Raw genomic sequence first — 57,408 nt, 5'->3', positions numbered from 1 at the left:
CTCAAGCCGCGGGTCCCCGTGCGCCGGATGGTCTTCCACGAGATCACCCCCGAGGCGATCGCCCGCGCCGTCGCCAACCCCCGCGACCTGGACACCCACCTGGTCGACGCCCAGGAGACCCGCCGCATCCTCGACCGGCTCTACGGCTACGAGGTCAGCCCGGTCCTCTGGAAGAAGGTGCTGCCCAAGCTGTCCGCCGGGCGCGTCCAGTCGGTCGCGACCCGCATCGTGGTCGAGCGCGAGCGCGAGCGGATGGCCTTCCACGCCGCCGACTACTGGTCGCTGGAGGGCACCTTCGCCGTCACCGGCGGGCGCGCCGGTGCCGACGCGGGTGAGCCGACCACCGTGCGGGCCAAGCTGGTCAGCGTCGACGACAGCCGGGTCGCCACCGGCCGGGACTTCGACCCCGCCACCGGCCGCGTCACCGGTGACGTGGTGCACCTCGACGAGGCCGGCGCCCGCGGCCTGGCCGCCCGGCTCGAGGGCCGGCAGGTGAGCGTCAGCCGGGTCGACGAGAAGCCCTACCGCCGTCGCCCGTACGCGCCGTTCACCACCTCGACGCTGCAGATGGAGGCCGGCCGCAAGCTCGGCTGGTCGTCGGCGCAGACCATGCGGGTGGCGCAGCGGCTGTACGAGAACGGCCACATCACCTACATGCGGACCGACTCGACGAACCTGTCGCAGGAGGCGATCGACGCCGCCCGGCAGCAGGCCCGCGAGCTCTACGGCGACGCCTACGTGCCGGCCGAGGCCCGCCGCTACGCGAAGAAGTCCAAGGGCGCCCAGGAGGCGCACGAGGCCATCCGCCCGGCCGGGGACAGCTTCCGCACGCCGGGCCAGCTCGCCGCGGGGCTGGCCCGCGACGAGTTCCGGCTCTACGAGCTGATCTGGCAGCGCACGGTCGCCTCCCAGATGGCCGACGCCGTCGGCCAGACCGTGAGCGTCCGGCTGGCCGGGCGCAGCGCGACCGACGAGGCGGTCGAGTTCACCGCCTCGGGGCGCACGATCACCTTCCCCGGCTTCCTCCGCGCCTACGTCGAGTCCCGCGACGAGGGCGCGCAGAAGGACGGCGAGGACGACCACGGCAGTGACGACGCCGAGCGCCGGCTGCCCCGCCTGGAGCGCGGCCAGCAGCTCGACACCGAGGCGCTGGACGCCAAGGGGCACACGACCCAGCCGCCGTCCCGGTACACCGAGCCGAGCCTCGTGGCGCGCCTCGAGGAGCTGGGCATCGGCCGGCCCTCCACCTTCGCCTCGATCATGCAGACGATCCAGGACCGCGGGTACGTGTGGAAGAAGGGCAACGCGCTGGTGCCCTCCTTCATCGCGTTCGCCGTGACCAACCTGCTCGAGCAGCACTTCGCGCAGCTGGTCGACTACGACTTCACCGCGTCGCTGGAGACCGAGCTCGACGAGATCGCCGGCGGCACCCTGGGCCGGGTGGACTGGCTGACCGAGTTCTACTTCGGCGGCGAGGGCCGGCACGCCGGCGCGATCGCCCAGTCCGGCGGCCTCAAGCAGGTCATCGGCCAGCGCCTGGAGGAGATCGACGCCCGCGGCGTCAACTCGATCCCGCTCCGCGCCACCGACCCCGAGGGCCGGCCGGTCGTCGTGCGGGTCGGTCGCTACGGCCCGTACCTGCAGGCCGGCGGCGAGGACGGCGCCCGGGTCAGCATCCCCGAGGACCTCGCGCCCGACGAGCTGACGACGGAGAAGGTCCGCGAGCTGCTCGAGGCGCCCTCGGGCGACCGCGAGCTCGGCACCGACCCGGAGTCCGGGCACCCGGTGGTCGTGAAGGCCGGCCGCTACGGCCCCTACGTCACCACCGTCGTCCCCGAGGGCAGCAAGGAGTCCCCGCGCACGGCGAGCCTGTTCTCCTCCATGTCCCCCGAGACGGTGACGATCGAGGACGCGCTCAAGCTGCTCACCCTGCCGCGCACCGTGGGCACCGCGCCCGACGGCGAGGAGATCCAGGCGCTCAACGGCCGCTACGGCCCGTACCTGAAGAAGGGCACCGACTCCCGCTCGCTGGACGGCGAGGAGAAGCTGTTCACCACCACGCTGGACGAGGCGCTGGCGATCTTCGCCCAGCCCAAGCAGCGCGGCCGGGCGGCGGCCAAGGCCCCGCTCAAGGAGCTCGGGCCCGACCCGGTCACCCAGGGCGTGGTCACCGTGCGGGAGGGGCGCTTCGGCCCGTACGTGACCGACGGCGAGACGAACGCCAGCCTGCGCAAGGGCGACGACGTCGAGTCGATCACCATCGAGCGCGCCGCCGAGCTGCTGGCCGACCGCCGCGCCCGCGGCCCGGCGACCAAGAAGAAGGCCGCCAAGAAGACCACCGCGAAGAAGACGGCGGCCAAGAAGACGACGGCGAAGAAGACCACCGCCAAGAAGGCGGCGTCCGCCGACGCGGTCACCGCCGGCTGAACCCCGTGACCACTCCCGACCGGTGCGCGCTGCAGGCCCGGGCGCGTTCGTTCGGGGGAGTCGCGGGGAGCTACGCGGCGTTGCGCCCGACCTACCCGGCGGACGCCGTGCAGTTCCTCCTCGGCCGTGGGGCCGCGCTGGACGTGCTCGACCTCGGGGCGGGCACCGGGCTGCTCACCGAGGTGGCGGCGGGCCTGGGGCACCGCGTCCGCGCGGTCGACCCGTCGCCGGAGATGCTCGCCGAGCTCGCCGCCCGCCTGCCCGCCGTCGTGACCGAGGTCGGCACCGCCGAGCAGCTCCCGGTCGAGGACGCGTCGGTCGACGCCGTCGTGGCGGGCCAGGCCGCGCACTGGTTCGACCCCGCGCCGGCCGCCCGCGAGCTCCGCCGGGTGCTGCGCCGCGGCGGGCTGGTCGGCCTGGTCTGGAACACCCGCGACGAGCGCGTGCCCTGGGTGGCCGCGCTCGGGGAGCGCATCGCCGACGAGGCCCGCGGGCACGAGGCGGACCGCGCCGTCGTCGAGCGCTTCGCCGCCGAGCTCGCCGCCGAGCTCGCGGCCGACGTCGAGGTCGCCGAGTCGGCGGTCGTGCAGCGGGTGAGCCCCGAGGACGTCGTCGCCGGGATCGCCACCCGCAGCTACGTCGCGGTCATGGACGGGGCCCGGCGCGCGGAGTTCCTCGCCGGGGTCCGGGAGCTGCTGGCCGACCACCCGGACACCCGGGGGCGGGCCGAGCTGGAGCTGCCCTACCGGACGCACGCCTACCGGCTCAGCCCGCGCTGAGGACGCCGACCGTCGGTGCGCGCCGATGCGCGGTCCGCGGCGTGAGCGCCGCGCATCCGCGCCCACCGCCGACCCAGGAGTGCCGGGTGGCCGGCGGGCGGACCGCGGGTGACGGATTGACCCGACCGGGCGGCGAGGGGCCGGAATCGTCCCGCCCGACCGGTACCGTTGCCCCGCTGGGGCCCGCTCCGCCCTGGCGCCCTCCGACCTTGGGAGCCCGCGATTCCGGCTGAGCCGACGCCCCCGGTACCCCCGTCCGACGGGGCTGTCGGTGCTGCCCCGGGCGACGGTCTGCCGCCCGCCGGCACACCGGTGCCCCCGTCGGCGGGTCCGCCGCTGACCGACGTGGGGGAGGAGGCCGCGCCCTCGGGTGCGGGCACCTCCGCCGCAGGCACCCCGGCCGAGGGCGCCCCCGGCGCGGACGGTCCCGGCGCGGTGGGTACGGCGGCGAAGATCCGCGCGGTCCTGCGGGTGCCCGACTTCCGCAAGCTGTGGCTGTCCACCTTGCTGTCCAGCTTCGGCGACTGGCTCGGGCTGCTCGCCATCACGGTGACCGCCACGATGACCTTCGACGACTACGCGGCGCAGAACTTCGCGCTCGCGGGCGTCCTGCTCTTCCGGCTGCTCCCGGCCATCGTGCTCGGGCCGGTGGCGGGGGCGTTCGCCGACCGGTTCGACCGCCGGAAGACGATGGTGGTCACCGACATCCTCCGGTTCGGCCTGTTCGCCTCGATCCCGATCGTCGACAACCTGATCTGGCTGTTCATCGCCCAGTTCGTCATCGAGGCCTTCAGCCTGTTCTGGATCCCGGCGAAGGACGCCGCCGTCCCCAACATGCTGCGCAAGGACCAGCTCGAGCCGGCCAACCAGCTGTCGCTGGTGACGACCTACGGGCTGACGCCGGTGCTCGCCGCCATCGTGTTCGCCCTGCTCACCAGCGTGGGGGGCGAGCTCAGCGGCGTGCTGCCGGGGGTGGACGAGGTGGACCTCGCCCTCTACCTGAACGCGCTCACCTTCCTGGTCGCGGCCTTCGTCATCTGGAACCTGCCGTCGATCAGCGGCCGCCGGGCGGAGGGGGCGGTCGTCGGCCAGCAGGAGAGCTTCCTCGGCTCGCTGGTCAAGGGCTTCTCCTTCGCCGGGCACACCCGCCTGATCCGGGGCCTGGTCGTGGGCATCACCGGGGCCTTCGTCGCGGCGGGCGCGATCATCGCCACCGGGCAGGCCTACGTCAACGTGCTCGGGGGCGGCGAGGCGGCGTACGGCCTGCTGTTCGGCGCCGTCTTCGTGGGCCTGGGGCTGGGCATCGGCATCGGCCCCAGCGTGGCCCGCGACCTCGCCCGCGAGCGCATCTTCGGGCTGGCGATCGTCGGCGCCGGGGTGGTGGTGGTGCTGCTGTCCTGGTCCATCGCGCTGTGGATATCGCTGCTGCTCGTGGTCGTCATGGGCTTCTTCGCCGGCATGGCGTTCCTGGCCGGCATCACCCTGATCGGCACCGAGGTCGAGGACTCGATCCGGGGCCGCACCTTCGCGATCGTGCAGTCCCTGGTCCGCGCCGCGCTGATCGTCTCCCTGGCCCTCGTGCCGATCGGGGTGGGCCTGATCGGGCGGCAGGAACTGGACCTCGGCGCCGTCGCGCTGCCGCTCTCCGGCGAGCGCATCATGCTGTTCGCCGCCGGTCTGCTCGCCGTCGGCGTCGGGCTGGTCGCCTACCGCCAGATGGACGACCGCCGCCCCATCCCGCTGTGGGCCGACGTCGTCACCGCGCTGCGCCGCGACACCACCGCCCGCCGCCGGCTGGCCGGCGGCGGCGTGCTCATCGCCTTCGAGGGCGGCGAGGGGGCCGGCAAGTCCACCCAGGTGCGCCGGCTGCAGGAGTGGCTCGCCGACGAGGGGCTGACCGCCCGGGCCTCCTTCGAGCCCGGCGCCACCCCGCCGGGGGCCGGCATCCGCTCGATCGTGCTCGACCGGGCCCAGGTGGGCATCGCCCCGCGGGCCGAGGCGCTGCTCTACGCGGCCGACCGCGCCCAGCACGTGCACGAGGTGCTGCGCCCCGCGCTCGACGCCGGCGAGGTCGTGATCACCGACCGGTTCATCGACAGCTCGCTGGCCTACCAGGGCGCCGGGCGCACCATCCCGCTGGACGACGTGCGCATGCTCTCCCGCTGGGCCGCTCAGGGGCTGCGGCCCGACCTGACGGTCCTGCTCGACCTGCCGCCCGAGGTGGGCCTCGCCCGGGCCCGTGGCCGCGCCGCCGCCGACCGGCTGGAGTCGGAGTCGCTGGATTTCCACCAGCGCGTGCGGCGGACCTTCCAGGAGCTCGCCGAGGCCGAGCCCGACCGCTACCTGGTGCTCGACGCCCGGCGGTCGCCCGACGAGCTCGCCGCGGCCATCCGGGTGCGGGTCGCCGAGCTGCTCTCCGGGCTGCCGCTGCAGACCCCCGCCCCGCCGCCCGCGCAGCCGCACGCCGTCCGGGAGCCGCGGCACGACGGCGGGAGCGGTGCCCACGCGCACCACCCGCACGCCCAGACCGGCGCCACGCCGCAGCTGCACCCGTGACCGCCCCGGTGGTGGCGCCCGAGGAGGGCGTCTGGACGCAGGTGATCGGGCAGCCGGCCGTGGTCGCCGAGCTGCGGGCGGCGATCGCCGATCCCACGGCGATGACCCACGCCTGGCTGTTCACCGGGCCGCCGGGCTCCGGGCGGTCCGTGGCCGCGCGGGCCTTCGCCGCGGCGCTCCAGTGCCCCGACGGCGGGGACGGCACCTGCCACGCCTGCCGCACCGTGCTGGCCGGGACGCACGCCGACGTCCAGCGGATCGTCCCCGAGGGGCTCTCCATCGGCGTCGCCGAGGTGCGCGAGCTGGTGCGCATCGCCGGCCGGGCGCCTTCGCAGGGGCGCTGGCAGGTGGTGGTCGTCGAGGACGCCGACCGGATGACCGAGCAGGCCTCCAACACCGTGCTGAAGATGCTCGAGGAGCCGCCGCCGCGCACGGTCTTCCTGCTGTGCGCGCCCAGCCTGCACCCCGAGGACGTGCCGGTCACCATCCGGTCCCGGTGCCGGGTCGTGGGACTGCGCACTCCGCCGGTCGACGCCGTCGCCGACGTGCTGGTGCGCCGTGACGGGATCGACCCCGCACTGGCGTCCTGGTCGGCCGCCGCCTCCGGCGGGCACGTGGGCCGGGCCCGGCGGCTGGCGCGGGACGAGACGGCCCGGCTGGCCCGCAAGGCGGTGCTCGACGTGCCGCTGCGGCTGGTCTCGCTCGCCGCCTGCCTGGACGCCGCCGACGACCTCGTGGGCGCGGCGAAGGAGGAGGCCGACGAGGCCTCCGCCGCCCTGGACGGCGCCGAGACCGAGGCGGTCAAGGCGAGCCTCGGGGTCGGCGCGCGCGGGCCGGGTGTCGCCGCCGCCAGCCGTGGCGCCGGCCAGCTCAAGGAGCTGGAGAAGCGGCAGAAGTCGCGGGCGACCCGCCTCGGGCGCGACTCCCTGGACCGCGCCCTGGTCGACCTCGCGGGGCTCTACCGCGACGCGCTGGTCCTCGACGCCGCGCCCGGGACCGACCTGCAGCTGAACCACCCCGACCGCCGCGCCGACGCCGAGGAGCTGGCCCGCCGGATCGGGGCGGAAGGGGCGCTGCGCCGCATCGACGCCGTCCTCGCCTGCCGCACGGCGCTGGAGCAGAACGTGAAGCCGCAGGTCGCCCTCGAGGCGCTCACCGTCGCGCTGCGCCTGCCGTCCTGAGCCACCGCACCCGCCGGCCGTGGCGCCCGCGCCGGGCGCTCCGGGAGGGCCACCCCTGCGCCGTCCCGGCGGGGACCGTGTCGTAGGCTGTGCGGGCAGTTCGCCGCCTTAGCTCAGTCGGTAGAGCATCTCACTCGTAATGAGAAGGTCGTCGGTTCGATTCCGACAGGCGGCTCGCACAGCACGGGCCCGTCCACCTGGACGGGCCCGTCGTCGTCCCGGGCCGGGCACGCTGCGCGGTCCCGGTCGCGGGTACGGCTGATGGCGGCACGTCCCCCGGGGGATGTGCCGCCATCGGTGCGTCCGGCGCCCGGTTCTGAGCCCGGGCGGGGGTTCAGTGGTGCGCGGAACCGTTCTTGGCGCGCTCGATCGAGGCCCGGATCTCGTCCTCGGCGGCCTCGCGGCCGACCCACTCGGCACCCTCGACCGACTTGCCCGGCTCGAGGTCCTTGTAGGTCTCAAAGAAGTGCTGGATCTCGAGGCGGTCGAACTCCGACACGTCCTCGATCTCCTTGAGGTGCGCCACCCGCGGGTCCGTCGCCGGCACGCAGAGGACCTTGTCGTCCCCTCCGGCCTCGTCGGTCATGCGGAACATGCCGATGGCCCGGCACGTCACCAGGCACCCGGGGAACGTCGGCTCCTCGAGGATCACCAGGGCGTCCAGCGGGTCGCCGTCCTGCCCCAGGGTGTTCTCGATGTAGCCGTAGTCCGCCGGGTAGCGGGTGGAGGTGAACAGCATCCGGTCCAAGCGGATGCGTCCGGTCTCATGGTCCAGCTCGTACTTGTTCCGCTGGCCCTTCGGGATTTCTACCGTCACGTCGAACTGCACGCACGTAGTGTGGCCCACGGGGGGCTGCGCGGTCGGCGCAGGCCCCCTTCTGGGGGGTGGGCACCATCTCGTCGAGCGGCTCGACGATCGTCACGGCCAACTACGGCCGCTTCCGGCGGCGGATGATCACCGGCATCGCCCTGCTCGTCACGCTGCTCGTCGGCGGTGGCATCGGGCTGGGTGTCTTCCTGGGGACCGACGCCGGTGCCGGGGACGACGCCGTCGCCGTCCCGGACGCCGTGCTGCCCGACCTCGGCGACGCCGAGCCCGTCCTGGCCGCGCTCTCCGCCGATGCGCCGGTGCCCGACCCGGCCGCCCTCGAGGCCGCGCTCACCCCGCTGGTCACCGGCCCGCCGCTCGGGCCGGGCACGACGGCGCAGGTCGTCGACGTCGCCACCGGTGAGGTCCTGTACGACCGGGACGCCGGCGCTCCGCTGACGCCCGCCTCCACCGCCAAGCTGCTCACCGCCACCGCCGCGCTCACCACCCTGGACCCCGCCGCGACGTTCGAGACCCGGGTGGTCGCCGGCTCCGCGCCCGGCGAGGTGGTGCTCGTGGGCGGTGGGGACCCGACCCTGTCGCGCACCGAGCCGTCGCAGAGCTACCCCGGCGCCCCGACGATGGCCGACCTCGCCACCCAGGTCGTGGCCGCGCTCCCGGCCGGCACCGCCGTCACCCGCGTCGTCGTCGACAGCTCGCTGTTCAGCGGGCCGCTGACCGCCAGTGGCTGGGGCCCGGGCGATGCACCCTCCAGCTACGCCGCACCGATCACCGCCACCGCCGTCGACGGCGCGCGAGTCAGCCCCGGGGCGCTCGCGCGCAGCGGCCAGCCCGGCCTGGACGCCGGCGCCGCCCTGGCCGACGCCCTCGGCGCGCCCGGTGCCGCGGTGGTGCTCGGCCAGGCCCCGGCCGGCGCCCGCACCCTCGGCACCGTGGAGTCCGCGCCGGTCGCCCGTCTGGTCGAGCAGGCGCTGTCGCAGTCGGACAACGTGCTCGCCGAGGTGCTGGCCCGGCACGTCGCGCTCGCGCGGGACGAGGCGGCCACCTTCGACGGGGCGGCGCAGGCCGTCGTCGAGGCGCTGGACGAGCTGGGCCTCGACGTCACCGGCATCACCCTGGCCGACGGCAGCGGGCTGTCGCGGGAGAACGTGGTGACCGCCGAACTGCTCACCGCGGTGGTGGGCGGCGCCGCCGACGGCAGCCTCGGCGAGGCCGCCGGGCTGCTGCCCGGCCTGCCGGTGGCCGGCTACGACGGCACGCTCGCCGACCGCGGCGACGACGACCCGGCGACCGCCCCGGGCACGGTGCGCGCCAAGACCGGCACGCTCCTGGGCGTCAACGCGCTGGCCGGCACCGTGGTCACCGCGGACGGCCGGCTGCTGGCCTTCGCCGTGGTGGCCGACGAGGCGACCGGCAGCGAACTGGCGGCCGAGGCCGCGCTCGACGAGTTCGCCGCCACCCTCGCCGCCTGCGGCTGTTAGGGGACCACCCGTCCCCCCACGCCTCGCTCGCTCGGCGCGGGCCCCTGGAGGATGGCCGTACGGTGGAGCGATGAGCAGCGCCTCCTCGATGGTCGACTGGGACCTGGCCGGACGCACGGCCCGCCGGCTGGTCAGCGGCGGCCCGAGCACCACCCGGGAGGAGGCCGCCGCGGTCGTCGCCGAGCTGCACCGCGCCGCCGCCACCGCCGTCGCGCACGTCGAGGAGCTCACCGGGCTGCGGCCGGTCCCCGGGGGCCCGGTCCCCGAGGTCGCCGTGGTCGACCGGCCGGGCTGGGCCGACGCCAACGCCCGCGGCATGGCGACCCTGCTCGACCCGCTGGTCGAGAAGCTCGCCCAGCGCACGGGCCACCGCCCCGGCGCTCTCGCCACCGCCATCGGCTCACGGGCCACCGGTGTCCAGGCCGGCGGACTGCTGGCCTTCCTCGCGTCGCGGGTGCTGGGCCAGTACGAGATCTTCGGCACCGGTGGCCGGCTGCTGCTGGTGGCGCCGAACATCGTCGCCACCGAGCGGAAGCTGGGCGTCGACCCCTCGGACTTCCGCCTCTGGGTCTGCCTGCACGAGGTCACCCACCAGCTCCAGTTCACCGGCGTCCCGTGGCTGGGCGACTACCTCGAGGAGCAGGTCGCGGAGTTCGTCGCCGCCACCGACCTGGCCCCGGACGTGCTGCGCGAGCGGCTCCAGGACCTGCTGCGCAGCCTCGCCGACGCGGTGCGGGGCGGCGGGGACGGCGCCCCCGAGGGGCTGATGGCGCTGGTCCGCGACCCCCGGCAGCGGGAGGTCCTGGACCGGGTGACCGCGGTGATGAGCCTCGTCGAGGGGCACGCCGAGTACGTCATGGACGGCGTCGGCCCGGACGTCGTGCCCTCGGTGCGCACCCTGCGCAAGCGGTTCGCCCAGCGCCGCAAGGGCCGCGGGCCGCTGGACCGGGTGCTGCGCCGGCTGCTGGGCCTCGAGCAGAAGATGAAGCAGTACGCCGACGGGCGGCACTTCGTCGGCGGCGTCGTCGAGCTCGCCGGCATGGAGGGGTTCAACCGGGTCTGGGAGGGCCCGGCGAACCTGCCGCTCATCGAGGAGCTCACCGCGCCGCACCTGTGGGTCGAGCGGGTGCTCGGGCGCCCCGCCCTGCCCGCCTGAGCCCGGTGGCCGGACCTCCCCGCGCGGTCGCGGAGGTGCGGCGCGCGGTCCGCGACGGGCTGCGCGGCGACGACCGGCCGGTGCTCGCCGCGTGCAGCGGGGGAGCGGACTCGGTGGCGCTGGCCGCCGCGCTCGCCTTCGAGGCCCGCGCCGCGGGAGCCCGCGTCGGTGCGGTCACCGTCGACCACGGCCTGCAGGCCGGCTCGGCGGCGCGCGCGGAGAGCACCGCCGCGCTGCTGCGCGGGCTGGGCCTGGCCCCCGTGCTCGTGCTGACCGTCCGGGTGGGCGACGACGGCGGCCCGGAGGGGGCCGCCCGCACCGCCCGCCACGCCGTGCTGGCGACCGCGGCGCGCGAGCACGGCGCCCGCATCGCGCTGGGCCACACCCTCGACGACCAGGCCGAGACCGTCCTCCTCGGGCTCGGCCGCGGCTCGGGCCCCCGGTCGGTCGCCGGGATGGTGCCCGAGCGGGCCGCCGACGGCGTCGCCTGGTGGCGGCCGCTCCTCGGCATCCGCCGCGCCACCACCCGGCAGGCGTGCGCGGACCAGGGCCTGCCGGTGTGGGACGACCCGTGGAACGCCGACCCCGCCTACACGCGGGTGCGGTTGCGCACGCAGGCCCTGCCGCTGCTGGAGGAGGTGCTCGGCGGCGGGGTGGCGCCCGCGCTGGCCCGCACCGCGGAACTGCTCCGGGAGGACCTCGACGCCCTCGACGCCCTGGCGGCCGCGGAGCTCGCCCGGCTGGCGGCCGGGTGCGGCGACGGCGGGCTGCCCGCGAAGCCGCTGGCGGCGCTGCCGGCCGCCCTGCGCCGGCGGGTGCTCCGCGGCTGGTTGAGCGGCTCCGGCGTCCCCGACCTGCAGGCGGTGCACCTGCGTGCCGTGGAGAGCCTGGTCACCGGCTGGCGCGGCCAGGGCACCGTCCACCTACCCGGCGGCGCAGGTGTCGTCCGGGCGTCTGGCACCCTGGTGCTGCTGCCGCCGGGGGACCGGCGCGGCACCCCCGGACCCGCACCCCACGAGGAGCTCACTCCGTGACGGAGCCTGCCAGCACGCCCGGCGCACTCGGTCCCGACCACGGCTACGGCCCGGACATCGACCACGTCCTGCTCAGCGAGGAGCAGATCCGCGAGAAGATCGCCGAGCTGGCCGCGACCATCGCCGCCGACTACGCGGGCCGGGAGGTTCTCCTCGTCGGCGTGCTCAAGGGCGCGGTGCTCTTCATGAGCGACTTCGCCCGCGCCCTCCAGCTGCCCACCCAGATGGAGTTCATGGCGGTCTCGTCCTACGGGTCCTCCACCAGCTCCTCGGGTGTCGTGCGCATCCTCAAGGACCTCGACCGCGACATCACCGGCAAGCACGTGCTCGTGCTCGAGGACATCATCGACTCCGGGCTGACGCTCTCCTGGCTGCTGAAGAACCTGGGCAGCCGGTCACCGGCGTCGCTGGAGGTCTGCGCGCTGCTGCGCAAGCCCGACGCGGTCAAGGTCGAGGTGCCGGTCCGGTACGTCGGCTTCGACATCCCCAACGAGTTCGTCGTCGGCTACGGCCTGGACTACGCCGAGCGCTACCGCGACCTGCCCTACATCGGCACGCTCAAGCCCGAGGTGTACGCGTGAGATCGCGGTCCTCCGGACCGCACCGCGGCCAGGTGCCGTCCCCCTGCTGAGCTGAGCCCTCCCGTCGCACCGGGTGAGGACCCTCCGGGCCCGTCACCCGGCGCGACCCTCGCGGGGCGGCTCGCCTCGGGGTGCCGCGGCCGGGTTGCCGTGCCCGGCTCTCGTCCGGCGCGTCCTCGGCGCCCCTCGGGGCAGCCTCCGGCCGCCCGCTCGGGGCGCCGACGGCATCGCTCGGGCGGGTGCGTCGCCAGCTCGCGCGCAGGAGATCCACAGGTGCACCGGTGTACCGTCGATCCCGACGACGCTGCACCCGAGCGCCGGGGTCCGTACCCGGGCCGTTCGAGGCGTCCCCGGGACGATCAGGAGGGTCGACGGGCGCCCCACGGCGCCCGGCATCGGTGTATGGAACGCAAGAAGATCTTCCGCTCCGTGTGGTTCTGGGTCGTCCTGGTCATCCTGCTGGCCCTGACGGTCTCGTCGCTGTTCAGCGGTGAGGGCAGCCGCCAGGAGATCACCACCTCGACGGCCCTCGAGCAGATCGAGAGCGGCAACGTCGAGTCGGCGACGCTGAACACCCGGGAGCAGACGCTCGAGCTCGACCTGGCCGACGAGGTCGAGGGCAGCACCGAGGTCGTCACGTCCTACCCCGTGGCGGTCGAGGGCGACATCGTCGACCTCCTGCGCGCGCAGGACGGCGAGGACTTCGACACCAACGTCACGCAGGACAGCCTCCTGACCAGCCTGCTGATCAGCTTCCTGCCGTTCCTCATCCTGCTCCTGCTGCTGTTCTGGCTGTTCAACTCGATGCAGGGCGGTGGCCGCGGCGTCATGGCCTTCGGCAAGTCCAAGGCCAAGCAGATCACCAAGGACATGCCGAAGACGACGTTCGCCGACGTCGCCGGTGCCGACGAGGCGATCGAGGAACTGCACGAGATCAAGGAGTTCCTCGCCAACCCGGTGAAGTTCCAGGCCGTCGGCGCGAAGATCCCCAAGGGTGTGCTGCTGTTCGGCCCGCCCGGCACCGGCAAGACCCTGCTCGCCCGCGCCGTGGCCGGTGAGGCCGGCGTGCCGTTCTTCTCCATCTCCGGGTCGGACTTCGTCGAGATGTTCGTCGGCGTCGGTGCCAGCCGGGTCCGCGACCTGTTCACCCAGGCCAAGGAGAACTCCCCGGCGATCATCTTCGTCGACGAGATCGACGCCGTCGGGCGCCAGCGCGGCGCCGGCATGGGCGGCGGCCACGACGAGCGCGAGCAGACGCTGAACCAGATGCTCGTCGAGATGGACGGCTTCGACGTCAAGGGCGGCGTCATCCTGATCGCCGCCACGAACCGGCCCGACGTCCTCGACCCGGCGCTGCTGCGCCCGGGGCGCTTCGACCGGCAGATCGCCGTCGACCGCCCCGACCTCGAGGGCCGCAAGAAGATCCTCGAGGTGCACGCGAAGGGCAAGCCGCTCGCGCCCGACGTCGACCTGGAGACCGTCGCCCGCCGCACGCCCGGCTTCACCGGCGCGGACCTCGCCAACGTGCTCAACGAGGGTGCGCTGCTGACCGCCCGCAACAACGGCTCGCTGATCACCGACGCCACTCTCGAGGAGGCGATCGACCGCGTCATCGCCGGCCCCGAGCGCAAGACGCGGGCGATGAGCGAGAAGGAGAAGAAGGTCACCGCCTACCACGAGGGCGGGCACGCCCTGGTGGCGCACGCACTGCCCAACCTGGACCCGGTGCACAAGGTGACGATCCTGCCGCGCGGCCGCTCGCTGGGGCACACCCTCGTGCTGCCGACCGAGGACAAGTACACCCAGACCCGTTCGGAGATGATCGACACCCTCGCCTACGCCCTCGGCGGGCGCGCGGCCGAGGAACTGGTCTTCCACGAGCCGACCACCGGCGCCGGCAACGACATCGAGAAGGCCACCGCCATGGCCCGCGCGATGGTCACGCAGTACGGCATGAGCGCCAAGCTCGGCGCGGTGAAGTACGGCAGCAACGCGTCCGAGCCGTTCCTCGGCCGGGACATGGGGTCCCGCCCCGACTACTCCGAGGCCGTCGCCGCCGACATCGACGCGGAGGTCCGCGCGCTGATCGAGGCCGCCCACGACGAGGCGTGGGAGATCCTGGTCGAGTACCGCGAGGTGCTGGACCAGCTGGTGCTGGAGCTGATCGAGAAGGAGACGCTGTCCAAGGACGACATGGCCCGCATCTGCGCGCCGGTCGCCAAGCGCCCCGCCCTCGCGCCGTACAACGGCTTCGGCAAGCGCACCCCGTCGGACCAGCCCCCGGTGCTCACGCCGGCGGAGCGTGCGGGCCAGAACGGGTCGGGGCACCCGGCCCCCGTCGGGGACGTCGGGGCCCCGGTCCAGCGGTGAGCCGGGCCCACCGATGAGCGAGATCCCGGCCGAGCCGGAGGACCAGCTGCTGACCCCGGCCCCCGGGGTCGACCAGGAGCGGGCCGCGGCGGCGATCCGCGAGCTGCTGCTCGCGGTCGGGGAGGACCCCGACCGCCCGGGGTTGCAGGACACCCCGGCCCGCGTCGCCAGGGCCTACGCGGAGACCTTCGCCGGTCTCTGGCAGGACCCGTTCGACATCCTCGCGACGACCTTCGACGAGGACCACGACGAGCTGGTGCTGGTCAAGGACATCCCGATGTACTCGACCTGCGAGCACCACCTGGTGCCCTTCCACGGCGTCGCGCACGTCGCCTACATCCCCGGGGAGGACGGGCGCGTCACCGGCCTGTCCAAGCTGGCCCGGCTGGTGGAGGTCTACGCCCGGCGCCCCCAGGTGCAGGAGCGGATGACCCGGCAGATCGCCGACGCGCTCAACGACGCCCTCAAGCCGCGCGGCGTGCTGGTCGTCATCCGCGCCGAGCACCTGTGCATGGCCATGCGCGGGATCCGCAAGCCCGGCTCCTCCACGGTCACCTCCGCGGTCCGCGGCATCTTCCGCGACAACGCGGCGACCCGCAACGAGGCGATGGGCCTCGTCCTCGGCCGGTGAGCGGGGTGCACCGGTGACGCCGGCGGCGCTGCCGCGACCGGGGCGCTGCCTGGTGATGGGCGTCCTCAACGTCACGCCGGACTCCTTCTCCGACGGCGGCTGCTTCGCCGACCCGGCGGACGCCATCGCGCACGGGATGGCGATGCACGCCGCGGGCGCGGACTACGTCGACGTCGGCGGGGAGTCCACCCGGCCGGGCGCCGACCGGGTCGACGCCGACGAGGAGTGCCGCCGCGTGCTCCCGGTGATCCGCGAGCTCTCCGCCGCGGGGGTGCGCACCAGCGTCGACACCACCCGCGCCGAGGTGGCCGAGGCGGCGCTGCGCGCGGGCGCGGTGCTGGTCAACGACGTCAGCGGCGGGCTCGCGGACAAGAACATGGCCGACCTGGTCGCCGAGTCGGGCGTGCCGTGGGTGCTCATGCACTGGCGCGGGCACAGCCGCGAGATGTACGCGGCGGCGCAGTACGGCGACGTCGTCACGGAGGTGTGCGCCGAGCTGACCGCCCGGGTGGAGGACGTCGTGGCCGCCGGCGTGGCACCCGCGCAGCTGGTGCTCGACCCCGGGCTCGGCTTCGCCAAGCGTGCCGAGCACAACTGGGCGCTGCTGGCCGGGCTGGACCGCCTCGTCGCCGTCGGCCTGCCCGTGCTCGTCGGCGCCTCCCGCAAGACCTTCCTCGGCAAGCTGCTCGCCGGGCCCGACGGGCAGCCCCGCCCGGCCGAGGAGCGCGACGCCGCCACCCTGGCCACCACGGTGCTCGCCGCGGAGGCCGGCGCGTGGGGCGTGCGCGTCCACGACGCCGGTGCCTCGGTGGACGCCGTCCGCACGGTGGCCGCCGTCCGCGCGGCGAGAGGAGCCGGCCGTGGCCACCCCTGACCGCATCGCCGTCCGCGGCATCCGCGCCCACGCCCACCACGGGGTCTACGACTTCGAGCGCGAGCGGGGCCAGGTGTTCCGCGTCGACGCCGTCCTCGAGCTCGACACCTCCGCGGCCGCGGCGACCGACGACCTGGCCCGCACGGTCAACTACGCCGACCTGGCGCAGCGGCTGCACCGCGTGCTGGCGGGGGAGCCGGTCAGCCTGCTGGAGACCCTCGCGCAGCGGCTGGCCGACGTCTGCCTCGCCGACGAGCTGGTGGACGCGGTGGAGATCACCGTCCACAAGCCCGAGGCGGAGCTCGGGGTGCCGTTCGACGACGTCGTCGTCACCATCCGGCGCGACCGCCGATGACCCGGGCCGTCCTCTCCCTGGGCGCCAACCTCGGCGACCGTGCGCTGGCCCTGCGCAGCGCGCTCACCGCGCTCAAGGACGACGGCGTGCTGGTCGCGCGCTCCACGCTGTACGAGACCCCGCCGTGGGGGCCGGTCGAGCAGCCGCCGTACCTGAACGCGGTCGCCGTCGTCCGCGGCGACCGCGACGCCACCGGCTGGCTGGCGCGGGCGCACGAGCTGGAGGCGGCCGCCGGCCGCACCCGCGAGGTCCGCTGGGGCGCCCGCACCCTCGACGTCGACGTGGTCGCGGTGACGGGGGACGACGGCGCGCCGGTCCTCTCCGACGACCCCGCGCTGACCCTGCCGCACCCCCGGGCGCACGAGCGGGCGTTCGTGCTGGTCCCGTGGGCGACGCTGGACCCGACCGCGGTGCTGCCCGGCCGCGGCCGGGTGACCGACCTGGTGGCCGCGCTCGACCCCGCCGAGGTGGCGGCGGTCGTGCGCTGGGACCACCTCCACTAGGCCGTGGCCCCCGTCCGCCGCCGCGACCTCGCCGTCCTCGCGCTCGGGTTCGCGCTCGCCGCGTGGGTGCTGGTGCGGGCCTGGTACGGGGACCTGCCGCCGCTGCGCTGGTGGCTGCCGGCGCCGCTCGCCGTCCTGGCGCTGGCCGAGGCGCTGGGTGCGCGGGTCCTGCGCAGCCGGTTGCACGCGCTGCGCGAGGCGCGGGCGGGGCGCGGCCCCACCGGGCGGGACGCCGCGGGCGTCCGCCCGGTCGAGCCGATGCTGGTCGCCCGGCTCGCGGTGCTGGCCCAGGCCAGCGCGTACGTGGGCGCGGTCTTCGCCGGCGTCTGGCTCGGCGTGCTCGCCTACGCGGGCCCCGCTGTCGGCCGGCTGCAGGCCGCCGGGAGCGACACGGTGACCGCGGTGCTGGGCCTGCTGGCCGCCCTCGCCCTGGTCGCCGCGGCGCTGCTGCTGGAGTCCGCCTGCCGCGTCCCGCCCGGCTCGGCCGACGACGACCCGTCGCCCGGGGTGGCCGCGTAGCCGGGCCGCCGCGCAAGAACGGTCAAGCACGCGCACCGGCCGAACCGCCACCCTGGTCCCATGACGGGACGTGACCGGCTCCGCGAGCTGCTCGACGCGGTGCTGGACGAGGGCAACCACACCCTGGCCGAGATGGCCGGCGACGCCTACGCCTCGCCCTTCCACTTCAGCCGGACGCTGTCCCGCGACGCCGGCGAGGCGCCGGTGGCGATGCGGCGGCGGGTGATGCTGGAACGCGCGGCCTGGCAGCTGCAGCAGGGGAGCAGCGTCACCGACGCGGCGTGGGCGGCGGGCTACGAGTCGGTGGAGGGGTTCAGCCGGGCCTTCACCCGCGCCTACGGCCGCCCGCCGAGCGCGGCCGACCCCGGCTCCGGCCACTGGCTGCCGGCGCCCAACGGCATCCACTTCCACCCACCCACCTCGCTGTGGGTGCAGAGCACGGAGCACGCGATGAACCCGCTCACCGAGCAGCTGGTGGCCCACGACCTCGACGACACCCGCCACCTCCTCGACGTGGCGAAGGGGCTGACCGGCGAGGAGCTCCGGGCGCGGCGGCTGCCGGGCCTCGTCGTCCTGCCCTGGGACGGCCCCGAGGAGTCCGTGCAGACCGTGCTCGAGCACCTGGTCTTCACGGTGGAGGTCTGGCTCGCCTCGATCGAGGGCCGCGACACCCCCGACCGGGCCGCGGACCCCGACCCGGCGGCGCTGCTGGCGCGGCACGACGCCGTGGCGCCCCGCTGGCTGGCCACGGTGCGCGACGTCGACCGGCGCGGCGGCTGGGACGACCGGCTGGTCGACGCCCTCTGCGACCCGCCGGAGAGCTTCGTGCTCAGCAGCGTCGTCGCCCACGTGCTCACCTACTCGGCCCACCGGCGCCAGCTGGTGCGGCACCTGCTGCGGACGGCCGGCCACGACGCCGGAACCGGCGACCCCATCCTCTGGCTCCGCGCACGCCGCGGCGAGATCCCTGGAGGCACTCCGTGCTGACCTACCACACCGCCACCACCCTCGACGGCTTCATCGCCGACCCGGACGACTCGCTGGACTGGCTGTTCCGCCAGAAGGGCGGCGACGCCGGCGACCTGGACTTCGACGCCTTCATGGCCCGGGTCGGCGCCATGGTGATGGGGTCGACGACCTACGAGTGGGTCCTCGCGCACGAGCCCGGCAAGCCGTGGCCCTACGAGCTGCCCACGTGGGTGATGACCCACCGGGAGCTGCCGGTGGCCGGCGGCGACGTCCGGTTCACCTCCGGCGACGTCCGCACCGTGCACGCCGAGATGACCGCCGCGGCGGGGGACCGGGAGCTGTGGCTGGTCGGCGGGGGAGACCTCGCCGGCCAGTTCGCCGAGGCCGGCCTGCTCGACGAGGTCGTCGTCTCGATCGCGCCGGTGACCCTCGGCGCGGGGCGGCCGCTGCTGCCGCGGCGGCTGGACCTCGAGCTGGTCCAGGCCGCCGCCACCGGGTCCTTCGTCACCGCCCGGTACCGGGTGGTCGGCCCGCTGCTGGAGGACCGGCCCCGCTAGGCGGAGGCGGCGCCGGCGGTCTCGGGGGCCCGGCCCTCCACGGAGCGGCGCAGCGCCGAGTGCAGCGACTCGGGGGTGAGGACGCCGAGGAACTGGTCGCCGTCGAGCACGGCGACCCACCCGGCCTCGTGCTGGAGCATCGTGGCGAACGCCGTCTTCAGCGACGCCTCACGGGGCACCCAGGCCTCCATCCGCCGGGCCGCGGCACCGACGGTGCCGCTGCCGCCGGCGCGGTCGGGCGAGAGCCAGCCGTGCAGGCGGTCGGCGCCGTCGAGCACCACCGCCCAGCGCGCGCCGGAGCGCTGCAGCGCCGCCCGCGCGTCGGCCAGGCCGTCGTCGGCGTGCAGGACCGGTGGGTGCTCCAGGTCCGCTGCGTCGATCCCGGTGACGGCCAGCCGCTTGAGGCCGCGGTCGGCACCGACGAAGTCGGCCACGAAGTCGTTCGCCGGCCGGCCCAGCAGGTCGGCGGGCGTGGCGAACTGCTCCACCCGGCCGCCGTGGCTCATCACCGCGATCCGGTCGCCGATGCGCACGGCCTCCTCGATGTCGTGGGTGACGAAGACGATCGTCTTGCGCACCGTGGACTGCAGCCGCAGGAACTCCGCCTGCAACCGCTCGCGCACCACCGGGTCGACGGCCGAGAACGGCTCGTCCATCAGCAGCACCGGGGGGTCGGCGGCGAGCGCCCGGGCCACGCCCGCCCGCTGGCGCTGCCCGCCGGAGAGCTGCCCGGGGTAGCGGTCGCCGTGCACGGCCGGGTCCAGGCCGACGGTGGCGAGCAGCTCGTCGACCCGCGCCCGGATCTCGGCCGTCCCCCAGCCGAGCAGGCGGGGGACGGTGCCGACGTTCGCGCGGATGGTCTGGTGCGGGAAGAGCCCGACGTTCTGGATCACGTAGCCGATGCGGCGGCGCATCCGCACCGGGTCGGCGCGGGTGACGTCGTCCTGGCCGATGACGATGCGGCCGGTCGTCGGCTCGATGATCCGGTTGATCATCTTCATCGTGGTCGTCTTGCCGCAGCCGGAGGGGCCGACCAGGACGGTCAGCTCGCCCGCGGCGAAGGTGAGGTCGAGCTCGGCCACGCCGACGGTGCCGTCGGCGTAGACCTTGCTGACGCCCTCCAGCCGGATCTCCACCGCCTCGCCGGACGCGCTCGCGGACGGGGGAGTGTGCGCAGTAGCGTCCACGGCGTGGTCCTCCTGGGGTGCGCCCGGTGCTGAGCGCTGGAGCGGGGACGTCCGCGGTGCAGGCTGCGGACGCGGCGCCGAACCCCTGGTTCGACGCCTCGTACGTGGTCGAGAACTGGGACACCATTCTGCGGTACCTGGGCGAGCACGTCAGGCTCACCGTCGCCGCCGTCGTCCTCGGGGCGCTGATCGCGCTGCCGCTGGCGCTGCTCGCCCGCCGCGTGCGGTGGCTGGCCGCCCCGGTGCTGGGCCTCTCCTCGATCGTCTACACGATCCCGTCGCTGGCGATGTTCGCGCTGATCTTCCCGTTCACCGGGCTGACGGCGACGACGGTGCTGGTCGGGCTGGTCGTCTACTCGCTGGTGATCCTGGTGCGCAACTTCCTGACCGGGCTCCAGGGCGTGCCCGGTGACGTCCGGGAGGCAGCCCAGGGCATGGGCTACGGCCGCTTCCGCCTGTTCTGGCAGATCGACCTCCCGCTGGCGCTGCCGGCCTTCATGGCGGGGCTGCGCATCGCCACGGTGTCCACCGTCGCCCTCACCACGGTCGGGGTGCTGGTCGGGCACGGCGGGCTCGGGCAGCTCATCTTCGGCGGCTTCAACTCGAACTTCTACCGGGCGGAGATCGTCACCGGGGCGGTCGGCTGCGTGCTGCTGGCGCTCTTCGCCGACCTCCTGCTGGCCGGTGCGGAGCGGCTGCTCACGCCGTGGGCGAGGGTGCGGTCGTGACCGGCTTCGGCGACGCCGTCGTCTACCTCAACGACCCGTTCAACTGGACCCGGCCCGGCGGGCTCCTGGACCTGCTCGTGGAGCACCTGGCCGTCTCGGGGATCGCCGTCCTCGCCGCGCTGGTCCTGGCCCTCCCGCTGGGCATCGCGCTGGGCACGAGCGGGCGGGGCGGGGGCGCGGTCGTCGTCCTCTCGAACGTGAGCCGGGCGGTCCCGACCCTCGCCCTGCTCACCCTCTTCGCGGTCAGCCCGATCGGCTTCGGCAACCGCGCCACCGCCATCGCCCTCGCCGTCTTCGCCTTCCCGCCCATCCTCACCAACACCTACGTCGGCTTCCGCGGGGTGGACGGCGACGTCCGAGAGGCGGCGCGGGCCATGGGCATGACCCGCGGTCAGGTGCTGCGCCGGGTCGAGCTCCCGCTCGCGCTGCCCCTGGTGATGACCGGCGTGCGCACCGCCGCCGTGCAGGTGGTCGCCACGGCGGGGCTCGCCGCCCTCGTCGGCGGGGGCGGGCTGGGCCGGGTGGTGAACCTCGGCTTCGGGCAGCAGGACTACGGGCTGATCATCGCCGGGGCGATCGTCATCGCGGCGCTGGCGCTGCTCACCGAGCTCGTGCTCGTGGCGCTCACCTGGGCGGTGCGGCCGGGACCGCGGCGGTTGCCCTTCGTCACCGGCAGGCGGCGGACCGTGCGCGGTGAGCCCGAGCTGACGGCCACCGGCGTGCCGCAGTGATCACGCCTCGGTAACGAAGCCCCGAGAAGCGGCAACCCGATTGCGTCGTGCACAACGGGACGGTTCGATGGGGCCCGCGGGAATCCTCCCGCCAGACACGCGTGCCGGGCCGGCACGGGACACAGAAGGCGGGGCGTCCAACCATGCGCGCACGCACACGCACCATCGCTCCTCTGCTCTTCGCGGTCGCGCTGACCGCGGCCTGCGGCGAGTCGGGCTCCTCCGGTACCGGTGGGGGCGGGACGGGCGGCGGTGGCGGCCAGGCCTCCGGCGACGCCTGCGCCCCGGTCGCCGGCGACCAGCTCGTCGTCCTCGAGGACGACCAGGACCTGCAGAACGCGGACAACATCATCCCCGCGGTCAACGCGCAGGCCGCCTCGGCCAACCCGGCGCTGCTGCCGGCGCTGGACCAGGTGTCCGCCGAGATGACCACCGAGGAGCTGATCCAGCTCAACGCCGCGGTGGAGGTGCAGCGGGAGAGCGCCGAGGACGTCGCCGCCGGCTGGGTCGAGGAGAACATCGACGCCGCCGCCCTCGAGCAGGGCAGCGGGGCGATCGCCGTCGGCGGGGCCAACTTCCCCGAGTCGACCATCCTCGCCAACGTCTACGCGGACGTGCTGCAGCTCGCGGGCTTCGACGCCACCGTCCAGGAGGTCGGCAACCGCGAGCTGTACCTGCAGGCCCTCATCGACGGCGAGATCCAGGTCTTCCCCGAGTACCTGGCCACCGTCACCGAGTTCATCGAGGGCGACGACGCCACCCAGGTGGCCAGCGGCGACGTCGAGGAGACCCGGCAGGCGCTCGAGCCGCTCGCCGCCGAGGCCGGCCTGGTCTTCGGTGAGCCGTCGGAGGCCGCCGACCAGAACGCCTTCGCGGTCACCCAGGCCTTCGCCGACGAGCTCGGTGTCAGCACCCTCTCGGAGCTGGCAGAGGCGTGCGGCGACGGGTCGCTGGTGCTCGGCGGCCCGGCGGAGTGCCCGACCCGGCCGTTCTGCCAGCCCGGGCTGGAGGAGACCTACGGCCTGCAGTTCGCCGACTTCCGCGAGCTGGACGCCGGTGGCCCGCTGACCCGCGCCGCCATCGAGCAGGGCGAGGTCTCCATCGGGCTGGTCTTCAGCTCCGCCGGCTTCCTCGCCCAGAACTGATCGCCCGTCCTCCTCGCAGCTCGCGGGTCGCGGTCTCGTCCGGAGGCCCGCCCCGGGCCTGCGAGGGGTGAGGGGGACGAGCGCCTTCTAGTACCAGCCGCCGGGGGGCAGCTGCTCCCCGGCGGCGACGGAAGCCTCCACCCGGTTGCCCTCGGGTGCCAGGGGGCAGGACCAGCGCGGGTCGTAGGCGCAGGACGGGTGGTAGGCGAAGTTGAGGTCGACCACCAGCCGCTCGCCGTCGCCGCCGAGGTCGGCCCCCTTCACGGTGTCCAGCAGGTAGCGCCCGCCGCCGTAGGTGCTGCCGCCGGCGGTGCCGTCGCGCAGCGGCAGGAAGACCCCGCCGCCGTAGAGGGCGACCCACCACACGTCGAGCCGGCCGACGCCGGGCAGCGCGACGGCCCCGATCCGGTCCAGCGGGACGACGCCGTCGGCCGCGGTGGGGATCTCCAGCCGCAGCGGCGCCGCCGGCTCGAGCACGGGCTCGAACCGCAGCGCGGGGTCGTAGGGCGCCACCGGCAACCCGCGGAACGCGGCCTGGCCCGAGGCGTCCAGCGGTGACTGCGGGTGGCTCGCGAACAGCTCGTCGCGGCCCTCCCGCCAGCGCAGCCAGCCCTGCTCGGGGTCGGGACGGGCACGGACGTCGGCGTGCAGGGCGGCCACGCGGCGGCGCCAGTCGAGGAGCGAGAGGGTCACCCTGCCCACTGTGGCACCTGGGACCACTGTGGGCACGGGTGCGCTTCCTCCCGGTGAGCGCCACACGTCGCTACGCTGGGTGCCATGCCCCGCCGCGAGGACGACGTCGCCCGCGGCCCCGCCCTCGGCAGCACCCGCACGCTCCTCCAGGCCGGCGGTTTCGTGCTCGCCGTCGGGGCGACCCTCGCCGTCTTCCTCACCGACGACGCCCAGCTGCTGCGGGTCGCGGTCGTGGCGGTGGCCTGGGCGTTCGTGCTCGCCACCTTCGCCGCCGGGCGGCGCGGCACCGACCGGGCGCACGCGGCGGCGCGGGAGGCCGAGCTGCGCCGCGCCTACGAGCTGGAGCTGGAGCGCGAGGTCGCCGCGCGCCGGGAGTACGAGCTGGAGCTGGAGACCGAGCTCCGCCGCGAGGCCGAGGACGCCATGCGCGACGAGATCGACGCGCTCCGCGGGGAGGTCGCCTCGCTGAGCGGCCTCCGAGAGGAGGTGGCCCGCGTCGCCGGCCTGCGCGGGGACATCGCCGCGCTGGGGCAGCTGCGCGACGAGGTGGCCCGCGTGGCCGCGCTCCGGGACGACGTCGCGGCGCTGACCGGCCTGCGGGCGGAGCTCGGCCAGCTCGGTGCGCTCCGGGAGGACGTGGGGCGGCTGCGGGCCGAGCTCGCCGAGCAGCTGTCCAGCGAGATGCTGGTCGAGCGGATCGTCATGCGCACCCAGGCCAGCCGGCTCGACGGGCCCGCTCGCACCCTGGACGGCGCGGCGTGGAGCGACGACGCCCCGCCGCGCGAGCTCACCGGTGGCTGGCCGGCGATCCGGCTGGACGAGCCGCGCCCCACCCAGCAGTTCGAGCAGGTGCGCACCAGCACGTGGTCCGCGGTCACGCCGCCGCCGGCCGCACCGGGGCCGCCCGTCCCGCCGCCGGTCCGCGCGGAGGCGCCGCCTCCGCCCCCGGTGCGGCCGCCGGTGCCCGCCCGGCCGGCGGTCCCCTCCGGCTTCGTCCGGCACGAGCGCGCCGCGGCGCACGAGGACGACCCCTGGCTCGGCTCCGCCGCCCCGCAGCGCGACGTCGACGAGCGGCCCGCGCCCCCGGTCACGGTGCACTCGCCGGTGGTCACGCCGTCGTCGACGCTGCCGCCGGCCCCGCCGCCCGCCGCGCCGCAGACGCCGCTGGAGTGGCTCGCCGCCCGGTCGCTCGTGGAGCCGCCCGCCCCACCCCGCGCCGAGGACGCGCCGCGCCGCCGGCGCACCGACGACCTCGCGGAGGCGCCGCCGCCGGCCGGGTCGGCCGCGACCACCGCGCAGCCTGCGGTGGCCCCCGGCTGGGCGTCGCCGCCGGAGCAGGACGGCCCGGCGGCGCCCGTCCGCATCGAGCAGATCCTCGCCCAGAACGGGGTCAGCCCGGGCTCGGGCGGCCGCCGGCGCCGGCGGTACCGGGAGGACGGCGAGAGCGACGACGTCCTGGCCCGGGTCCTCGGCCGCTGACCAGCCCTAGCGCGGGCCGCGGGACAGGCCGCCGCCGTCGAGCACGAGCGTCTGACCGGTGACCCAGCCCGCGCCGTCGGACAGCAGGTAGGCCGCGGCCTCGCCGATGTCCTCCGGGGTGCCCAGGCGCGCCATCGGGTAGGCCGCCGCGGCCTCGGCCTCCCGGCCCTCGAACAGCGCGCCGGCGAAGCGGGTCTTCACCACGGCGGGGGCCACCGCGTTCACCCGGACCCGGGGAGCGAGCTCCACCGCCAGCTGGGTGGTCAGGTTGATCAGCGCCGCCTTGCTCACCCCGTACGCGCCGATCTCCTGGGAGGAGCGCATCCCGGCCACCGAGGCGACGAAGAGCACCGAGCCGCCGTGCTCGGACATCCACGCGCGCCAGGCCTCCTGCACCAGGCCCAGCGAGGCCACGACGTTGGTGTCGAGGATCTTGCGGCACGCGTCGAGGTCGAGGTCCATGAGCGGCCCGTAGGCGGGGTTGATGCCGACGTTGCCCACCAGGACGTCGAGGCTGCCGAACGTCTCGACCGCGGTGCGCACCGCCGTCGCCCGGTGCTCGGGATCGCCGGCGTTGCCGGCCACGGACACGGCGACCTCCGGCCCGCCGAGCGACTCCACCGCCTCGGCCAGCGCGTCGGGCTTCCGGGCGGTGAGCACCACCCGGGCGCCGCGCTCCACCAGGCTCCGGGCGATGCCCAGGCCGATGCCGCGGCTGCCCCCGGTGACCAGTGCGGTCCTTCCCTCGAACGTGTGCACGCTGCCTCCCTCGCCGATGTGCCGGCCGTCACGGTAGGGCGGCACCCGGCCGGGCGTGCGCCCGGGTGCCGCTGAGGCACGTGAGCCAGCACACAGCAACCAGGCGTTGCGACGGCCGCGCCGACGTCACACACTCGCCATCGGCACGACGCCCGCGTGACACGCAACCGGTTGCAGCGGGCGCCGGCCGACGCTCCACCCCGCACGACCACCGCGATCTCCCCGGATCGCTCCCGACGTCCGGTACCCGCCAGGGACTGGAACGAGAGGTGCACCGATGCCTGCCTCCCGCAGGACCGTCCGCTCGCTGCTGGGTCCCGCCCGCACGCACGCCCGCGCGTCCGACGCGCCCGCCCGCCTCCGCGTGGGCGTCATCGGCGCCGGCCGCGTCGGCGCCGTCCTGGGTGCCGCGCTCGCCGCCGCCGGTCACGACGTCGTCGCCGCCTCCGGTCTCTCCACCGCCTCGGCCGAGCGCGCCGCGCGCCTGCTGCCCGGCGTCCCCCTGCTGCCCGCCGACGCGGTCGTGGGCGCCGCGGACCTCGTCGTCCTCGCCGTCCCGGACGACACGCTGGCCGGACTGGTCTCCGGGCTCGCCGAGACCGGTGCCTGGCGGGCGGGGCAGCTGGTGTTCCACACGTCCGGTGCGCACGGGCTCGCCGTGCTGACCCCCGCCGAGCAGGCCGGGGTGCTCGCCCTCGCGCTGCACCCGGCGATGACCTTCACCGGAGCCCCCGAGGACGCCGACCGGCTCGACGGCGCGCCCTTCGGCGTCACCAGCCGGCCCGAGCACCGCCCGGTCGCGGAGACGCTGGTGCTGGAGATGGGCGGCGAGCCGTTCTTCGTCGCCGAGGCCGACCGCGGGCTGTACCACGCGGCGCTGGTCACCGGCGCGAACCACCTGGTCACGCTCGTGGCCGAGGCGGCCGACCTGCTGCGCACCGCCGGGGTGGCCGAGCCGGGGCGCGTGCTCGGCCCGCTGCTCACCGCGTCGCTCGACAACGGACTGCGCCGGGGTGACCGCGGGCTCACCGGCCCGGTCAGCCGCGGCGACGCCGGGACCGTCGCCCACCACCTGCGGACCCTCGGCGAGCGTGCCCCCGGGTCGGTGGCCGCCTACGTCGCGATGGCGCAGCGCACCGCCGAGCGGGCCGTGGCCGCCGGGCGGCTCCGCACCCACGAGGCGGCGCCGGTGCTCGACGTCCTGGCCGCCGCGCGGCACGACGACATCGCGGGCTCGCGGTGACCGCTGGCACCCGCCCGGCCGTCGCCGGGTCCGCCGCCGAGCTCCGCCGGCTGGTGACCGCGCTGCCCGGGCCCGTCGCCCTGGTGCCCACCATGGGTGCGCTGCACGAGGGGCACCGCGCGCTGGTCCGCGCCGCGCGCGAGCGGGCCGGCGGCGTCGTCGTCTCGGTGTTCGTGAACCCGACCCAGTTCGGCCCCGGCGAGGACTTCGACCGCTACCCCCGCACCTGGGAGGCCGACCTCGCCGCGCTGGCCGAGGAGGGCGCCGACGTCGTCTTCCACCCGCCGGTCGAGGAGGTCTACCCGCCCGGTGCGGCCGGGGTGACCGTCGACCCGGGGCCGCTGGGCTCGGTCCTGGAGGGCGCGGTGCGGCACGGCCACTTCGCCGGCGTGCTGACCGTCGTCGCCAAGCTCTTCGGCCTGGTGCGGCCCGACCTGGCGCTGTTCGGCGAGAAGGACTACCAGCAGCTCACCCTCATCCGGGCCATGGCGCGGGAGCTCGCCCTGGGCGTCGAGGTGGTCGGCGTCCCGACGGTCCGCGAGGACGACGGGCTGGCGCTGTCCAGCCGCAACCGCTACCTCTCGCCGGAACAGCGGGCCCGCGCCGCGACGTTGCACCAGGCGTTGCGCGCTGGGGCCGCCGCCGGCCCGCAGGGGCCCGACGCCGTCCTGGCCGCCGCCCGCGCCGTCCTGGCCGGGGCGCCCGACCTGGTCCAGGACTACCTGGAGCTCACCGATACCGACCTGGGACCGGCGCCGGCCGCCGGCCCCGCCCGGCTGCTCGTCGCCGTCCGCGCGGGCAGCACCCGACTCCTCGACAACACGGCAGTCCGGCTGGGAGGCCCGCGATGATGCGCACGATGCTCAAGTCCAAGATCCACCGTGCGACGGTCACCCAGGCCGACCTGCACTACGTGGGCTCGGTGACCGTCGACGAGGACCTCCTCGACGCCGCCGACCTGCTGCCCGGTGAGCAGGTCGCGATCGTCGACATCACCAACGGCGCCCGCCTGGAGACCTACGTCATCCCCGGCGAGCGGGGCACCGGTGTCATCGGCATCAACGGCGCCGCCGCGCACCTGGTGCACCCCGGCGACATGGTCATCCTCATCAGCTACGGCGTGATGGACGAGACCGAGGCGAAGAGCTACATCCCCAAGGTCGTGCACGTCGACGGCGCCAACCGCGTCGTCGAGCTCGGCGGGGACCCGTCGGCCCCCGTGCCCGGGGCTGCCGACCAGCGTCGCAGCGACCTGGGCGTGCCGGTCCGGTGACGCCGTGCTGCTGACCGTCGACGTCGGCAACAGCCAGACCGTCCTCGCCACCTTCGACGGCGAGCGGCGCATCGGCTCGTGGCGGGTGACGACCGCGCCCCGCGCCACCGCCGACGAGCTGCGGATGCTGTGGCGCGGCCTGCTGCGCGACACCGAGGTCACCGGCGTCGCGGCCTGCTCGACGGTGCCCGCGCTGCTGCCGGCGCTGCGCCAGCTGCTGGACTCCCTCGAGGTGCCGGTGGTGCTCATCGGGCCCGGCGTGCGCACGGGCGTCCCGCTGCACGTGGACAACCCCCGCGAGGTCGGCGCCGACCGGGTGGTCACCGCCCTCGCCGCGCACGAGCTGTTCGGCCGGAGCCCCGACGGTGGCGGCCGTCCCGTCGTCGTCGTCGACTTCGGCACCTCCACCAACGTCGACGCCGTCGGACCGGACGGGCAGTTCCTCGGTGGCGCCCTGGCGCCCGGGGTCGAGGTGAGCCGCGACGCACTGGCGAGCCGGGCGGCCCAGCTGCGGTCGGTCGAGCTCTCCTGCCCGCCGCACGCCATCGGCAAGAACACCGTCGCCGCGCTCCAGTCGGGGCTGGTGCTCGGCTTCGCCGGGCTCGTCGACGGGCTGGTCGGGCGCATCTCGGCGGAGCTCGTGGCCCAGTTCGGCGCCGCGCCGGTCGTCGTCGCCACCGGCGGGCTGGCGCCGCTGCTGGTGGACAGCTGCCGCACGATCGGCGAGCGCGAGCCGGACCTCACCGTGCACGGGCTGCGCCTGGCCTTCCAGCGGCAGCAGGCCGCGGAGCGGCGGGCGGCCGCCCCGTAGGCTGGGGCCCCGTGACGGACGTGGGACCGAACGGGACGGGCGGCGACGACGGCGGCGAGGAGCTGCCGGAGCAGATGCGGGTCCGCCGCGCCAAGCTCGACCGGCTGCGCGACTCGGGGGTCGACCCCTACCCCGTGCACGTGCCCCGCACGACCACGCTCGCCGCGGTCCGCGCCGGCCACCCGGACATGGAGCCGGACACGATGACCGGCGAGCGGGTCGGCATCACCGGCCGGGTGATCTTCTTCCGCAACACCGGCAAGCTCTGCTTCGCCACGCTGCGGGAGGGGGACGCCGAGCTGCAGGTGATGCTCTCCCGCGACCGCGTGGGCGAGGAGGCGCTGGCCGCCTGGAAGTCCGACGTCGACCTGGGTGACCACGTCTTCGTCGAGGGCGAGGTCGGGACGTCGCGCCGCGGCGAGCTCTCCGTCTTCGCCGACTCCTGGCAGCTGACCGCCAAGGCGCTGCGCCCGCTGCCGGTGGCGCACAAGCCGATGAGCGAGGAGCTGCGGGTGCGCCGCCGCTACGTCGACCTGATCGTGCGCGACGAGGCCCGCCGCACCGTCCGGCAGCGGGCCACGGTCATGTCCACCCTGCGCGCGGGGCTGGCCCGGCGGGACTTCATCGAGGTCGAGACGCCGATGCTGCAGACCGTGCACGGGGGTGCGGCCGCCCGGCCCTTCCGCACCCACATGAACGCCTTCGACCTGGACCTCTACCTGCGCATCGCGCCGGAGTTGTTCCTCAAGCGGTGCATCGTCGGCGGGCTGGACCGCGTCTTCGAGATCAACCGGAACTTCCGCAACGAGGGCGCGGACAGCTCGCACTCGCCGGAGTTCGCGATGCTGGAGTTCTACGCGGCCTACCTCGACTACCAGGACATCGCCGTCATCACCCGGGAGCTGGTCCAGGAGAGCTGCGCGGCGCTGTTCGGCGACCACGTCGCCCGCCACCACGACGGCACCGAGCTCGACCTGTCCGGGGAGTGGCGGCAGGTGCGCCTCTTCGACCTGGTCGGCGAGGCGGTGGGGGAGCCGGTCTCCCCGGACACCCCGATCGAGCACCTGCGCGCGCTGGCCGAGCGGCACCAGGTGGGCATCGACCCGGCCTGGATCCACGGCAAGGTGGTCGAGGAGATCTTCGAGGCGCTGGTGCAGCCCTCGCTGCAGGAGCCCACGTTCGTCATGGACTACCCCGTGGACACCTCGCCGCTGACGCGGGCGCACCGGACCGATCCCGGTGTCGCGGAGAAGTGGGACCTCTACATCGGCGGCATCGAGCGGGGCACCGGTTACTCCGAGCTCGTCGACCCCGTCGTCCAGCGGGAGCGCTTCACGCAGCAGGCCCTGCTGGCCGCGGCCGGCGACCCCGAGGCGATGGTGCTCGACGAGGACTTCCTGGAAGCGCTCGAATACGGCATGCCGCCCACCGGTGGGGTGGGAATGGGCATGGACCGGTTGATGATGACGCTGACCGGTCTCGGAATTCGGGAGACGATCCTGTTCCCATTGGTCCGGCCGATCAGTTCCTGACCCACGGGTATCCCGATTAGCCCGGCCGGGGAATCGGACAGCCATTTCCTATTGCTGGCCATTTGTGCTGTAATGGGCCTCGCACCCGCCGGGTGCTATTTCCGTCCGGCCCCAGGGCTGCAGCGAAAAGCGAGGAACGAATGGCGCGCAAGGTCCAGGTCATCCTGAGCGACGACCTCGACGAGAACATCCCGGCCGACGAGACCGTCAGCTTCGCGCTGGACGGCACGTCGTACGAGATCGACCTGGCGGAGAAGAACGCCCAGGAGATGCGTGACGCCTTCGCCCGTTACATCTCGGCGGCGCGCAAGGTCGGTCGCGGCACCCGCGCCTCGGGTGGCGGCCGCTCCCGCGCCACCGGTGGTGGCGGTCGCATGGACCGCGAGCAGGCCGGTGCCATCCGCGACTGGGCCCGCAAGAACGGGCACGCGGTCAGCGACCGCGGGCGCATCCCGGCCAGCGTCGTCGAGGCCTACGAGGCCGCCCACTAGAAGGACCTGCCTGCCCCCCACCGCTCGCAAGCTCGCGGCGGGCCCCTGCAGGCAGGCCGCTGACGTCGCGTCGCCCGGCCCGGCTCCCCTCGGGGGAGCCGGGCCGGTGGCGTCCCGGGCCGCGGTCGAGGCCGGTAGGCCGACAGGGGCAGGGTGCCGTCGGCGCTCCCGGGGTCGGCACGCCGTCGTCCGCTCACGGCGTAACGGGGGTGGAACACCGCATCACCGGGGCCCGTTGCACCGGGCAGCCATCCACCGCACCGTCGGACGACGACGGGGCGGCGTGGTCCGCGACTACAGTGGAAAGACCGGTGCCCCCGCGCGCCGACGGACGTCGGGTGCTCCTCTCCAGGACGGGGAGGGCAGCGCCGGACCAGCCGGTCAGAGGAGAAGCAGCAGATGTTCGAACGGTTCACCGACCGAGCCCGACGGGTGGTCGTCCTGGCGCAGGAAGAAGCCAGGATGCTCAACCACAACTACATCGGCACCGAGCACATCCTCCTGGGCCTGATCCACGAGGGTGAGGGTGTCGCCGCCAAGGCCCTGGAGTCCCTCGGCATCTCGCTCGAGGGCGTCCGCCAGCAGGTCGAGGAGATCATCGGGCAGGGCCAGCAGGCGCCGTCCGGTCACATCCCCTTCACGCCGCGGGCGAAGAAGGTGCTGGAGCTGTCGCTGCGCGAGGCGCTGCAGCTCGGCCACAACTACATCGGCACCGAGCACATCCTGCTCGGCCTGATCCGCGAGGGCGAGGGCGTCGCCGCCCAGGTCCTCGTGAAGCTCGGCGCCGACCTCAACCGCGTCCGCCAGCAGGTCATCCAGCTGCTCTCCGGCTACCAGGGCAAGGAGCCGGCCGCGGCCGGCGGCCCGGCCGAGGGCACGCCGTCGACCTCGCTGGTGCTCGACCAGTTCGGCCGCAACCTCACCCAGGCCGCGCGCGACTCCAAGCTCGACCCGGTGATCGGGCGGGCCAAGGAGATCGAGCGGGTCATGCAGGTGCTGTCGCGGCGCACCAAGAACAACCCGGTCCTCATCGGCGAGCCCGGCGTCGGCAAGACCGCCGTCGTCGAGGGGCTGGCCCAGGCCATCGTCAAGGGCGAGGTGCCCGAGACGCTGAAGGACAAGCAGCTCTACACCCTCGACCTCGGCGCGCTCGTCGCCGGTTCCCGCTACCGCGGTGACTTCGAGGAGCGCCTCAAGAAGGTGCTGAAGGAGATCCGCACCCGCGGCGACATCATCCTGTTCATCGACGAGATCCACACCCTCGTCGGGGCGGGTGCCGCGGAGGGCGCGATCGACGCCGCCAGCATCCTCAAGCCGATGCTGGCCCGCGGTGAGCTGCAGACCATCGGCGCCACGACGCTCGACGAGTACCGCAAGCACCTGGAGAAGGACGCCGCCCTCGAGCGCCGCTTCCAGCCGATCCAGGTGGGCGAGCCGACGCTGGCCCACACGATCGAGATCCTCAAGGGGCTGCGCGACCGCTACGAGGCGCACCACCGGATCAGCATCACCGACGGCGCCCTGGTGGCCGCGGCGACGCTGGCCGACCGGTACATCTCCGACCGCTTCCTGCCGGACAAGGCGATCGACCTGATCGACGAGGCCGGTGCCCGGATGCGGATCAAGCGGATGACCGCGCCGCCGGACCTGCGCGAGTTCGACGACAAGATCGCGGCCGTCCGCCGCGAGAAGGAGTCGGCGATCGACGCGCAGGACTTCGAGAAGGCCGCGTCGCTGCGCGACACCGAGAAGCAGCTGCTGGGTGAGAAGGCCGAGCGCGAGAAGCAGTGGAAGGCCGGCGACATGGACGTCGTCGCCGAGGTCGACGACGAGCAGATCGCCGAGGTGCTGGCCAACTGGACCGGCATCCCCGTCTTCAAGCTCACCGAGGAGGAGACCACGCGTCTGCTCCGCATGGAGGACGAGCTCCACAAGCGGATCATCGGCCAGGAAGAGGCCATCAAGAGCGTCAGCCAGGCGATCCGGCGTACGCGGGCGGGCCTCAAGGACCCGCGCCGTCCCGGTGGTTCCTTCATCTTCGCCGGCCCCTCGGGTGTCGGGAAGACGGAGCTGGCGAAGGCGCTGGCGCAGTTCCTGTTCGGTGAGGACGACGCGCTCATCCAGATCGACATGGGTGAGTTCCACGACCGCTTCACCGTGTCCCGCCTGGTCGGTGCCCCTCCCGGCTACGTCGGTTACGACGAGGGTGGCCAGCTGACCGAGAAGGTGCGGCGCAAGCCGTTCTCGGTGGTCCTCTTCGACGAGATCGAGAAGGCGCACGCGGACGTGTTCAACACGCTGCTGCAGGTTCTCGAGGACGGCCGGCTCACCGACGGCCAGGGCCGGATCGTGGACTTCAAGAACACGATCCTGATCCTCACCACGAACCTCGGTACGCGGGACATCTCCAAGGCCGTGGGTCTCGGTTTCCAGGCCGGTAACGACGACCAGTCGAACTACGACCGGATGAAGCTGAAGGTCAACGAGGAGCTCAAGCAGCACTTCCGGCCGGAGTTCCTCAACCGCATCGACGACATCGTCGTGTTCCACCAGCTGACCGAGAAGGAGATCATCCAGATCGTCGACCTGATGGTCGGCCGGGTGGAAGGTCAGCTGGCCAACAAGGACATGGCGCTGGAGATCACGCCCGCGGCGAAGAAGCTGCTGGCCTCCCGGGGCTTCGACCCGGTGCTGGGTGCGCGGCCGCTGCGCCGCACCATCCAGCGCGAGATCGAGGACGCGCTGAGCGAGAAGATCCTCTACGGCGAGCTGTCCAGCGGGCAGATCATCGTGGTGGACGTCGACGACGCCGAGGGCCCCGCGCAGAAGTTCACCTTCCGCGGCGAGGCGAAGCCGATCGACCTGCCCGACACCCCGCCGGTGGCCCTCTCGGGTGCCGACGGCGAGGACGAGCAGGGCAGCCAGGCGTCCGAGTGACCGCCTAGCCGCACGACGACAGGGGCCGGTTCCGCATCAGCGGGGCCGGCCCCTTCGTCGTCCTCCGGCCCCGCTCTCGCCACATCGGCGGTCTGGCGCTGAGGAGCGCCGTATCAGCCCGACAGCGCCGGTGTGGGGCGGCGGTCAGGCGGGGAGGGTGAACAGGCCGTCCTCGGTCTGCTCGACCAGGCCGTCGGCCAGCAGCGAGTCCAGGCAGCGGGACCGCTGGACGGCGTCCTCCCACGCGGGCTCGAGCGCTGCGGCGTCCACCGGCTCGTGCGCCGCCCGCAGGACGTCGAGCAGCCGGCCCCGGACCTGGCGGTCCGTCCCGGCGAACTTCTGCACCTTCCGCGGCGGCCCGTCGTGCGGCGGGGCGCCGGCCAGCCGCCACGCGCACCGGTCCCGCACCGGGCAGGCGCCGCACCGCGGCGTCCCGGCCACGCACACCAGCGCGCCCAGTTCCATGACGGCGACCGAGAAGCGCACTGCGCGCTCGTCGTCCTCCGGCGCCAGCGCGGCGACGTCGACGAGGTCGGCGGCCCGGGCGTTGCCGGCCGCCGCGCGGCCGTGCACCAGCCGCGCCACGACCCGGCGCACGTTGGTGTCGACGACGGGCTGGCGCCGGCCATGGCCGAAGCAGGCGACCGCGCGTGCGGTGTATGTGCCCACCCCGGGCAGCGCCTCGAGCTCGGCCACGTCCTCGGGGACGACGCCCCCGTGTCGCTCGGTGATGGCGATCGCCGCCTCCCTGAGCCGCAGCGCCCGGCGGGGGTAGCCGAGCTTCCCCCACGCCCGGATGACGTCCGCGGGCGGCTGGGCCGCCAGGTCCGCCGGTGTGGGCCACCGGGCCACCCAGGCCCGCCAGACGGGCTCCACGCGCGCCACGGGGGTCTGCTGGAGCATCACCTCGCTGACCAGGACGGCCCAGGGATCGACATCGGGGGTCCGCCAGGGCAGGTCGCGGGCGGCGGTGGCGTACCAGTCGACGATCAGCTCGCCGGCCGGGGTGGCGGTGGGGGAGGACGGCCCGGTCACGGGCACCCAGTGTGCCGTGCGCGCGGCGCGGCGTGCCGAGCGGACCAGTCCCCACCGGGCGCACTAGCGTTCCCCGCGTGTTGCACCCGGTGGGCCCGCTCCCCGCAGCCGTGTACTGGCGGCGCCGGCTGACCGTGCTGGTGCTGCTGCTGGCGGTCCTGGCCGGGCTCGCCTGGCTGGTGACCAGCCTGCTGGCCGGCGGCGGGAGCGGCTCGGCCGCCGCGCCCGGCACCGCGGCCGAGCCGACCGAGCCCCCGGCGCTGGAGCAGGTGGTGCCCGCGGTCTCCGGGGTGCGGACGCCCGGCACCACGGCGCCACCGAGCGAGCCGCCGGTCCCGGCGGGCCCGACCCCGGGTTCTCCGTGCACCGACGAGATGCTGGGGCTGGAGGTGCGCACCCCCGGCACGGCCGCCGTCGGCGCCAAGCCGGTCTTCGAGCTGGTGGTGGTCAACACCTCGCCGGTCCCTTGCGTGCGGTCGCTGGACAAGCAGCTCCAGGAGCTGGTGATGGTCGACGCCGCCGGGGCCCGGGTCTGGGGCAGCAACGACTGCTTCCCCGAGAGCAGCGACGACGAGCGCACCCTGGCTCCGGGCGAGCCGGTCGTCTTCCCCCTGACGTGGGGCGGGCTCACCAGCGAGCCGACGTGCACCGCCCCGCGCGTGACGCCCGCTCCGGGCGACTACGTGCTGCGCGGCCGGCTGGACACCAAGGTCTCCGGCGACGCCCCGCTCACCATCGGCTGACGCGACGGGGATCCGGTCCGGGTCGCACCGCGGAGCGCGCCCACCGTCGCCCGCGGGGGCCGGGGTCCCGTGCGTCCGCGCCGCGCTGCAAGATCAACTGTAGCGGTCGAGGATCGAGGTCTCGGCCAGCCGGGACAGCCCCTCGCGGATGCCGCGCGCCCGGGCCTCCCCGACGCCCTCCACGGCCAGGAGGTCCTCGATGGTGGCGGCGAGCAGCTTCTGCAGGCCACCGAAGTGCTCCACGAGCCGGTCGATGATGCCGGCGGGCAGCCGGGGCACCCGGGCGAGCAGCCGGTAGCCCCGCGGGCTCACCGGGGAGTCCAGGGCGTCCGGCGACGTGGGCAGGCCGTAGCAGCGCGCGACCGCGGAGAGGTCGAGCAGCTCGGTGGCGGTGAGCGCCCGCAGCTCGGTGAGCACCTGGTCGATGGTGCGGTTCCGGCGGCCGCCGGCGGGCAGGTAGTCGCGGACGAGCAGCCCGCGGTCCTCCTCGACGCCGGCCAGCATCTCGTCGAGCTGGAGGGCCAGCAGGCGGCCGTCGGTACCCAGCTCGACGACGAAGCCCTCGATCTCGTCGGCGATCCGCCGGACCATCTCCAGCCGCTGGCTGACGCTCATCGCGTCGCGCACGGTCACGAGGTCCTCGATCTCCAGCGCCGAGAGCGTGCTGGCCACCTCGTCCAGCCGGAGCTTGTAGCGCTCCAGCGCGGCGAGGGCCTGGTTGGCCCGGGCGAGGATGGTCGTCGGGTGCTCGAGGGTGTACCGCCGGCCGGCCACGTACACGCTGATGATGTGCATCGACTGGCTGACCGAGATGACCGGGAAGCCGGTCTGCACGGCGACCCGCTCCGCCGTGCGGTGCCGGGTGCCGGACTCCTCCGTGGGGACCGTCGGGTCGGGCATGAGGTGGACGCCGGCCCGGACGATGCGGCTGCCGTCGTAGGAGACGATCACCGCGCCGTCCATCTTGGCCAGCTCGCGCAGCCGGGTGGCCGACAGGGCGACGTCCAGCGCGAAGCCGCCGGTGCAGATCGACTCGACCACCCGGTCGTACCCCAGCACGATCAGCGCACCGGTGCGGCCGGCCAGGATGCGCTCGAGGCCGTCGCGCAGCGCCGTGCCGGGGGCGATGCGGCCGAGGAGCTCGCGCAGGGCGATCTCGGGATCCACGGCGGCGGGCACGAGCTCTCCTGACGGTCGAGTGGTACGGCAGTGGAGTCTACGTACCCGAGTGACGAGCCGGGCACGCTCGGGGTACGGGGCGTGCACCCGGCCGCTCTTGCGGAACCCTACGGGCTCAGAACATGCGGTGGAAGGCCGCACCCAGGTCGGGGACCTCGATCAGCCGCATGCCGGCCGGCGCGGCGCCGGCGTCCGGTGGGACGAGGGCCACGCGGTAGCCCTGGCGGGCGGCCTCGGCCAGCCGGCGGCCGGTGCCGCCGACCCGGCGGATCTCCCCGGACAGGCCGACCTCGCCGAGAGCCACGAGGCCCGGGGGCAGCGGGGTGTCCTTGGCGGCGGAGGCGATCGCCAGCGCCAGGGCCAGGTCGGCGGCCGGCTCGGCGATGCGCACCCCGCCCACCGACGCCGCGAACACGTCGGCGTCGGCCAGCTTGACCCGGCCGCGGCGCTCGACCACGGCGTTCACCATGGCCACCCGCTGCGAGTCCAGGCCGCTGACGGCCCGGCGGGGGGAGCCGCCGCCGCTGGTGCTCGCCACGAGGGCCTGCACCTCGGCCAGCAGCGGCCGGCTGCCCTCCAGGGTCACGGTCACGCAGCTGCCCGGCACCGGGTCGCTGCGCCGCGACACGAACAGCGCCGACGGGTCGGGCACGCCGACGACACCGCTGTCGCCGATCTCGAAGCAGCCGATCTCGTCGGCCGGGCCGAAGCGGTTCTTGGTGGCCCGGACCATGCGCAGGGTCGAGTGGCGCTCGCCGTCGAAGGAGACGACGACGTCGACCAGGTGCTCGAGCGTGCGCGGCCCGGCGATGGCGCCGTCCTTCGTGACGTGGCCGACCAGGATCGTGGTCATCCCGCGGGTCTTCGCGACGCCGGTCAGCGCCGACGCCACGGCGCGGACCTGCGTCGAGCCGCCGTCGGTGCCCTCGACGGCGGGGGAGCGGACCGTCTGCACGCTGTCGAGCACCAGCAGCGAGGGGTTCACCGCCTCGACGTGGGCGAGCACCGCGGACAGCTCCGTCTCCGCGGCGAGGTACAGGCGGTCGTGCAGGGCGCCGATCCGCTCCGCGCGGAGCCGCACCTGGCCGGCCGACTCCTCGCCGGAGACCACGAGCGTGGGGCCGCCGGCGGCGGCGACCCGGTGCGCCACCTCGAGCAGCAGCGTGGACTTGCCGACCCCGGGCTCCCCGGCGACCAGGAGCACCGCACCGGGTACGAGGCCGCCACCGAGGACGCGGTCGAACTCGGCGATGCCCGTGGGCACGGCGCGGGCGCCGGCGAGCTCCACCTGCGCGATCGGCCGGGCCGGTGCGCTGACCGGGCCGGCCGGGACGGCGCGCAGCCCGGTGGCCGGGGCGCCGGCCTCCTGCAGGGTGCCCCATGCCTGGCACTCGGGGCAGCGCCCGACCCACTTCGCCGAGGTGTGGCCGCACTCGGTGCAGCGGTGGGCAGGGCGGGACTTCGCTCCGGCAGGTGGCACGCGGGGCACGCTAGCCGCGGCCACCGACAGTTCCCCGGAGAACGCGCGACGGCGGCTCCCGGGCGGGAGCCGCCGTCGCGACGAGGAGCGGGGGGATCAGTTCTCGGGGTTGCCGCCGCCGGCGACCTCGGTCTGCTCGTGGCCGCCCTCCTCGACGCCGCCGCCGGACTCGCCCTCCTCCTCGTGGTGGAAGTCGAAGGACTCGTCGCGCTCGCGGACCTCCTCGAGGGCGGCGACCGGGACCACCGTGGTCACCTCGCCGGCGTTCTCGAAGGTGAAGGTCAGCTCCAGGATCCGGCCGCTCGTGAGCGCCTCGTCGAGGCCGGTGAGGGTGACGGCGGAGTCGCCGTCCCCGCCGACGAAGACCGTGGTGCCGGCGGGGATCACCAGCTCGCCCGCGCCGGCGGAGGTGCTCTCGTCCTCGGTGGAGCCCGCGCCGGTGCCCGGGGGCTGCGCGCTGGGCGTCGCGGAGGTCGCGGCCGCGTCGATCTCGACGTCGTCGAAGCCCTCGCCGGTGATGCCGGTCAGGGTGTCGTCCTCGGTGCCGGTGTTCACGATGGCCAGCCGCAGCGGGGCGTCCTCGCCGGCCGGGTACTCGCCGTCCTCGGGGGCGACGACGGCGATCTGGCGCAGCACGATGTCACCCGCCTCGGCCATCGCGCCGACCTTGTCGCGCTCCTGCTCGACGGTCTGCGTGACCTGGCCGGCGCTGCACGCCGAGAGGGCGAGGGGGGAGAAGAGCAGAACGCCCATCGTGGCGGCGCGCAGAGCGCGGTTCACGGCTGTCGACCTCCAGCAGGACCGTGCCGGCCACCGGGGATCGGTGGCACGGAGACGCCCCGAGCGTATCGGTCGCCTCCCCGGCCTGCCCGCAGGGAGCCGTCTGCGTCGCGGCAGGGCGGCCCCGGCGCCGGTCAGGCCAGCGTCGATCCGCTGCCGACCAGCAGGGCGACGTCGAGCACCGTGAGCAGCATGACGGCGGGGAAGGCGAGGGCGCGGAACCGCGCCGTGCCCGCGAGGGCGGCGACCGCGGCCGCGGGCACGGCCAGGACGAGGGCGGCCCAGCCGGTGGGCCCGGGGGGCCCCGGCGGGCCGAGGACCAGCACCAGCGTCGCCCCGGCCAGCAGCAGCGCACCGCACGCCGCGGAGAGGTGCGGACCCAGGCGGTGCGGCAGCCCGCGGACCCCGGTGGCCAGGTCCTCCTCGAGGTCGGGGGCGACGTTGGCCAGGTGGGCCGCTCCACCGAGCGCCGCGCCCGCGGCCACCAGCCACCACGGGGGAGCGGGGGTGCCAGGGGCGGCGGCGACCACCCCGGCGGGCAGCGCCCCGAACCCCACGACGTAGCCCGCACCGGACCAGACGGTGCGCTTGAGCCCGGCGTTGTAGGCCCAGCCGCTCGCGACGAGGAGCAGCAGGAGGGCGCCCGGGACGAGCCCCAGCAGGAACGAGAGGACGACGGCCACCGCGGCTGCGGCGAGGGCCGCGGCGCGCAGCACGGCGGGCGCGACGGCGCCCTGCACGACCGGCTTGTCGGCCCGCGCGACGGCGCGGTCGCGGTCGGCGTCCAGCCAGTCGTTGCTCCACCCGATGGAGGCCTGACCTGCGAGGACGGCGGCGCAGAGGAGGGCGGTGCGGGCCGGCGGGACGTCGGCGGCGACGGCCAGCAGGGTGGCCACGGTGGTGACCGCGACGGTCGGCCCGAGGTGGGTCGCGCGGAGCAGCGCACGGGTCGTCGCGCCCGTCCGGGCGGCACCCGCAGGCACATCAACCACGCTCTGTCAACCCCTCCGACGCGTCGATCCAGGCCGCTGACCTGCATATTTACTGCCCGGAGCCGATCCGTTGGTCAGTCTGCCGTGCTAACCTGGGTGGAGCGAAAGGGGTCACATCCACATGGGCTTCACTGTCGGCGAGACCGTCGTCTACCCGCACCACGGTGCCGCGCTCATCGAGGCGATCGAGAAGCGCACGATCAAGGGTGAAGAGAAGGCCTACCTCGTGCTGAAGGTCGCCCAGGGCGACCTCACCGTGCGCGTGCCGGCCGACAACGCAGAGATCGTCGGCGTCCGTGACGTCGTCGGTCAGGAGGGGCTCAACCGGGTGTTCGAGGTGCTCCGCGCCCCGCACACGGAGGAGCCGACGAACTGGTCGCGCCGCTACAAGGCCAACCTCGAGAAGCTGGCCTCCGGCGACGTGAACAAGGTGGCCGAGGTCGTCCGCGACCTGTGGCGCCGCGACAAGGACCGCGGCCTCTCGGCCGGCGAGAAGCGGATGCTCTCGAAGGCCCGTCAGATCCTGGTCAGCGAGCTCGCGCTCGCCGAGGGCACCAACGAGGACAAGGCCGAGGTCCTGCTCGACGAGGTCCTCGCCAGCTGAGCGCTCCGCGCTCACGCAGATCCCGCCGAACCGCTCCCGTGCACGCTGTCGCCATCGTCGCAGCGGCCGGGAGCGGTTCGCGTCTGGGGGCGTCCGTGCCGAAGGCGCTGGTGCCGCTCGGTGGTCGGCCGCTGGTCGCCTGGGCGGTGGACGCCCTGCTGGCCGGCGGCGTCGGCGAGGTGGTCGTCACCGTGCCCCCCGCCGAGCGTGCCGCGTTCGCCGCCGCGCTGCCCGACCGGGTGCGGCTCGTCGACGGCGGGGCCACCCGGACCGCGTCGGTGCGCGCCGGGCTCGCCGCGGCCGGGTCGCGGGCCGATGCCGTCCTGGTGCACGACGCCGCGCGGCCGCTCACCCCGCCTGACGCCGTGGCTCGCGTGCTGGCCGCCCTCGCCGGCGGTGCCCGTGCGGTCGTCCCCGTGCTGCCGGTCGTCGACACGACCGTCCTGGTCGACGACGACGGCGTGGTCGTCGAGGCCGTCCCGCGTGCGGCGCTGCGCCGCGTGCAGACCCCGCAGGGTTTCGACCGGGCCACCCTGGTCGCCGCGTACGCCGCCCTCGACGCCGCGGCCGAGCTCACCGACGACGCCGCCGTCGTCCGCGCCGCCGGCGTCCCGGTGGCCACCGTCCCCGGTGACGAGCGCGCCGCGAAGATCACCGTCCCCCACGACCTCGCGCTCGCCGAGCTGAGCGTGGGGCTGACCGCGAGCGAGGTGCACCCGTGACCGTCCTGCCGCGCGTCGGCATCGGCACCGACGTCCACCCGGTGGTGGCCGGCCGCCCCTGCCGGCTGGCCGGGCTGGACTGGCCGGGCACCCACGGCTGCGCCGGGCACTCCGACGGCGACGTGGTGGCCCACGCGCTCACCGATGCCGTGCTCTCCGCTGCCGGGCTCGGTGACATCGGCGGACTGCTCGGCACGGACGACCCGCGCTGGGCGGGGGCCGCGGGCATCGCCGTCCTCGAGCACGTGCGCGAGGTCGTCACGGCGCACGGCTGGGAGATCGGCAACGCGTCGGTCCAGCTGATCGCCACCACCCCGCGGCTCGGCCCGCGCCGGGCGGAGGCCGAGGCGGCGCTCTCCGCCGCGCTCGGGGCGCCGGTCAGCGTGGCGGCCACCACCACCGACGGGCTCGGGCTGACCGGCCGGGGCGAGGGCCGGGCGGCGGTGGCCACCGCGCTGGTGATCCGGTCGGGGGAGGCGCCCTCGCCGCGGGCGGAAGGCCCCGCAGGGACTCCGTAGACTCCCGGCGGTGAGCCTCCGCCTGTACGACACGGCCGCCCGTGCGGTCCGCGACTTCACGCCGCTGCGTGCCGGTCACGCGTCGGTGTACGTCTGCGGGCTCACCGTGCAGGGGCCGCCGCACGTCGGGCACGTCCGCGCGGCGGTCTCCTTCGACGTGCTGCGCCGCTGGCTGGTCGCCCGCGGCCTCGAGGTCACCTACGTCCGCAACGTCACCGACATCGACGACAAGATCCTCGTCAAGGCCGACGAGCACGACGTCCCCTGGTGGGCCTGGGCCTTCGAGAACGAGCGCGCCAGCACCCGCGCCTACGACGTGCTCGGCGTGCTGCCGCCGACCTACGAGCCGCGCGCCACCGGGCACGTCCCGGAGATGGTCGAGCTGATGGAGCGGCTGGTCGAGCGCGGGCACGCCTACGCGGTCGACGGCGACGTCTACTTCGACGTCCGCTCCTTCCCGGGATACGGGGCGCTCACCGGCCAGCGGCTCGACGCCCTCGAGCCCGCCGCCGACACCGACACCGACGAGCGCAAGCGCGACCCCCGCGACTTCGCGCTGTGGAAGGCGGCCAAGGCCACCGAGCCGGCCACGGCCTCGTGGCCGACCCCGTGGGGGCGCGGCCGGCCGGGCTGGCACCTGGAGTGCTCGGCGATGGCGGGGAAGTACCTGGGCGCGGAGTTCGACATCCACGGCGGCGGCCTGGACCTGCGCTTCCCGCACCACGAGAACGAGCAGGCGCAGTCCCGGGCGGCCGGCGACCCGTTCGCGCAGTACTGGCTGCACAACGGCTGGGTCACCCTCGGCGGCGAGAAGATGAGCAAGTCGCTGGGCAACACGGCCCTGGTCGACGAGGTGGTCCGGCGGGTGCGCCCGGTGGAGCTGCGCTACTACCTCGTGGCCCCGCACTACCGCTCGACGGTCGAGTTCACCGACGCCGCGCTGGAGGAGGCCGGGCAGGCCTACCGCCGCGTCGAGTCCTTCGTGAAGCGGGCGGCCGAGCGGGTCGGCGCCGACGCGGGGGAGGCGCGGCGCGCGCCCGCCTTCGACGCGGCGCTCGACGACGACCTCGGGACGCCGGCGGCGATCGCCGCGGTCCACGAGGTGGTGCGTCAGGGCAACACCGCCCTCGCCGACGGGGACGACGCCGCCACGGCCGCCGCCCTGGGCTCGGTCCGCGCCATGCTGGGCGTGCTCGGGCTGGACCCGCTCGACCCGCAGTGGGCCACCGCCGGCGACGACGGGCTGGCCCGGGCGACCGACGGCCTGGTGGCGCTGGCGCTGGAGCAGCGCCAGGCGGCCCGGGCACGCAAGGACTTCGCGGCGGCGGACGCGATCCGCGACCAGCTCGCCGCCCTCGGCGTCACCGTCGAGGACACCCCGCACGGACCCCGATGGGAGCTGACCCGCTGATGGCCGGCAACAGCCAGCGACGCGGCCGCACGACCGGTGCGGGCAAGAAGGGCGCGACCGCAGGTACCGGCGGCAAGAACCGGCGGTCGCTCGCCGGCCGCGGGGCCACCCCGCCCGCCGAGATGCGCACCGGGCACCCCGCCCAGCGGCGTGCCCAGGCCGAGGCGCGGCAGCGGGCCGACCGCGCCCGCGCCCGCCAGCGCGCCGAGGAGTCTCCGGAGCTGCTGCTCGGCCGCAACCCCGTCGTCGAGGCGCTGCGCGCGCAGATCCCGGCGACGGCCCTGTACGTCGTCACCGGGGACACCACGCGCGGCGGCACCGACGAGCGGATCGCCGAATCGCTCGCGCTGGCGGCCGACCGCGGGCTGCCGCTGCTCGAGGTCGGCAAGGCCGAGTTCGACCGGATGGCGCAGGGCGCCCTGCACCAGGGCATCGGGCTCCAGGTCCCGCCGTACGACTACGCCCACCCCGACGACCTGCTCGACATCGCCCGCGACTCGGGCCGCGCGCCGCTGGTCGTGGCGATGGACGGGGTGACCGACCCGCGCAACCTGGGCGCCGTCGTCCGGTCGGCGGCCGCGTTCGACGCGCACGGCGTCGTCGTCCCCCAGCGCCGCGCGGTGGGCATGACGGCCTCGGCCTGGCGCACCAGCGCCGGCGCGGCGGCCCGGCTGCGCGTCGCCCGGGCGGTCAACCTGCCGCGGGCGCTCGCCGCCTACCAGGACGCCGGCCTGCAGACGGTGGGGCTGGCCGGTGACGGCGACGTCGACCTGCACGAGTACGACGGCTTCGCCGACCCGGTCGCCCTGGTCGTCGGCGCGGAGGGCGCCGGGCTCTCGCGGCTGGTGCGGGAGAAGTGCGACGTCGTCGTCCGCATCCCGATCTCGCGCGACACGGAGTCGCTCAACGTCAGCGTCGCCGCCGGGATCGCGCTCTACCAGGCCGCGCTGCGCCGCAGCTCGGACGCCGCCCGCTAGCGGTCGCCGGGCCGGGCGCAGGACCGTTGCGCGGGCGGGGGCGCCGGAGCACACTCCCGGCACCGTCCCGAGGAGGAGAGCGTGCGCATCAGCCAACTGCTCCGGCGCAAGGGCTCCGACGTGGCCACCGTCGAGGCGTCCGCGAGCATCCGGTCGGCCCTCCAGCTGCTGGCGGAGAGGGAGGTCGGAGCCCTCGTCGTGTCGCCCGACGGCCGCCGGGTGGAGGGGATCGTCTCCGAGCGGGACGTCGCGCGGGGGCTGCACGAGCGGGGGAGCGACCTGCTCGGCCAGCCGGTGTCCAGTGTGATGACGACCGAGGTGCACGTCTGCCCCCCGGACGCCACCGTGGACGGCCTCGCGCGGACGATGACCGACCACCGGGTGCGGCACGTGCCCGTCGTCGCCGAGGGCGTCCTGGTCGGCATCGTCTCGATCGGCGACGTCGTCAAGGCGCGGCTGGACGAGCTGGAGGCGGAGCGCCAGCAGCTGGTCGCCTACATCCAGACCTGACGCCCGCTCAGCCCAGGAGCTGGGCGACGGTGTAGATGACCAGGCCCGCGAGGCCGCCGACGACGGTGCCGTTCACCCGGATCCACTGCAGGTCACGGCCCACCTGCAGCTCGATCCGCCGGCTGGTCTCCTCGGTGTCCCACCGGGCGACGGTGCTGCTGACCAGGTCGGCGAGGTCGCCGGAGAAGCGCTCGGCGACGTAGCCCGCCACCTGGCCGCTGTGCCGCTGCACCAGCTCCCGCACGGTGGGGTCGGTGCGCAGCAGCCGCGCCCCGTCGAGGATGAGCGCGGTCACGCGGGCGCGCAGGGGGGACGCCGGGTCGGCCGCGGCGGTCAGCACCGCGTCCTTCGCCGTCGTCCAGAGCGAGCCGGACCAGTCGCGCACGGCGGGGTGGGCCAGCACCTCGTGCTTGAACTCCTCCACCCGCGCGGCGGTGGCCGGGTCGGTCCGCAGGGCGTGCACGTAGGCGCGCAGCCGGGCGTCGTAGGCGCGGCGCAGCTCGTGGCGGGGGTCGGCGGCGACCTCGGCGAGGAAGCGGTGCACCCCCGCGAAGGCCCGGTCGAAGACCCGGTCGTCGACCCAGTCGGGCACCCAGGCGGGGGAGGCGTCGCCGAGCTGCGCCCGGAACACCAGCCGGTTCTCGTCGAGGAACCGGGCCATGAGGCGCATGGCCGCGGACAGCACCTCCTGGTGGCGGTCGCCGTCGACCACGAGCTCGAGCACCCGGGCCAGCGCGGGGGCGGCGGGGGTGTCGTGCAGCTTGCGCGCGACGAGCGCGGCGACGGCGGGCTGCAGGTCGTCGTCCTTGACCAGCTGGGTGAGGCCGGTCAGCGCGGTGGCGGCGTCGCCACCGAGGCGCTCGGCCCGCCCGGGGGCGGCCAGGAAGGCGCCGAGCCGGCCGGGGACGTCGATGGTGGCGAGCTTCTCCGCGACGACGGCGCGGGTCAGGAAGTTCTCCTGCACGAAGGTGCCGAGGCTCTCGCCGATCTGGTCCTTCTTGCGCGGGATGATCGCGGTGTGCGGGATGGGCAGCCGCAGCGGGTGCCGGAAGAGCGCGGTGACGGCGAACCAGTCCGCCAGCGCCCCGACCATGGAGGCCTCCGCCGTCGCCCGGACGTAGCCGACCCACGCGCCGGCCTCCTCGCCCAGCAGCACGCAGCCGAGGAAGACGACCGCGGCGAGCAGGAACAGCCCGGTCGCCAGCCGCTTCATCCGGGTCAGGTCCCGGGCCCGGGCCGGGTCGTCGAGCGAGCCGGCCAGCGGGGCGGTCAATCGGGGGGCGGCCACCCGGCCCAGCCTAGGGAGCCGGGCCGGGCGGTCGCCGGGGTCCTAGTCGGTCTCGCCCAGGACGACCTCGACGGTGCGGGTGTCGCCGCCGCGGCGCACGGTCAGCTCGACCGTGTCGCCCGGCGCCTCGCTGCGGATCGCGGCGGTCAGCTCCGTGGAGGTCGTGACCGGGCGCTCGCCGACGGCGGTCACGACGTCGCCGACCCGCAGCCCGCCCTCCTCGGCCGCGCTGCCCGGCTCCACCAGCGCCACCTCGGCGCCGGTGCCGACCTCGCGGTTCTGGTCGTCGGCGGCGGTGCTGGCGCGGACCCCGAGGTAGGCGCGGGTGGCGTCACCGGTCTCGATGATCTGCTGGGCGACGCGCTGCGCGGTGTTGGCGGGGATCGCGAAGCCGACGCCGATGTTGCCGCTCTGCCCCTGCCCGCCGGGCAGGCCCGAGGCGACGGTGGCGATCGCGGTGTTGATGCCGATCACCTCGCCGGCGCCGTCGACCAGCGCACCACCGGAGTTGCCGGGGTTGATGGCCGCGTCGGTCTGGATGGCGTCGAGGACGGTGGCGTCGTCCTGCGTGGAGCCGGTGGCGACGGCGCGGCCCGTGGCGCTGATGATCCCGTCGGTCACGGTGTTGGACAGGCCCAGCGGGGCGCCGATGGCGACGGCGACGTCACCGATCTGCACCTCGTCGGAGTCGGCGAACGTGGCCGCGACCAGGTCCTCCGCGCCGTCGAGGCGGAGGACGGCGAGGTCGGAGGCGGGGTCGGTGCCCACGATCTCGGCGTCGTAGAGGGTGCCGTCGGCGGTGCGCACCTGGACGGCGCCGGCCCCGCTCGCCCCCTCGGCGATGACGTGGTTGTTGGTGAGCACGTAGCCGTCGGCGGTCAGGACGACCCCGGAGCCGCTGCCCGCGCCGGAGCCGCTGCTCACGTACACGGTGACGACGCTCGGTGCGGCCTTGGCCGCGGCGGCCGTGGCGGTGGTCGCCCGGTCGGGGTTCTCGATGGTCACGCTCTGCGCGGAGGCCGGCGACCCGGTACCGGCGGCCGGCTCGTCGACCAGGGCTACGACGCCGGCTCCGGCCCCACCGCCGATCACCGCCCCGGCGACCAGGCCGGCCAGCCCGATGCGCAGCCGGCTCCCGCGGCGCGGGGTGCGCTGCTCGGCCGGCGCCGGCAGCCCGCCGTAACCGGGGTAGCCCGGCGTCAGCAGGGGCTGGGGGGTGGTCGGCTGCGGCGCCGCCGGCGGCTGCCAGGCGAACTGCTGCCCCGCGCCGTGGTGCTGGTGCTGGTGCTCGGTCACGCGTCGTTCCTCTCCTCGCAGCCGTGCGGCTGCTGCGTCGGAACCCACTGTCGGCCCTTCCACTGGCGCAACGCTGGAGGGGTGCTGTGAGCTTCCTGGACGCCGTGGTCAGCGCGGGACGGGCAGCACCCGGCCGCGGGCGACGAGCTCGGTGACCGCCCACACGGCCAGCACCTCGGCGGCCAGCAGCCCGACCAGGACCAGCAGCTGCGCCGCCCCCGCTTCGAGCGGGCTGCCGCCGCCGAGCAGCACGCCCACGAAGGCGCCGGGCAGGGTGACCAGCCCGACCGTGCGGGTCTGGTCGAGCGGCGGCACGAGCGCGGTCCCGGCGACCGGGCGGCCGACCAGCAGCACCGCGTCGCGGGGGAGCAGCCCGACCGCGAGCGCGGCCTCCACCTCGCCGCGCCGCTGCGCGAGCTCCTCGCGCAGGCGCCGGCCCGCGAGGGAGGTGGCGGTCATGGCGCCGCCGATCAGGATGCCGGCGATGGGGATGACCGCCTCGCCGCGGAGCGGCACGGTGCCGCTGGCCAGCACGAGGGCGACCACGGGGGCGGCGCCGCCGACCACCGGGACGGCGATGGCCGCCAGCCGGGCGACGGCCCCGGGTGAGCGCAGCGGCCGGCCGGTGGCGCGCCCGGCCGCGGTGGCGGTGGCCACCGACACCATGAGGAGGACGAAGGCGGCGGAGAGCCAGAGCGACCGGACGACGACCAGGAGCAGGGCCGAGACGACGGTGAGCTGCGCCGTGGCGCGCGCCGCCGCGACGAGCACCGGCCGGTCCTCGCCCAGCCCGGACACCCGCCCGCTCACCGCGGCCAGCGCGGTCAGCGCGACGAGCACCGCACCCAGGCGGAGGTCGACGTCGACCACCGAGGAGCCCACGGCGCCCGATCCTGCCTGGTCACCGGGGCGCTCGGCGGGGCGGGGTGCCGTCCGCGGAACTCCGTGTGCAGCGGCGGCCCGGGGCGGGTAGTGGGCGGTCCCGGGCCGGGCTCCGCACCGTGGCCCGCTGCCCGTCCCGTCGGCCCCGTGGAGCTGTCCGTGCCCGTCCGTGGTCCTCTCGTCCGGTTCCTCATCGGCGTCGGCCTGGCCTGCGCGGCCGTGCTGGCGGTCGTCGGCGGCATCGCGCTCCGGGGCCCGGGCCTGGTGGCGGTCTGCGTCTCCGGCGCGCTCGCGGGGTGCGTGGCGGCCGGGGTGGCGCGCGAGGCGCCGCGGCCGGGCCGCCGGTCGGTGCTCGAGTCGGCCGGCCAGGCGGCGGCCGTCACGATCGGGGCGCTGCTGGTGGTGAGCGGGACGGCGGTGCTCGCCGGCGGGGGCGTGGCGCTGCTGCTGCTCGGGCTCGGTGCGGCCGGCTGGGCGGCTCTCCGGTGGGCGCGCGACCGGCGCGAGGCCGCATTGCGCGCGGTGCCCCCGCTGGGCGCGGTGGCCGGGCCCGTGGGCGGGGCGTCGACGGCGACCCTCGGGGAGGAGTGGCGGCGCACCGGTGCGGAGCTGCAGCGGCCGCTGACCCCGGCGGTGCGGCAGCGGCTGGTGGCCCGCCGGGCGCAGGTGCTCGACGAGCTGGAGCGCCGCGACCCGGACGGCTTCGCCCGCTGGCTGGCCGCCGGGCCGCTGGGCAGCGTCGACCCGACCGGCTTCGTCCGCGGCACCCCGCCGCGCGCCGACCCCAGCACGGAGACCGAGGCGGCCTGACCCTCGGGTTGCCCGACCACCGGGAGGACGGCCGGGCCCGGGGGTGAGCCGGGTCAGGCCCGCTCGGCGGCCGCCGCGATGTCGTCGAGGTCCTGCTGCAGCGCCTTGGCCACGGCCCGGCGTCCCAGCGGCGCGGTGACCGCGCCGAGCACCCGCGCCACGGTGCTCGTGGGCCGGCCGCCGAAGGTCATCGTCACGTCCGTGCCCCCGTCGGCGGACGGGGCGAACGCGAGGGTCGAGACGTAGTGGGCGCCCCGGCCCGCCGCCTCGACCCGGTAGGAGCGCTGCGGCTCCACCGCGGTCACGGTCATCTCCTCGGTCGCCGACCGGCCCATCATCGTGCGGGTCTCCCGCCACCGCGTCCCGACGTCGAAGGGGCCCGGGGTGAGCACCTCCACGGCGTCGACCCCGCGGAGCACCTGCGGCGAACCCGTCAGGTCGGTCGCCACCTGCCAGACCTGCTGCACCGGCGCGGCCACGTGCCGGCGGACCACCACGTCCTGCACGGCTGCCTCCCTCGACTCCCGCGCCGCCGTCCTGCGGCACGGCCAGCCTGCCACCGGGGGACGACGGGATCGAGGGGGCGCGAGCCGGGAGGCAGCGCGGACCCGTCCCGGGAGAGGCTGGCCGGAGCCGGAGCCGGAGCCGGAGCCGGAGCGCGGGCAGCTCCCCCCGCGGCCACGAGGCAGGTACGACGGCAGCCCCTGGACGATCAGCGGGTCGGACGGCGCCGCGCGGTTCCGCCCCGGCCGTGTCCCTATCCTTGTCCCGGGACCTGTCCCCACGTCCCGCCGGCGTGGCGCAACTGGTAGCGCACCCGACTTGTAATCGGGCGGTTAGGGGTTCGAGTCCCCTCGTCGGCTCAGTCGAAGCTCCCCGCGCCGTCGCGCCGGTAGGGGGAGAGCCGCTCCACCCGCGCCCGCTCGGCCCGCTCCGCGCGCAGGCGCCCCGCCGTCCCCGGCGGGTAGCCGGCCTTCACCACCCGGTGCTCGGTGGTCTCGACCATGTAGGCCAGCGAGAACAGCAGGCCGAGCAGCAGCCCGCCGCCGGCCGCGGCGACCCGGTAGGCCAGCGGGACGGGGACCAGCAGCAGGCAGACCACGATCAGGGGCAGCAGCTGCACCACCGCCCGGGCCAGCTGCCGCCACACCCAGGTGCTGCGGGTGGTGTCCTCCAGGACCCACGGCGCCAGCTCGCGGGGCAACCCACCGCCGTACGCGTACCAGACCCACTGCAGGGGGCCGGGGCGCTGAGAGCTCACGCTGAAACGGTAGGCCCGTCCGGTCGGCTGCGGCCGGTCCCGGGCGCGGGCGTACGGTGCCGCCGTGGACGAGCGTCGCCTGGGGGTGGTCTCCGGCCTCGGCGCCTACGCCCTCTGGGGCATCTTCCCGCTGTACTTCCCGCTCCTGGAGCCCGCCGGCGGCCTGGAGATCGTGGCCCACCGGGTGCTCTGGTCGCTGCTGTTCGTGGCATTGCTGCTGACCGCCGTCCGCCGGTGGGGGCACGTGCGCGCCGCCGTCGCCAGCCCGCGCACGCTCCTCGTCCTGGCCGGCGCGGCGGTGCTGATCGCGACCAACTGGCTGATCTACGTCTACGGGGTCAACTCCGGCCAGGTCGTGGAGACCTCGCTCGGCTACTTCATCAACCCGCTGGTGAGCGTGCTCCTGGGCGTGGTGGTGTTCGCCGAGCGGCTGCGGCCCCTCCAGTGGGTCGCCGTCGGCATCGCCGCCGTCGCCGTCGTGGTCCTCACCGTCGACTACGGGCGCCCCCCGTGGATCGCCCTCGGCCTGGCGCTCTCCTTCGGCCTGTACGGGCTGATGAAGAAGCTCGTCCGCATCGAGGCGGCTCCGGGGCTGTTCCTGGAGACGACGCTGGTGGCGATCCCGGCCGGCGCCGTCCTCGCCGTGCTGCACGCCGGGGGCACGGGCACGTTCGCCAACGCCGGCACCGGGCACGCCTTCCTGCTGGCCAGCGCCGGGGTGGCGACGGCGGTGCCGCTGCTGCTGTTCGCCGCAGCGGCCCGGCGCATCCCGCTCTCGACGGTGGGGCTGCTGCAGTACCTGACCCCGCTGATGCAGCTGGCGATCGGCGTCTTCGTCTACGACGAACCCATGCCGCCGGCCCGGCTGGCCGGCTTCGTCATCGTCTGGGTGGCGCTGGCGGTCTTCACCGCCGACACGTGGCGGCACGCCCGGGCAGGGGCGCGCCGGGCGGCCCGCGACGCGGTGGTCGCCACCCCCTGACGGCGCTGCCGGGTCCGCCGCGGCGCGTGGGCCGGGAACGTCGGTGGACGGCGCTACCGTCGTGCCCGAGCCGCCGGGAGCGCCCGGCCGGCGGAGCAGCTCAGGAGATGGTCCGACGATGCACAGCGACCCAGCCCCCGTGGTCTCCCCGCCCCGGGTCGACGGGTCAGGGGACAGGCCCGTGCCGGCCGGCGCCGCCGGCCTGTCGCGGCGGGAGCACGAGATGCTCGGTTTCGAGCGCCAGTGGTGGCGGCGCGCCGGGGCCAAGGAGACGGCGATCCGCGACCTGTTCGACACGACGCCGACCCGGTACTACCAGGCGCTCAACGCCCTGGTCGACCGGCCGGAGGCGCTGGCGGCCGACCCGCTCCTGGTCCGGCGCCTGCGCCGGCTGCGGACGGCGCGGCGTCGGACGCGCTCGCCGCAGATCCTGGGCAACGGGAATGACATGGATTAGATTTGCTCACCGTGGGCAGGCACGCGGCGTCAGGCAGTGACGGAGTGGCGCAGGGGCACGTGTCGCCGCCCGCCGGGCGGCGCCGCACCGACGCCCCGGACGGCTCCCTCCCCGGTGCCGGCCTGAGCGACCACCCCACTGCCCCCGGGCGCGATCGCCGCGGCCCCCGGCGCGACGTCGTGGCCGGTGCTCCCGGCGAGGCGGGGCACCAGGTCTCCCGCTCCCGGCTGCCGCTGCCGCCCGTGCCGGCCGCCGCGCGTGCCGCCGCCGGTCCCGCGCCGGTCACCCCCCGCGCCGCGGGCGTCCCGGGCCCGCAGACCAGCGCCGCCCCGTTCCGCGCGGTGCCCTCGCCCGCCCCGGCACCGGCCGCTTCTCCCGCGGGCCCGACGGCGCTGCTGGTCGACGACGAGCCGCTGGCCACCACGGGCCCGACCCGTGGGTCGGGCCGCAGCGCCCCCGTGCCGCGCGTCCCCCGCGTGCCCCGGCAGACCACCCCGTCCGGCGCGCCGTCGTCCTCCTACGGCGACTGGACCAAGCCCTCGCGCACCGACGACACCGGCCGCTCGCGGCTCGCGCCGGCGGTCCTCGAGTCGCCGGCCACGACGGCGATCCCCGAGCGGGACATCAGCGCGCGGCGGGCCGACGCCGCCTCCGACGACGACCTCGGCCACGACGGCCACGACGACGACGGCCACGACGACGACGGCTACGACCTCGACGCCGAGGTGGCGGCTCCCGCGCCGGGCGGGGCGGAGGTCAAGGGCGGCCGCGCCGCCTACCGCGCCGAGCGGCAGGCTGCCGACGCCGCGCGCCGCAAGGCGGCCAGGCGCAACGGCACCCCCGAGGTGCTCTTCGACGACGAGCCCGAGCGCAAGCCGCGCCGCGTGCTCAAGGGTCTGGTCGCCATGGCCGTCGTCGCCGGCGCGGTCCTCGGTGTCTACACGGTCACCGCGCCGGAGAAGGAGGAGGCCGCCGCGGCCGCGCCCGCTCCCGCCAGCGTCCCGACCGTCGCCGTCCCGACCGCCGCCCTCCCGCCGCTGCCGGAGAGCCCCGTGGTCGTCGAGCCGGCGATCACCACCCCGGTGCGGGTCCCGGTCACCGTCCTCAACGCCACGAGAATCACCGGCCTCGCCGCCAAGATCTCCGGCGCCGTCGTCGCCGGTGGCTGGGAGTCGCCCGGTGTCGGCGCCTACCCGGGCACCGACGTCTCGGCGACGACCGTGTACTTCACCGAGGGCGACGAGCAGCAGCGCCAGGCGGCGCTGCAGCTGATCGAGCAGTTCCCCGAGCTCGCCGGCCCCGCGCCGCGCTTCTTCGAGGTGGCCGACGTCCCGGCGCCGGGGCTGGTCATCGTCGCCACGGGCAACTGGCAGCCCTGACCCGGGCCGGGGCCGCTCCCCGGAACACCGGACGGCCCCCGGCCGTTGGGCCCGTCGTGCGTTCCCTCCGCGGGCTCGTGCGTCCCCGCCCGCGCCCCGGTGCGCGCGCCGCGGCCGCCGCCCTGCTCGCCCTCGCCCTGCCGGCCGGCCTGCTCGCGCTCGCGCCCCCGGCGGGCGCCGCCGAGGTGCGCACGGAGGAGGCCCGGGTGCCCTCGGGCTCCGGCGAGGACGCCGTCGAGCTCGACACCACCCTGTACCTGCCCGGCACCGACGAGCCCGCGCCGGCGGTGGTGCTCGCGCACGGCTTCGGCGGCAGCAAGCGCTCGGTCGCCGACGACGCGGCGGACCTGGCCGACCGCGGGTACGTCGTCCTCACCTACTCGGCCCGCGGCTTCGGGGAGAGCACCGGGCGGATCGGGCTCAACGACCCGCGCTACGAGATCGCCGATCTCTCCACGCTGCTCGACCTGCTGGCCGAGCGCGAGGAGGTCGAGCTCGACGCCGAGGGCGACCCGCGGGTGGGGGTGGCCGGCGGCTCGTACGGCGGGGCGCTCGCCCTGCTCGGCGCGGCCTACGACGAGCGGGTCGACGCCATCGCGCCGCAGATCACCTGGCACTCGCTGACCGCGTCGCTCTTCCCGTCCCAGACCGGCGACCTCGTCGCGGACACGGTCGCCGCGGTGCCGCAGACGGAGGCGGCCGGCGTCTACAAGCAGCTGTGGTCCGGGCTGTTCTTCGGGATCGGCTCGGCCTCGGGCGGCCTGCTGGACGCCCTCGGCGGCGGGGCCGGTGGGGCCGGCGGTGGCGCGCTGCCCGCCGGCCTGCCCGAGCGGCTGCTCGAGCAGGCCGCCGCGGACCCGGAGGCCGCCGAGCTGCTGCTCACCTGCGGCCGCTTCCGCCTCGAGGTGTGCGAGGCCTACCAGGCGGCCGCCTCCACCGGCACGCTGACGCCGGAGGTCGCCGCGGTGCTCGACCGCAGCAGCCCGGCCGGCGTCCTCGACCGGATCGACGTGCCGACGCTGCTGGTGCAGGGCACCCAGGACTCGCTGTTCGGGCTGGGCCAGGCCGACGCGAACGCGCGGGGGATCGCCGCGGACGGGACCCCGGTCAAGGTGGTCTGGTTCGCCGGCGGCCACGACGCCTCGTCGTCGGACGGGCAGGTGCAGGACCTGCGCGACCACGTCGCCGGCTGGTTCGACTGGCACCTGCGGGGGCAGGGCGAGGACCCCGGCACGGGGTTCGAGTTCCCCGCCCCCACCGGCCTGGGCACCACGGTCGGGCGGGTCCAGGGCGGCGGCCGGGCCGTCGCGGCCGAGGTCTACCCCGGGCTGGACGGCGCCGAGCCGGCCACCCGCCGGGCGGTGACCGTCTCCGGCCCCGTCCAGCCCGTCGTCACCCCCGCCGGTGGCACGCCCGCCGCGCTCACCACGCTGCCCGGGCTCGGGGCGCTGACCTCCGCGCTCGGCGGCAGCACCGCGGAGATCCCCGGCCAGTTCGCCGCGTTCGACAGCGCCCCGCTGGAGGCCCCGGTCGAGGTCGTCGGCGCCTCGACGATCGACCTCGCGGTGGCCTCGCCCAGCGGCAGCGCCACCCTCTTCGCCAAGCTCTACGACGTCGGCCCGGACGGCGCGACCACGCTGCCCGGCGGGCTGGTGGCGCCGCTCGCGCTCACCGGCGTCTCCACCGACCCGACCGCCCCGACGCGGGTCAGCGTCACGCTGCCGGGCATCGTGCACCGCTTCGAGACCGGGCACACCATGCGCGTGCTGGTCTCCTCCACCGACCAGGCCTTCGCGCTGCCGGCCGAGGCGGCGGTCTACTCGGTCGGGCTGGCCTCGGACACCGCCCCCAACGGCGTCTCCGCGGGTGAGGCGACGCTGGCCGCCCCCGAAGTGGAAGGCCGCAGCGAGGCCCCGACCGGCGCCTCCCGCTGGTGGGTGCTGCTGGCCGTCCTCGCCGGCCTCGGGCTGCTGGGCTGGCTGTCCGCCCGCTGGTGGGGCAGGCGCCGCGACCGGCGGATCTCGCAGGTGGAGCCCGACGGGGAGGACGTCCCCCTGCGCTTCACCGGCGTGACCAAGGCGTACAAGGACGGCTTCGTCGCCGTCCGCGACCTCTCCTTCGAGGTGCGGCGCGGCCAGGTGCTCGGCCTGCTCGGGCCCAACGGGGCCGGGAAGACGACGTCGTTGCGCATGCTCATGGGGTTGATCCGGCCCACCGACGGCCGGATCAGCATCTTCGGGCACGCCGCCGGCCCCGGTGCCCCGGTGCTGTCCCGGCTGGGCTCGTTCGTGGAGGGCACCGGCCTGCAACCGCACCTCTCCGGCCGGGACAACCTGACGCTCTACTGGGCCGCCACCGGCCGCCCGGCCGAGGACGCGCACATGGAGGAGGCGATCGAGGTCGCCGGCCTCGGCGCGGCGATCGACCGGCCGGTGCGCCGGTACAGCCAGGGCATGCGCCAGCGGGTCGCGATCGCCCAGGCGATGCTCGGCCTGCCCGACCTCCTGGTGCTCGACGAGCCGACCAACGGGCTCGACCCGCCGCAGATCCACGCCATGCGCGAGGTGCTGCGCAACTACGCCGCCACCGGCCGCACGGTCATCGTCTCCAGCCACCTGCTGAGCGAGATCGAGCAGACCTGCAGCCACGTCGTCGTGATGGCCAAGGGGCAGAAGATCGCCCAGGGCACCGTCGAGGAGATCGTCGGTGCCGGCGGTTCCGTGCTGGTCGGCCTGGCCGACGACGCCGACACCGACCGGGCGGTCGCCGTCCTGTCGGGCCTGCCCGGCGTGACCGCCGGCCGCACGGACGACGGCCTGGTGGCCGAGCTCGACGGCGTGCGGCGGGCCGACGTGCTGCAGGCGCTGGTCTCGGCGGGCGTCGCCGTGGAGCAGTTCACGCCGCGTCGCCGGCTGGAGGACGCCTTCCTGGCGCTGGTGGGGGAGTCATGACGACGGGCACCGAGCAGCACGTGCAGCCGACCGGGGCGGTCGCCGGGTACCGGCCGGAGCGGACCCTGCGGCTCCCGGTCGAGCTGCGCCGGCAGTTCAAGCGCCGGCGCACCCTGGGCGTCTTCGCGCTGATGGCCGCGCTGCCGCTGGTCCTGATCGCCGCCCTGCAGCTGGGGGCCGACGAGGAGGCCGCGGAGAACGCGCGGATCAACCTCGTCGACGTCGCGACGGCGAGCGGGCTGAACTTCACGCTGTTCGTGCTCTTCGCGACCACGGGCTTCTTCCTCGTCGTCGTCTACGCGCTCGTCTTCGGCGACACCGTCGCCAGCGAGGCGCAGTGGGGGTCGCTGCGGTACGCGCTGGCCACCCCGGTCCCGAGGGCGCGGCTGCTCCGGCAGAAGTGGCTCGCCGCGTTCGTGCAGGCGGTCGGCGCGCTGCTGACGCTCGCGGTGGTCTCGGTGGTGGCCGGGGGCATCGCGTTCGGCTTCGGCGACATCACCACACCGGTCGGCGTCGGCATCGACCAGGGCGAGGGCATGCTGCGGCTGGCCGGCATGCTGGGCTACCTGGCGGTGCACCTGCTCACCGTCGGCGCGCTGGCCTTCTGGTTCTCCACGATCACCGACGCGCCCCTGGCCGCCGTCGGTGGCGCCGTGTTCACCGTCGTCGTCTTCGCGATCCTCGACGAGGTGGAGCAGCTCGGCGCGATCCGCGACTGGTTCCCGCTCGCGGAGGCCTACGCGTGGACCGACCTGCTGCAGACGCCGGTGGACTCCGGGGACCTGTTCCGCGGGGTGGTGCAGGCGCTGGTCTACGCCGCCGTCTTCACCGCCCTGGGCTTCCGCCACTTCGCCCGCCGCGACGTCACGTCGTAGCTGCCGCCCCACCGGGCGACACCGTCCCTGCGCGCGGCCGGGCCGCGAGCCCCGGGCCGGCTGACGGCCTCTCCCCGCCGGGTGTCCTCCCCGCGGGAGTGGCGCTCTGCCCCGCCGGAGTGGGCAGAGCGCTGCTGGGGCCGGGTCACCCCTGGCTCCAGGCCCGGCGGCGGCCCGCTCACAGCGACGCGCGCACCGCCTGGGCCCAGCCCTCGCCCATGGCCCCGGCGGTCACCGAGGCGTTGGGGACGGCGGCCAGCGCCTCGGCCATGCCGTCGACGGCGGCCCCGTTCGCGGTGATCCACAGCCGGCCCACCGCCGGCGCCATGTCCAGGTCGCTGACGCTGTCCCCGATGGCCACGGCGTCGTCGGGGGAGAGGCCGCGGCGCTCCAGGTCCCAGGCGATCGCCGCGCCCTTGGAGATGCCGCGCGGCATCAGGTGGTAGACCCGCGGCGGGGCGGCCT

The 57,408-nt window shown here is 75.5% G+C and carries 55 protein-coding genes and 2 tRNA genes (2 of these 57 only partly in view); 42 read left to right on the top strand and 15 right to left on the bottom strand.

The features are described 5' to 3' along the window. From topA to E9549_RS02275, 5 genes are all read left to right on the top strand, one after another. Positions 1–2,427: the 3' portion of a type I DNA topoisomerase gene (gene topA, locus E9549_RS02295; protein ID WP_236824953.1), read on the top strand. It extends 426 nt beyond the left edge of the window; the window shows 2,427 of its 2,853 coding nt (coding positions 427–2,853); its start codon lies beyond the left edge, outside the window; its stop codon occupies positions 2,425–2,427. A gap of 5 nt (positions 2,428–2,432) precedes the next feature. Next, positions 2,433–3,206 (top strand): class I SAM-dependent methyltransferase, encoded by a 774-nt coding sequence (locus E9549_RS02290; protein ID WP_236824952.1) that lies wholly within the window; start codon positions 2,433–2,435, stop codon positions 3,204–3,206. A gap of 312 nt (positions 3,207–3,518) precedes the next feature. Beyond that, positions 3,519–5,762, top strand: a complete 2,244-nt coding sequence (gene tmk, locus E9549_RS02285; protein WP_236824951.1) for a dTMP kinase — start codon at positions 3,519–3,521, stop codon at positions 5,760–5,762. Then, positions 5,759–6,943: a DNA polymerase III subunit delta' gene (locus tag E9549_RS02280; RefSeq protein ID WP_236824950.1), complete on the top strand. Its 1,185-nt coding sequence runs from the start codon at positions 5,759–5,761 to the stop codon at positions 6,941–6,943. The genes tmk and E9549_RS02280 overlap by 4 nt, the downstream gene beginning before the upstream one ends. Positions 6,944–7,045: 102 nt before the next feature. Continuing rightward, a tRNA-Thr gene (locus E9549_RS02275) sits at positions 7,046–7,118 on the top strand. A 159-nt stretch (positions 7,119–7,277) separates the two neighbouring features. Here the strand turns inward: E9549_RS02275 and E9549_RS02270 are convergent. Further along, positions 7,278–7,772: an inorganic diphosphatase gene (locus E9549_RS02270; RefSeq protein ID WP_236824949.1), complete on the bottom strand. Its 495-nt coding sequence runs from the start codon at positions 7,770–7,772 to the stop codon at positions 7,278–7,280. A gap of 56 nt (positions 7,773–7,828) precedes the next feature. On the opposite strand from E9549_RS02270, the gene dacB reads away from it, so the two are divergent. The 12 genes from dacB (at position 7,829) to E9549_RS02210 (ending at position 18,802) form a co-directional block, all read left to right on the top strand. Next, positions 7,829–9,253, top strand: coding sequence for a D-alanyl-D-alanine carboxypeptidase/D-alanyl-D-alanine-endopeptidase (dacB, locus tag E9549_RS02265; RefSeq protein WP_236824948.1), 1,425 nt, complete (start codon positions 7,829–7,831; stop codon positions 9,251–9,253). 70 nt (positions 9,254–9,323) lie between these two features. Further along, positions 9,324–10,409: a zinc-dependent metalloprotease gene (locus tag E9549_RS02260; protein WP_236824947.1), complete on the top strand. Its 1,086-nt coding sequence runs from the start codon at positions 9,324–9,326 to the stop codon at positions 10,407–10,409. 5 nt (positions 10,410–10,414) lie between these two features. Next, positions 10,415–11,443: a tRNA lysidine(34) synthetase TilS gene (tilS, locus tag E9549_RS02255; protein ID WP_236824946.1), complete on the top strand. Its 1,029-nt coding sequence runs from the start codon at positions 10,415–10,417 to the stop codon at positions 11,441–11,443. Continuing rightward, the gene (hpt, locus tag E9549_RS02250) at positions 11,440–12,024 is read left to right on the top strand and encodes a hypoxanthine phosphoribosyltransferase (RefSeq protein ID WP_374201390.1); all 585 of its coding nucleotides are present in this window, start codon (positions 11,440–11,442) and stop codon (positions 12,022–12,024) included. The genes tilS and hpt overlap by 4 nt, the downstream gene beginning before the upstream one ends. A gap of 402 nt (positions 12,025–12,426) precedes the next feature. Further along, positions 12,427–14,394 (top strand): ATP-dependent zinc metalloprotease FtsH, encoded by a 1,968-nt coding sequence (gene ftsH / locus E9549_RS02245; RefSeq protein ID WP_236824945.1) that lies wholly within the window; start codon positions 12,427–12,429, stop codon positions 14,392–14,394. A 13-nt stretch (positions 14,395–14,407) separates the two neighbouring features. Continuing rightward, complete coding sequence (gene folE / locus E9549_RS02240) at positions 14,408–15,025, top strand: GTP cyclohydrolase I FolE (protein ID WP_236824944.1); 618 nt, start codon at positions 14,408–14,410, stop codon at positions 15,023–15,025. A 13-nt stretch (positions 15,026–15,038) separates the two neighbouring features. Then, positions 15,039–15,899: a dihydropteroate synthase gene (folP, locus tag E9549_RS02235; RefSeq protein WP_236824943.1), complete on the top strand. Its 861-nt coding sequence runs from the start codon at positions 15,039–15,041 to the stop codon at positions 15,897–15,899. After that, complete coding sequence (gene folB / locus E9549_RS02230) at positions 15,886–16,254, top strand: dihydroneopterin aldolase (RefSeq protein WP_236824942.1); 369 nt, start codon at positions 15,886–15,888, stop codon at positions 16,252–16,254. The genes folP and folB overlap by 14 nt, the downstream gene beginning before the upstream one ends. Then, positions 16,251–16,757, top strand: coding sequence for a 2-amino-4-hydroxy-6-hydroxymethyldihydropteridine diphosphokinase (folK, locus tag E9549_RS02225; protein WP_236824941.1), 507 nt, complete (start codon positions 16,251–16,253; stop codon positions 16,755–16,757). Before folB ends, folK begins: the two co-directional genes overlap by 4 nt. A gap of 3 nt (positions 16,758–16,760) precedes the next feature. Beyond that, a complete protein-coding gene (locus E9549_RS02220; RefSeq protein WP_236824940.1) occupies positions 16,761–17,276 on the top strand; it encodes a DUF3180 domain-containing protein in 516 nt (171 codons plus the stop codon). A 60-nt stretch (positions 17,277–17,336) separates the two neighbouring features. Continuing rightward, entirely contained in the window at positions 17,337–18,263 is a 927-nt protein-coding gene (locus tag E9549_RS02215; RefSeq protein WP_236824939.1) for a helix-turn-helix domain-containing protein, read from the top strand. Then, the gene (locus tag E9549_RS02210; protein ID WP_236824938.1) at positions 18,257–18,802 is read left to right on the top strand and encodes a dihydrofolate reductase family protein; all 546 of its coding nucleotides are present in this window, start codon (positions 18,257–18,259) and stop codon (positions 18,800–18,802) included. Before E9549_RS02215 ends, E9549_RS02210 begins: the two co-directional genes overlap by 7 nt. Here the strand turns inward: E9549_RS02210 and E9549_RS02205 are convergent. After that, complete coding sequence (locus E9549_RS02205; protein WP_236824937.1) at positions 18,799–19,989, bottom strand: ABC transporter ATP-binding protein; 1,191 nt, start codon at positions 19,987–19,989, stop codon at positions 18,799–18,801. The genes E9549_RS02210 and E9549_RS02205 overlap by 4 nt on opposite strands. A gap of 56 nt (positions 19,990–20,045) precedes the next feature. Here E9549_RS02205 and E9549_RS02200 point away from each other — a divergent pair, with 56 nt between their 5' ends. From E9549_RS02200 to E9549_RS02190, 3 genes are all read left to right on the top strand, one after another. Beyond that, the gene (locus tag E9549_RS02200) at positions 20,046–20,717 is read left to right on the top strand and encodes an ABC transporter permease (RefSeq protein ID WP_236824936.1); all 672 of its coding nucleotides are present in this window, start codon (positions 20,046–20,048) and stop codon (positions 20,715–20,717) included. Then, positions 20,714–21,448, top strand: coding sequence for an ABC transporter permease (locus E9549_RS02195; protein ID WP_236824935.1), 735 nt, complete (start codon positions 20,714–20,716; stop codon positions 21,446–21,448). Before E9549_RS02200 ends, E9549_RS02195 begins: the two co-directional genes overlap by 4 nt. A gap of 143 nt (positions 21,449–21,591) precedes the next feature. After that, complete coding sequence (locus E9549_RS02190) at positions 21,592–22,593, top strand: glycine betaine ABC transporter substrate-binding protein (RefSeq protein ID WP_236824934.1); 1,002 nt, start codon at positions 21,592–21,594, stop codon at positions 22,591–22,593. Positions 22,594–22,680: 87 nt separating this feature from the next. Here E9549_RS02190 and E9549_RS02185 read toward each other — a convergent pair whose 3' ends face one another. After that, entirely contained in the window at positions 22,681–23,286 is a 606-nt protein-coding gene (locus E9549_RS02185) for a DUF1684 domain-containing protein (protein ID WP_236824933.1), read from the bottom strand. An 84-nt stretch (positions 23,287–23,370) separates the two neighbouring features. Between E9549_RS02185 and E9549_RS02180 the strand changes: the two genes are divergently transcribed. Then, on the top strand, positions 23,371–24,765 hold the full coding sequence (locus tag E9549_RS02180) for a DUF6779 domain-containing protein (protein ID WP_236824932.1): 1,395 nt from the start codon (positions 23,371–23,373) through the stop codon (positions 24,763–24,765). A gap of 6 nt (positions 24,766–24,771) precedes the next feature. On the opposite strand, the gene E9549_RS02175 is transcribed toward E9549_RS02180, so the two are convergent. Then, positions 24,772–25,524: an SDR family oxidoreductase gene (locus E9549_RS02175; protein ID WP_236824931.1), complete on the bottom strand. Its 753-nt coding sequence runs from the start codon at positions 25,522–25,524 to the stop codon at positions 24,772–24,774. A 277-nt stretch (positions 25,525–25,801) separates the two neighbouring features. On the opposite strand from E9549_RS02175, the gene E9549_RS02170 reads away from it, so the two are divergent. From E9549_RS02170 to E9549_RS02140, 7 genes are all read left to right on the top strand, one after another. Next, the gene (locus E9549_RS02170) at positions 25,802–26,767 is read left to right on the top strand and encodes a Rossmann-like and DUF2520 domain-containing protein (RefSeq protein WP_236824930.1); all 966 of its coding nucleotides are present in this window, start codon (positions 25,802–25,804) and stop codon (positions 26,765–26,767) included. Continuing rightward, a complete protein-coding gene (panC, locus tag E9549_RS02165) occupies positions 26,764–27,618 on the top strand; it encodes a pantoate--beta-alanine ligase (RefSeq protein ID WP_236824929.1) in 855 nt (284 codons plus the stop codon). Before E9549_RS02170 ends, panC begins: the two co-directional genes overlap by 4 nt. Then, positions 27,615–28,040 carry an aspartate 1-decarboxylase gene (gene panD, locus E9549_RS02160; protein ID WP_236824928.1) on the top strand — a complete coding sequence of 142 codons (426 nt, stop codon included), beginning with the start codon at positions 27,615–27,617 and terminating at the stop codon, positions 28,038–28,040. Before panC ends, panD begins: the two co-directional genes overlap by 4 nt. Positions 28,041–28,044: 4 nt before the next feature. Then, positions 28,045–28,851, top strand: a complete 807-nt coding sequence (locus E9549_RS02155) for a type III pantothenate kinase (protein ID WP_236824927.1) — start codon at positions 28,045–28,047, stop codon at positions 28,849–28,851. 11 nt (positions 28,852–28,862) lie between these two features. Beyond that, a complete protein-coding gene (gene lysS / locus E9549_RS02150) occupies positions 28,863–30,383 on the top strand; it encodes a lysine--tRNA ligase (RefSeq protein ID WP_236824926.1) in 1,521 nt (506 codons plus the stop codon). 140 nt (positions 30,384–30,523) lie between these two features. After that, the gene (locus E9549_RS02145) at positions 30,524–30,874 is read left to right on the top strand and encodes an Lsr2 family protein (protein ID WP_236824925.1); all 351 of its coding nucleotides are present in this window, start codon (positions 30,524–30,526) and stop codon (positions 30,872–30,874) included. 399 nt (positions 30,875–31,273) lie between these two features. After that, the gene (locus E9549_RS02140) at positions 31,274–33,811 is read left to right on the top strand and encodes an ATP-dependent Clp protease ATP-binding subunit (protein ID WP_236824924.1); all 2,538 of its coding nucleotides are present in this window, start codon (positions 31,274–31,276) and stop codon (positions 33,809–33,811) included. 144 nt (positions 33,812–33,955) lie between these two features. Here E9549_RS02140 and E9549_RS02135 read toward each other — a convergent pair whose 3' ends face one another. Further along, on the bottom strand, positions 33,956–34,846 hold the full coding sequence (locus E9549_RS02135) for an A/G-specific adenine glycosylase (RefSeq protein WP_236824923.1): 891 nt from the start codon (positions 34,844–34,846) through the stop codon (positions 33,956–33,958). A 77-nt stretch (positions 34,847–34,923) separates the two neighbouring features. On the opposite strand from E9549_RS02135, the gene E9549_RS02130 reads away from it, so the two are divergent. Next, complete coding sequence (locus tag E9549_RS02130; RefSeq protein WP_236824922.1) at positions 34,924–35,589, top strand: MucR family transcriptional regulator; 666 nt, start codon at positions 34,924–34,926, stop codon at positions 35,587–35,589. Positions 35,590–35,682: 93 nt separating this feature from the next. On the opposite strand, the gene disA is transcribed toward E9549_RS02130, so the two are convergent. From disA to E9549_RS02110, 4 genes are all read right to left on the bottom strand, one after another. Next, positions 35,683–36,768, bottom strand: coding sequence for a DNA integrity scanning diadenylate cyclase DisA (gene disA / locus E9549_RS02125; protein WP_236824921.1), 1,086 nt, complete (start codon positions 36,766–36,768; stop codon positions 35,683–35,685). A gap of 115 nt (positions 36,769–36,883) precedes the next feature. Beyond that, positions 36,884–38,248 carry a DNA repair protein RadA gene (gene radA, locus E9549_RS02120; protein WP_236824920.1) on the bottom strand — a complete coding sequence of 455 codons (1,365 nt, stop codon included), beginning with the start codon at positions 38,246–38,248 and terminating at the stop codon, positions 36,884–36,886. 96 nt (positions 38,249–38,344) lie between these two features. Beyond that, on the bottom strand, positions 38,345–39,028 hold the full coding sequence (locus E9549_RS02115) for a copper chaperone PCu(A)C (protein ID WP_236824919.1): 684 nt from the start codon (positions 39,026–39,028) through the stop codon (positions 38,345–38,347). Positions 39,029–39,162: 134 nt separating this feature from the next. After that, on the bottom strand, positions 39,163–40,011 hold the full coding sequence (locus E9549_RS02110; RefSeq protein ID WP_236824918.1) for a UbiA family prenyltransferase: 849 nt from the start codon (positions 40,009–40,011) through the stop codon (positions 39,163–39,165). Between the two features lie 130 nt (positions 40,012–40,141). Between E9549_RS02110 and E9549_RS02105 the strand changes: the two genes are divergently transcribed. The 6 genes from E9549_RS02105 (at position 40,142) to E9549_RS02080 (ending at position 44,762) form a co-directional block, all read left to right on the top strand. After that, entirely contained in the window at positions 40,142–40,624 is a 483-nt protein-coding gene (locus E9549_RS02105; RefSeq protein WP_091929357.1) for a CarD family transcriptional regulator, read from the top strand. A 38-nt stretch (positions 40,625–40,662) separates the two neighbouring features. Next, the gene (ispD, locus tag E9549_RS02100; RefSeq protein WP_308113045.1) at positions 40,663–41,346 is read left to right on the top strand and encodes a 2-C-methyl-D-erythritol 4-phosphate cytidylyltransferase; all 684 of its coding nucleotides are present in this window, start codon (positions 40,663–40,665) and stop codon (positions 41,344–41,346) included. Further along, a complete protein-coding gene (gene ispF, locus E9549_RS02095) occupies positions 41,343–41,864 on the top strand; it encodes a 2-C-methyl-D-erythritol 2,4-cyclodiphosphate synthase (protein ID WP_236824916.1) in 522 nt (173 codons plus the stop codon). The genes ispD and ispF overlap by 4 nt, the downstream gene beginning before the upstream one ends. A gap of 10 nt (positions 41,865–41,874) precedes the next feature. Further along, complete coding sequence (cysS, locus tag E9549_RS02090) at positions 41,875–43,275, top strand: cysteine--tRNA ligase (RefSeq protein ID WP_236824915.1); 1,401 nt, start codon at positions 41,875–41,877, stop codon at positions 43,273–43,275. Beyond that, complete coding sequence (gene rlmB, locus E9549_RS02085; RefSeq protein ID WP_308113049.1) at positions 43,275–44,252, top strand: 23S rRNA (guanosine(2251)-2'-O)-methyltransferase RlmB; 978 nt, start codon at positions 43,275–43,277, stop codon at positions 44,250–44,252. Before cysS ends, rlmB begins: the two co-directional genes overlap by 1 nt. Positions 44,253–44,333: 81 nt before the next feature. Further along, positions 44,334–44,762, top strand: coding sequence for a CBS domain-containing protein (locus E9549_RS02080; protein ID WP_236824913.1), 429 nt, complete (start codon positions 44,334–44,336; stop codon positions 44,760–44,762). A gap of 7 nt (positions 44,763–44,769) precedes the next feature. On the opposite strand, the gene E9549_RS02075 is transcribed toward E9549_RS02080, so the two are convergent. The 3 genes from E9549_RS02075 to E9549_RS02065 form a co-directional block, all read right to left on the bottom strand. Continuing rightward, positions 44,770–46,050 (bottom strand): DUF445 domain-containing protein, encoded by a 1,281-nt coding sequence (locus E9549_RS02075; RefSeq protein ID WP_236824912.1) that lies wholly within the window; start codon positions 46,048–46,050, stop codon positions 44,770–44,772. Between the two features lie 42 nt (positions 46,051–46,092). Beyond that, positions 46,093–47,346, bottom strand: a complete 1,254-nt coding sequence (locus E9549_RS02070; RefSeq protein ID WP_236824911.1) for a S1C family serine protease — start codon at positions 47,344–47,346, stop codon at positions 46,093–46,095. Positions 47,347–47,454: 108 nt separating this feature from the next. Then, complete coding sequence (locus E9549_RS02065) at positions 47,455–48,228, bottom strand: ABC transporter permease (protein WP_236824910.1); 774 nt, start codon at positions 48,226–48,228, stop codon at positions 47,455–47,457. Between the two features lie 147 nt (positions 48,229–48,375). Here E9549_RS02065 and E9549_RS02060 point away from each other — a divergent pair, with 147 nt between their 5' ends. After that, entirely contained in the window at positions 48,376–49,038 is a 663-nt protein-coding gene (locus E9549_RS02060; protein ID WP_236824909.1) for a hypothetical protein, read from the top strand. Between the two features lie 53 nt (positions 49,039–49,091). On the opposite strand, the gene E9549_RS02055 is transcribed toward E9549_RS02060, so the two are convergent. Then, positions 49,092–49,544 (bottom strand): SRPBCC family protein, encoded by a 453-nt coding sequence (locus E9549_RS02055; RefSeq protein WP_236824908.1) that lies wholly within the window; start codon positions 49,542–49,544, stop codon positions 49,092–49,094. Positions 49,545–49,828: 284 nt separating this feature from the next. Between E9549_RS02055 and E9549_RS02050 the strand changes: the two genes are divergently transcribed. Further along, a tRNA-Thr gene (locus E9549_RS02050) sits at positions 49,829–49,901 on the top strand. Here the strand turns inward: E9549_RS02050 and E9549_RS02045 are convergent. Then, positions 49,901–50,299 carry a DUF5313 family protein gene (locus E9549_RS02045; protein WP_236824907.1) on the bottom strand — a complete coding sequence of 133 codons (399 nt, stop codon included), beginning with the start codon at positions 50,297–50,299 and terminating at the stop codon, positions 49,901–49,903. The two genes, E9549_RS02050 and E9549_RS02045, sit on opposite strands and share 1 nt — an antisense overlap. Positions 50,300–50,363: 64 nt before the next feature. On the opposite strand from E9549_RS02045, the gene rarD reads away from it, so the two are divergent. The 5 genes from rarD (at position 50,364) to E9549_RS02020 (ending at position 56,943) form a co-directional block, all read left to right on the top strand. Further along, positions 50,364–51,281 (top strand): EamA family transporter RarD, encoded by a 918-nt coding sequence (gene rarD / locus E9549_RS02040; protein ID WP_236824906.1) that lies wholly within the window; start codon positions 50,364–50,366, stop codon positions 51,279–51,281. A 181-nt stretch (positions 51,282–51,462) separates the two neighbouring features. Continuing rightward, on the top strand, positions 51,463–51,738 hold the full coding sequence (locus tag E9549_RS02035; protein ID WP_236824905.1) for a DUF3263 domain-containing protein: 276 nt from the start codon (positions 51,463–51,465) through the stop codon (positions 51,736–51,738). Positions 51,739–51,797: 59 nt separating this feature from the next. Continuing rightward, the gene (locus E9549_RS23950; RefSeq protein ID WP_236824904.1) at positions 51,798–53,117 is read left to right on the top strand and encodes a LytR C-terminal domain-containing protein; all 1,320 of its coding nucleotides are present in this window, start codon (positions 51,798–51,800) and stop codon (positions 53,115–53,117) included. Positions 53,118–53,194: 77 nt separating this feature from the next. Further along, entirely contained in the window at positions 53,195–56,068 is a 2,874-nt protein-coding gene (locus tag E9549_RS02025; protein WP_236824903.1) for an alpha/beta fold hydrolase, read from the top strand. Beyond that, positions 56,065–56,943 carry an ABC transporter permease gene (locus E9549_RS02020; RefSeq protein WP_236824902.1) on the top strand — a complete coding sequence of 293 codons (879 nt, stop codon included), beginning with the start codon at positions 56,065–56,067 and terminating at the stop codon, positions 56,941–56,943. Before E9549_RS02025 ends, E9549_RS02020 begins: the two co-directional genes overlap by 4 nt. Before the next feature lie 178 nt (positions 56,944–57,121). On the opposite strand, the gene E9549_RS02015 is transcribed toward E9549_RS02020, so the two are convergent. Then, positions 57,122–57,408: the 3' end of an HAD hydrolase family protein gene (locus E9549_RS02015; RefSeq protein ID WP_236824901.1), read on the bottom strand. The gene runs 535 nt beyond the window's last position; only the last 287 of its 822 coding nucleotides appear in the window; its start codon lies beyond the right edge, outside the window; it ends in the stop codon at positions 57,122–57,124.

Source organism: Blastococcus sp. MG754426, from assembly GCF_021699055.1.
Classification (GTDB): domain Bacteria; phylum Actinomycetota; class Actinomycetes; order Mycobacteriales; family Geodermatophilaceae; genus Blastococcus.
This window is presented reverse-complemented; position numbering and strand designations above follow the sequence as displayed.

What these genes read in the sequence shown, in the direction of transcription:
- folE (WP_236824944.1), top strand. Translation starts at nt 14,408, where the DNA reads ATGAGCGAGATCCCGGCCGAGCCGGAGGACCAGCTGCTGACCCCGGCC.
- E9549_RS02180 (WP_236824932.1), top strand. Translation starts at nt 23,371, where the DNA reads ATGCCCCGCCGCGAGGACGACGTCGCCCGCGGCCCCGCCCTCGGCAGC.
- E9549_RS02215 (WP_236824939.1), top strand. Translation starts at nt 17,337, where the DNA reads ATGACGGGACGTGACCGGCTCCGCGAGCTGCTCGACGCGGTGCTGGAC.
- E9549_RS02020 (WP_236824902.1), top strand. Translation starts at nt 56,065, where the DNA reads ATGACGACGGGCACCGAGCAGCACGTGCAGCCGACCGGGGCGGTCGCC.
- folK (WP_236824941.1), top strand. Translation starts at nt 16,251, where the DNA reads ATGACCCGGGCCGTCCTCTCCCTGGGCGCCAACCTCGGCGACCGTGCG.
- E9549_RS02170 (WP_236824930.1), top strand. Translation starts at nt 25,802, where the DNA reads ATGCCTGCCTCCCGCAGGACCGTCCGCTCGCTGCTGGGTCCCGCCCGC.
- ftsH (WP_236824945.1), top strand. Translation starts at nt 12,427, where the DNA reads ATGGAACGCAAGAAGATCTTCCGCTCCGTGTGGTTCTGGGTCGTCCTG.
- E9549_RS02260 (WP_236824947.1), top strand. Translation starts at nt 9,324, where the DNA reads ATGAGCAGCGCCTCCTCGATGGTCGACTGGGACCTGGCCGGACGCACG.
- E9549_RS02145 (WP_236824925.1), top strand. Translation starts at nt 30,524, where the DNA reads ATGGCGCGCAAGGTCCAGGTCATCCTGAGCGACGACCTCGACGAGAAC.
- E9549_RS02140 (WP_236824924.1), top strand. Translation starts at nt 31,274, where the DNA reads ATGTTCGAACGGTTCACCGACCGAGCCCGACGGGTGGTCGTCCTGGCG.
- E9549_RS02190 (WP_236824934.1), top strand. Translation starts at nt 21,592, where the DNA reads ATGCGCGCACGCACACGCACCATCGCTCCTCTGCTCTTCGCGGTCGCG.
- rlmB (WP_308113049.1), top strand. Translation starts at nt 43,275, where the DNA reads ATGGCCGGCAACAGCCAGCGACGCGGCCGCACGACCGGTGCGGGCAAG.
- panD (WP_236824928.1), top strand. Translation starts at nt 27,615, where the DNA reads ATGATGCGCACGATGCTCAAGTCCAAGATCCACCGTGCGACGGTCACC.
- E9549_RS02105 (WP_091929357.1), top strand. Translation starts at nt 40,142, where the DNA reads ATGGGCTTCACTGTCGGCGAGACCGTCGTCTACCCGCACCACGGTGCC.